General features: G+C 67.9%; 50 protein-coding genes and 2 riboswitches (1 of these 52 running past the window's edge). Of the genes, 17 read left to right on the top strand and 33 right to left on the bottom strand.

Features of this window, described 5'->3' with window-relative positions; genetic code table 11:
• Positions 1-1,168 carry the 5' portion of an acetyl-CoA acetyltransferase gene (locus EJK91_RS10590; protein WP_024443750.1) on the bottom strand. The gene continues 311 nt to the left of window position 1, outside the view, so the window shows 1,168 of its 1,479 coding nt (coding positions 1-1,168); the start codon lies at positions 1,166-1,168; the stop codon falls past the left edge of the window.
• A gap of 10 nt (positions 1,169-1,178) precedes the next feature.
• Complete coding sequence (locus EJK91_RS10585; RefSeq protein ID WP_125078908.1) at positions 1,179-3,560, bottom strand: CoA transferase; 2,382 nt, start codon at positions 3,558-3,560, stop codon at positions 1,179-1,181.
• A gap of 39 nt (positions 3,561-3,599) precedes the next feature.
• On the opposite strand from EJK91_RS10585, the gene EJK91_RS10580 reads away from it, so the two are divergent.
• The 3 genes from EJK91_RS10580 to EJK91_RS10570 all read left to right on the top strand — a co-directional run bounded on the left by EJK91_RS10580 (position 3,600) and on the right by EJK91_RS10570 (position 7,289).
• Positions 3,600-6,005, top strand: coding sequence for a phosphoketolase family protein (locus EJK91_RS10580; protein ID WP_239651226.1), 2,406 nt, complete (start codon positions 3,600-3,602; stop codon positions 6,003-6,005).
• Positions 6,006-6,010: 5 nt separating this feature from the next.
• Positions 6,011-6,421 carry an MmpS family transport accessory protein gene (locus EJK91_RS10575; RefSeq protein WP_081654632.1) on the top strand — a complete coding sequence of 137 codons (411 nt, stop codon included), beginning with the start codon at positions 6,011-6,013 and terminating at the stop codon, positions 6,419-6,421.
• Positions 6,422-6,521: 100 nt separating this feature from the next.
• On the top strand, positions 6,522-7,289 hold the full coding sequence (locus tag EJK91_RS10570) for a CPBP family intramembrane glutamic endopeptidase (RefSeq protein WP_024443756.1): 768 nt from the start codon (positions 6,522-6,524) through the stop codon (positions 7,287-7,289).
• 71 nt (positions 7,290-7,360) lie between these two features.
• On the opposite strand, the gene EJK91_RS10565 is transcribed toward EJK91_RS10570, so the two are convergent.
• Genes EJK91_RS10565 through modA form a run of 6 tightly spaced genes read right to left on the bottom strand, consistent with a single transcriptional unit; the run spans position 7,361 to position 12,307 of the window.
• Positions 7,361-8,389 (bottom strand): zinc-binding alcohol dehydrogenase family protein, encoded by a 1,029-nt coding sequence (locus EJK91_RS10565; protein WP_024443757.1) that lies wholly within the window; start codon positions 8,387-8,389, stop codon positions 7,361-7,363.
• 33 nt (positions 8,390-8,422) lie between these two features.
• Positions 8,423-8,725: a GlsB/YeaQ/YmgE family stress response membrane protein gene (locus EJK91_RS10560; RefSeq protein WP_036458643.1), complete on the bottom strand. Its 303-nt coding sequence runs from the start codon at positions 8,723-8,725 to the stop codon at positions 8,423-8,425.
• Between the two features lie 6 nt (positions 8,726-8,731).
• Positions 8,732-9,604: an alanine and proline-rich secreted protein Apa gene (locus EJK91_RS10555; RefSeq protein WP_125078907.1), complete on the bottom strand. Its 873-nt coding sequence runs from the start codon at positions 9,602-9,604 to the stop codon at positions 8,732-8,734.
• A gap of 37 nt (positions 9,605-9,641) precedes the next feature.
• Complete coding sequence (locus EJK91_RS10550) at positions 9,642-10,757, bottom strand: sulfate/molybdate ABC transporter ATP-binding protein (protein WP_125078906.1); 1,116 nt, start codon at positions 10,755-10,757, stop codon at positions 9,642-9,644.
• A complete protein-coding gene (locus EJK91_RS10545; protein WP_444850810.1) occupies positions 10,754-11,545 on the bottom strand; it encodes an ABC transporter permease in 792 nt (263 codons plus the stop codon). Before EJK91_RS10545 ends, EJK91_RS10550 begins: the two co-directional genes overlap by 4 nt.
• Before the next feature lie 6 nt (positions 11,546-11,551).
• Positions 11,552-12,307, bottom strand: a complete 756-nt coding sequence (gene modA / locus EJK91_RS10540) for a molybdate ABC transporter substrate-binding protein (protein ID WP_024443760.1) — start codon at positions 12,305-12,307, stop codon at positions 11,552-11,554.
• A gap of 278 nt (positions 12,308-12,585) precedes the next feature.
• Between modA and EJK91_RS10535 the strand changes: the two genes are divergently transcribed.
• Both EJK91_RS10535 and EJK91_RS10530 read left to right on the top strand, forming a co-directional pair.
• On the top strand, positions 12,586-13,257 hold the full coding sequence (locus EJK91_RS10535) for an SDR family oxidoreductase (protein ID WP_024442786.1): 672 nt from the start codon (positions 12,586-12,588) through the stop codon (positions 13,255-13,257).
• 108 nt (positions 13,258-13,365) lie between these two features.
• Entirely contained in the window at positions 13,366-14,751 is a 1,386-nt protein-coding gene (locus EJK91_RS10530; protein ID WP_024442785.1) for an NAD(P)/FAD-dependent oxidoreductase, read from the top strand.
• A gap of 48 nt (positions 14,752-14,799) precedes the next feature.
• On the opposite strand, the gene EJK91_RS10525 is transcribed toward EJK91_RS10530, so the two are convergent.
• Complete coding sequence (locus tag EJK91_RS10525) at positions 14,800-15,213, bottom strand: PaaI family thioesterase (RefSeq protein WP_125078905.1); 414 nt, start codon at positions 15,211-15,213, stop codon at positions 14,800-14,802.
• A 139-nt stretch (positions 15,214-15,352) separates the two neighbouring features.
• Here EJK91_RS10525 and EJK91_RS10520 point away from each other — a divergent pair, with 139 nt between their 5' ends.
• Genes EJK91_RS10520 through gndA form a run of 3 tightly spaced genes read left to right on the top strand, consistent with a single transcriptional unit; the run spans position 15,353 to position 18,226 of the window.
• A complete protein-coding gene (locus EJK91_RS10520) occupies positions 15,353-15,769 on the top strand; it encodes a BlaI/MecI/CopY family transcriptional regulator (RefSeq protein ID WP_024442783.1) in 417 nt (138 codons plus the stop codon).
• Positions 15,770-15,783: 14 nt separating this feature from the next.
• Positions 15,784-16,722: a M56 family metallopeptidase gene (locus tag EJK91_RS10515; RefSeq protein ID WP_024442782.1), complete on the top strand. Its 939-nt coding sequence runs from the start codon at positions 15,784-15,786 to the stop codon at positions 16,720-16,722.
• A 55-nt stretch (positions 16,723-16,777) separates the two neighbouring features.
• Complete coding sequence (gene gndA, locus EJK91_RS10510; protein WP_125078904.1) at positions 16,778-18,226, top strand: NADP-dependent phosphogluconate dehydrogenase; 1,449 nt, start codon at positions 16,778-16,780, stop codon at positions 18,224-18,226.
• A gap of 4 nt (positions 18,227-18,230) precedes the next feature.
• On the opposite strand, the gene EJK91_RS10505 is transcribed toward gndA, so the two are convergent.
• The 3 genes from EJK91_RS10505 to EJK91_RS10495 are packed head-to-tail and all read right to left on the bottom strand — an operon-like array spanning position 18,231 to position 21,390.
• Positions 18,231-19,115, bottom strand: coding sequence for an alpha/beta fold hydrolase (locus EJK91_RS10505; RefSeq protein WP_444850809.1), 885 nt, complete (start codon positions 19,113-19,115; stop codon positions 18,231-18,233).
• A 13-nt stretch (positions 19,116-19,128) separates the two neighbouring features.
• Complete coding sequence (locus EJK91_RS10500; RefSeq protein ID WP_125078903.1) at positions 19,129-20,235, bottom strand: histidine phosphatase family protein; 1,107 nt, start codon at positions 20,233-20,235, stop codon at positions 19,129-19,131.
• A 12-nt stretch (positions 20,236-20,247) separates the two neighbouring features.
• Positions 20,248-21,390, bottom strand: a complete 1,143-nt coding sequence (locus tag EJK91_RS10495; protein ID WP_231384273.1) for a histidine phosphatase family protein — start codon at positions 21,388-21,390, stop codon at positions 20,248-20,250.
• Positions 21,391-22,128: 738 nt separating this feature from the next.
• Between EJK91_RS10495 and EJK91_RS10490 the strand changes: the two genes are divergently transcribed.
• The 6 genes from EJK91_RS10490 to EJK91_RS10465 all read left to right on the top strand — a co-directional run bounded on the left by EJK91_RS10490 (position 22,129) and on the right by EJK91_RS10465 (position 31,342).
• The gene (locus EJK91_RS10490; protein WP_024442777.1) at positions 22,129-23,565 is read left to right on the top strand and encodes a GuaB1 family IMP dehydrogenase-related protein; all 1,437 of its coding nucleotides are present in this window, start codon (positions 22,129-22,131) and stop codon (positions 23,563-23,565) included.
• A 55-nt stretch (positions 23,566-23,620) separates the two neighbouring features.
• Entirely contained in the window at positions 23,621-24,967 is a 1,347-nt protein-coding gene (locus EJK91_RS10485) for a hemolysin family protein (RefSeq protein ID WP_024442776.1), read from the top strand.
• Positions 24,960-26,021, top strand: coding sequence for a hemolysin family protein (locus EJK91_RS10480; protein WP_125078902.1), 1,062 nt, complete (start codon positions 24,960-24,962; stop codon positions 26,019-26,021). Before EJK91_RS10485 ends, EJK91_RS10480 begins: the two co-directional genes overlap by 8 nt.
• Positions 26,014-26,895 (top strand): 3-methyladenine DNA glycosylase, encoded by an 882-nt coding sequence (locus EJK91_RS10475; protein WP_125078901.1) that lies wholly within the window; start codon positions 26,014-26,016, stop codon positions 26,893-26,895. The genes EJK91_RS10480 and EJK91_RS10475 overlap by 8 nt, the downstream gene beginning before the upstream one ends.
• 49 nt (positions 26,896-26,944) lie before the next feature.
• A complete protein-coding gene (locus EJK91_RS10470; protein WP_024442773.1) occupies positions 26,945-29,131 on the top strand; it encodes a malate synthase G in 2,187 nt (728 codons plus the stop codon).
• Between the two features lie 66 nt (positions 29,132-29,197).
• Positions 29,198-31,342 (top strand): substrate-binding domain-containing protein, encoded by a 2,145-nt coding sequence (locus tag EJK91_RS10465; protein ID WP_125078900.1) that lies wholly within the window; start codon positions 29,198-29,200, stop codon positions 31,340-31,342.
• Between the two features lie 25 nt (positions 31,343-31,367).
• On the opposite strand, the gene EJK91_RS10460 is transcribed toward EJK91_RS10465, so the two are convergent.
• The 3 genes from EJK91_RS10460 to gcvP form a co-directional block, all read right to left on the bottom strand.
• Positions 31,368-32,972: a hypothetical protein gene (locus EJK91_RS10460; protein WP_125078899.1), complete on the bottom strand. Its 1,605-nt coding sequence runs from the start codon at positions 32,970-32,972 to the stop codon at positions 31,368-31,370.
• Between the two features lie 180 nt (positions 32,973-33,152).
• Entirely contained in the window at positions 33,153-34,790 is a 1,638-nt protein-coding gene (locus tag EJK91_RS10455; RefSeq protein ID WP_125078898.1) for a hypothetical protein, read from the bottom strand.
• Positions 34,791-34,897: 107 nt separating this feature from the next.
• A complete protein-coding gene (gene gcvP / locus EJK91_RS10450; protein ID WP_046301318.1) occupies positions 34,898-37,729 on the bottom strand; it encodes an aminomethyl-transferring glycine dehydrogenase in 2,832 nt (943 codons plus the stop codon).
• A 163-nt stretch (positions 37,730-37,892) separates the two neighbouring features.
• Positions 37,893-37,990: riboswitch (glycine riboswitch) on the bottom strand.
• 116 nt (positions 37,991-38,106) lie between these two features.
• Here gcvP and EJK91_RS10445 point away from each other — a divergent pair.
• On the top strand, positions 38,107-39,015 hold the full coding sequence (locus tag EJK91_RS10445) for an oxygenase MpaB family protein (protein ID WP_125078916.1): 909 nt from the start codon (positions 38,107-38,109) through the stop codon (positions 39,013-39,015).
• Positions 39,012-39,635: a TetR/AcrR family transcriptional regulator gene (locus tag EJK91_RS10440; RefSeq protein WP_024442768.1), complete on the top strand. Its 624-nt coding sequence runs from the start codon at positions 39,012-39,014 to the stop codon at positions 39,633-39,635. The genes EJK91_RS10445 and EJK91_RS10440 overlap by 4 nt, the downstream gene beginning before the upstream one ends.
• Before the next feature lie 69 nt (positions 39,636-39,704).
• Here EJK91_RS10440 and EJK91_RS10435 read toward each other — a convergent pair whose 3' ends face one another.
• From EJK91_RS10435 to secA2, 10 genes are all read right to left on the bottom strand, one after another.
• A complete protein-coding gene (locus EJK91_RS10435) occupies positions 39,705-40,340 on the bottom strand; it encodes a MerR family transcriptional regulator (protein WP_024442767.1) in 636 nt (211 codons plus the stop codon).
• A 233-nt stretch (positions 40,341-40,573) separates the two neighbouring features.
• Positions 40,574-41,068: a bifunctional nuclease family protein gene (locus tag EJK91_RS10430; protein ID WP_024442766.1), complete on the bottom strand. Its 495-nt coding sequence runs from the start codon at positions 41,066-41,068 to the stop codon at positions 40,574-40,576.
• A gap of 124 nt (positions 41,069-41,192) precedes the next feature.
• Entirely contained in the window at positions 41,193-41,930 is a 738-nt protein-coding gene (ftsR, locus tag EJK91_RS10425) for a transcriptional regulator FtsR (protein ID WP_024442765.1), read from the bottom strand.
• Positions 41,930-42,415: a glycogen accumulation regulator GarA gene (gene garA, locus EJK91_RS10420; protein ID WP_024442764.1), complete on the bottom strand. Its 486-nt coding sequence runs from the start codon at positions 42,413-42,415 to the stop codon at positions 41,930-41,932. The genes ftsR and garA overlap by 1 nt, the downstream gene beginning before the upstream one ends.
• Before the next feature lie 175 nt (positions 42,416-42,590).
• Positions 42,591-43,004, bottom strand: coding sequence for a glycine cleavage system protein GcvH (gcvH, locus tag EJK91_RS10415; RefSeq protein WP_046301319.1), 414 nt, complete (start codon positions 43,002-43,004; stop codon positions 42,591-42,593).
• A 28-nt stretch (positions 43,005-43,032) separates the two neighbouring features.
• Positions 43,033-43,806 carry a DUF881 domain-containing protein gene (locus tag EJK91_RS10410; protein WP_125078897.1) on the bottom strand — a complete coding sequence of 258 codons (774 nt, stop codon included), beginning with the start codon at positions 43,804-43,806 and terminating at the stop codon, positions 43,033-43,035.
• Between the two features lie 5 nt (positions 43,807-43,811).
• Positions 43,812-44,144: a small basic family protein gene (locus tag EJK91_RS10405; protein ID WP_024442761.1), complete on the bottom strand. Its 333-nt coding sequence runs from the start codon at positions 44,142-44,144 to the stop codon at positions 43,812-43,814.
• An 88-nt stretch (positions 44,145-44,232) separates the two neighbouring features.
• Positions 44,233-45,162: a DUF881 domain-containing protein gene (locus EJK91_RS10400; RefSeq protein ID WP_024442760.1), complete on the bottom strand. Its 930-nt coding sequence runs from the start codon at positions 45,160-45,162 to the stop codon at positions 44,233-44,235.
• Positions 45,155-45,757, bottom strand: coding sequence for a CDP-alcohol phosphatidyltransferase family protein (locus EJK91_RS10395; protein WP_024442759.1), 603 nt, complete (start codon positions 45,755-45,757; stop codon positions 45,155-45,157). The genes EJK91_RS10400 and EJK91_RS10395 overlap by 8 nt, the downstream gene beginning before the upstream one ends.
• 9 nt (positions 45,758-45,766) lie before the next feature.
• Positions 45,767-48,127 carry an accessory Sec system translocase SecA2 gene (gene secA2, locus EJK91_RS10390; protein ID WP_125078896.1) on the bottom strand — a complete coding sequence of 787 codons (2,361 nt, stop codon included), beginning with the start codon at positions 48,125-48,127 and terminating at the stop codon, positions 45,767-45,769.
• A gap of 183 nt (positions 48,128-48,310) precedes the next feature.
• On the opposite strand from secA2, the gene EJK91_RS10385 reads away from it, so the two are divergent.
• Positions 48,311-50,245: an ABC transporter ATP-binding protein/permease gene (locus EJK91_RS10385; RefSeq protein ID WP_125078895.1), complete on the top strand. Its 1,935-nt coding sequence runs from the start codon at positions 48,311-48,313 to the stop codon at positions 50,243-50,245.
• Here EJK91_RS10385 and EJK91_RS10380 read toward each other — a convergent pair.
• The 8 genes from EJK91_RS10380 to EJK91_RS10345 all read right to left on the bottom strand — a co-directional run.
• Positions 50,242-51,693 carry an FAD-binding protein gene (locus EJK91_RS10380; protein ID WP_125078894.1) on the bottom strand — a complete coding sequence of 484 codons (1,452 nt, stop codon included), beginning with the start codon at positions 51,691-51,693 and terminating at the stop codon, positions 50,242-50,244. The two genes, EJK91_RS10385 and EJK91_RS10380, sit on opposite strands and share 4 nt — an antisense overlap.
• A gap of 52 nt (positions 51,694-51,745) precedes the next feature.
• Entirely contained in the window at positions 51,746-52,246 is a 501-nt protein-coding gene (locus EJK91_RS10375; RefSeq protein WP_024442755.1) for a VOC family protein, read from the bottom strand.
• A complete protein-coding gene (locus EJK91_RS10370) occupies positions 52,243-52,917 on the bottom strand; it encodes an Rv1815 family serine proteinase (RefSeq protein ID WP_125078893.1) in 675 nt (224 codons plus the stop codon). Before EJK91_RS10370 ends, EJK91_RS10375 begins: the two co-directional genes overlap by 4 nt.
• A gap of 116 nt (positions 52,918-53,033) precedes the next feature.
• Entirely contained in the window at positions 53,034-53,585 is a 552-nt protein-coding gene (locus EJK91_RS10365; protein WP_024442753.1) for a LysM peptidoglycan-binding domain-containing protein, read from the bottom strand.
• A gap of 120 nt (positions 53,586-53,705) precedes the next feature.
• Entirely contained in the window at positions 53,706-54,629 is a 924-nt protein-coding gene (locus tag EJK91_RS10360; RefSeq protein WP_024442752.1) for a sterol desaturase family protein, read from the bottom strand.
• Between the two features lie 40 nt (positions 54,630-54,669).
• The gene (locus tag EJK91_RS10355) at positions 54,670-55,380 is read right to left on the bottom strand and encodes an MgtC/SapB family protein (RefSeq protein WP_024442751.1); all 711 of its coding nucleotides are present in this window, start codon (positions 55,378-55,380) and stop codon (positions 54,670-54,672) included.
• 21 nt (positions 55,381-55,401) lie between these two features.
• On the bottom strand, positions 55,402-56,586 hold the full coding sequence (locus EJK91_RS10350) for a PPE family protein (protein ID WP_125078892.1): 1,185 nt from the start codon (positions 56,584-56,586) through the stop codon (positions 55,402-55,404).
• Between the two features lie 435 nt (positions 56,587-57,021).
• Positions 57,022-57,207: riboswitch (M-box (ykoK) riboswitch) on the bottom strand.
• Positions 57,208-57,400: 193 nt separating this feature from the next.
• Positions 57,401-57,671 (bottom strand): WXG100 family type VII secretion target (locus EJK91_RS10345; RefSeq protein WP_164517931.1); only part of this gene is annotated, 271 nt, incomplete at its 5' end.

Here is a 57,671-nt window from a genome sequence, read left to right as displayed (position 1 = left end):
TGTGCTTGGTCAGGTAGCCGCCGTTGGCGGTGATCAGGCCACGCCGCCCGGGATTGGCCACCAACAGTTCGGCCAGGGTGGCGATCGAATGCATGACGTAGTTGTTCCACGGGCCGCCGGCGAAGGTGAGCCCACCGGTGACGGTCAGTGGCCGATCGGGGTCATCGGTCCGAAGCCCGAGTTCGGCCGCCGCGACCTGCACCGCAGACGGGAAGCACGAGTACAGGTCGACGTAATCGATCTCGCCGATGTTGGCGGCGCCGGCCAGCTCCAGCGCGCGGGCCCCGGCGATCCGGATTGCCGGTGATCGGTGCAGTTCGGCCCGGTTGGCAATGGCGTAGGTGTCGTGGGCGTCGGTACCGGCCTGCGGGAAAACCCAGGTGTCGGTGGGAATCCGCAACTCGGTGGCGGTCTGAACCGAGGTCAGCACCAGCGCGGCCGCCTGATCCACCATGTTGTTGGAGTTCATCAACTTGGTGTAGGGCCAGCTGATCATCCGGTTCTTCGGGCCGGGCTGCCAGATCTCTTCTGCGGCCACGGCGTTCCGGATCCACGCGTGCGGGTTGTCGGCGGCGACCGCACTGAACCGCGACCACAGTTCACCGATGCGCCGGCGATGATCGTCGACCTTCTCCCCCGCGGCGATCCGCAACGCCTGTTCGAACAGTGGGTAGACGTAGGCGGGCCGGTCCAATCCGATGCGCTCTTCGGCCGGGCCGACCATCGGCACGTCTTCGCCCTCGCACACGGCCATCGGGATCGAGTCGTCCTGCTGTGTCCACGCCAGTTTCCCGCCGGCACGCCGCAGCCTGGTCCGGGTGCGCCACGTCTCACCGCCGGCCACCAGCACGATGCCGGCGCGGCCGTCGCGGATGTCCAGGCAGGCTTGATTCACCAGGGACTGGGGCACGTTGCCGCCCACCGGGCTGTACCGGGTGGCGGGGCGCTGCGCCCCGATCCGCTGACCGAGCAGCGCACCGGCATCGCGGTAGCGCGCGGAGAGCAGGTTCACCACCCGGATCGAGTCGACCGCGCGCAGTACCCGGTCGTGCGCGGCGTGGCGGGCGGCGGCCACCATGAGGTCGACGGGTTCTATCGCGTCGGTGTCGTCGCGGTGGTTGACCTGGCCATAGCCGATCAGTACCGGTGTCCGGGGGTCGACAGGCATGGACGTCAGATTAATCCGCGGCGAACAGCACGCCGTCGGCGATCAACCGGTCGGTCTCGCCGTCGTCGAGTTCGAGCAGTGACCGGCAGATCTTCCGAGTGTCCTGACCGGGTAGCGGTGCGGGCCGCTGCGGCGCCACCGGGATGTTGCGGAAGGGGGCAGGGCCGGTTTCCGCCGGCAGCGGGTGCTCGATCAGGGGGTGGATCATGGGCGCGTACACCGCGCGGTGGGCCAGCTGGGGGTCGTCGGCGACATCGGGCGGCCGGTTCATCGGCGCGGCGGGCACGCCGTGGCCCTGCAGCAGTTCGGCCACCCCGGCGGCGGTGCGGGCCATGGTGTGATGGCCCAACGCTGCGGCCAGCTCCGCACGGTGGGTGATGCGTCCGGATCCAGTGCGCCAGCGCGGCTCATCGGCCAATCCGTCGTCGAAAGCCGCAGCGACAGCACGCATATCGGCATCGGACCGGATCGAGATCACACACCATTCGTCATCGCCGGCGCACGGGCAGACCAGATCCACCGCGGTGTCCGGCTGGACCGATGCGCCCGCGGCGCGGGCCACGTAGCTGGTGTCCAGCTGGTTGACCGCGGTCTCGGCCTGCGACACGTGAACGTGACTGCCGGCGGCGGTACGCCGGCTCCCGATCAACGCCGCGAGCGCCCCGATCGCGGCGACCCGCGCTACCACGTGGTCGGGAAAGACCGTGGTGGCATCGTAGAACGGGTGGCGCTCCGAGTCGCCGGAGTCATCCGGAGACGTCCACAGCGCGGTAACCCCGGCGGTGGCACGCACCAGCGGGCCGTACCCCATTCGGCCGCTCCACGGCCCGGACTCCCCGAACGCGCTGCTCTCAGCCAACACCACCCGCGGGTTGATCTCACGCAGCACCTCGTAGGAGAAGCCCAGGGCGGCAAGCGTTCCCGGTTTGAAGTTGGCCAGTACCGCGTCGGCTTCGCCGACCAGTCGCGCGAAGATCTCCTTGCCGGCCGGACTCCGCAGATCCAGGCCGAATCCCGATTTGTTGCGGTGCGTCCAGGCGAATGACTCGCTCATCGCCTCACCGGGGCGGGCCTGCCGCAGCCCGTCCGGGTAGGCCGCGCTCTCCACCTTGATGATCTCGGCACCCAGGTCTCCGAAGAGACGGCTGGCCTCGCCGCCCGCCACAATGATCCCGAGGTCGATGATGCGTAGTCCCTGGAACGGCCGGGCGCCCGCCTCGCCGACCGGTGCCCGCTCGGCCAACGGTTCGGCCAGCCAGCCGGCGCTCGCGTCGCCGACCGCCGGTGCCGGGGTTCGGAATCCGGATCGGCCGCCGTCGACCACGTAGTAGCCGGTCGGTATCGCCGCGGTCAGGCCCGGAACCAGCTCGGCCTGTGTGACCGCCCCCGCGGCCACGAAGTGCTCTTCGGTCAGCACCTTCGCCGGATCCCCCACCGCCGCGATCGGCACTCCCCTGGACTGTCCGGCGCTGACCAGATCCGCCATGTCCTGGTCGGCAAACAGTTCCCGCAGCAGCGCGCTGATCTGCGGCCAGACCGCGAACCGCTCGCCGATCACGCCGTATTTGGGGTCGGCGAATTCGGCCGGTTCGCCCAGCCAGGTCCACAGTGCACGCCACTGGCGCGGTGACATGACACAGAGCCGGACGTAACCATCGCGGCACGCGTAGATCGGGTAGGCGTCCTGGTTGCGGGGCCGTCCACGCCACCGGGTCGACCTGCGTTGGGCCGCGGCGGCCTGGCCGTGCGCTCCGAATACGGGATCCAGCACGGCCACCACCGCATCGAATCGGGAGAAGTCCAGGTAATCCCCGCTACCACAGCGCAGCCGGTTGTAGTAGGCGACCAGCACCGCCCAGGCAGCCTGTACCGCTGCGGTTGCCGAGGCGATCCCGTCCGGCGGCAGTACCGGGGTTCCGGTGGTGGGGCCCGACCGGGACAGGGCACCGGAGAGTGCGTAGAGCACCGCGTCGGTGGCCTGCCACTGTGCGCGCGGCCCGCTCGTCCCGAAATCGGTGACCGACATCGTCACCAGGTGAGCGAATCGATCGGCCAGTGCAGCGCAGGAGGTCCCGAACTCCGTCGCGCGGCCCGGCAGGCCGCTGTCCACCACGATGTCGGCGGTATCAGCCAGCTCGTCGAAGCGCCGGCGGTCCCGCTCATCGGCGGGGTCCAAGGTGATGCTGCGCTTGTTCGCGTTGTGCAGCGCGAACGCAACACTCACACCGCCCAGCAGCGGAGCCGCGGCCCGCGCCGGACTGCCGCCGGGGGGCTCCACCTTGAGCACGTCGGCTCCCAGGTCGGCGAGTAACCGGGTCACCGCGTCGGCGTCGCCGCCGGCCAGATCGAGCACACGAACCGATTTCAGCAGCACGCAGTCAGGGTAATGAATCGGTTGCCGCGGTCACGCTTGGGCGCGACAATGGAAAAGGTGAGTGCAGCCGACGCGACTCCGTCACCGCCCACCCTCTCCAACGATGAACTGGCTCGCCTCGATGCCTACTGGCGCGCCGCCAACTATCTCTCGGTAGGTCAGATCTATCTGCTGGACAATCCCCTGCTGACCGAACCGCTGCGGGCCGAGCACATCAAGCCCCGACTGCTTGGGCATTGGGGCACCACGCCAGGGCTCAACCTGCTCTACCTCCACCTCAACCGGATCATCCGCGAGCGCGACGCGGACGTCATCTTCATCACCGGGCCCGGCCACGGCGGTCCGGCACTGGTCGCCAACGCCTACCTCGAGGGAACCTACAGTGAGGTGTACACGGGCATCGGCGAGAACGTCGACGGGCTGCGGAAGTTGTTCCGGCAGTTCTCTTTTCCCGGCGGTATACCCAGCCACGTGGCGGCCGAGACACCGGGCTCCATCCATGAAGGCGGCGAGCTCGGCTACGCGCTGGTGCATGCCTTCGGTGCGGCCTTCGACAACCCCGAACTGGTAGTGGCCTGCGTGGTCGGCGACGGCGAGGCCGAGACCGGACCGCTGGCGGCCAGCTGGCACTCGAACAAGTTTCTCAACCCCGCCGTGGACGGCGCGGTGTTGCCGATCCTGCATCTCAACGGCTACAAGATCGCCAATCCCACTGTGCTGGATCGTATTCCGCAGTCGGAGTTGGAATCTTTGCTACGCGGTTACGGGTACCGGCCGATCACCGTCGCCGGGGACGACCCCGCCGTCGTACACCAACTGCTCGCCGCCGCCCTCGATGACGCGTTCGACGACATCGCGGCGATCCAGCGAGCCGCGCGCACCGAGGGCTCGTCGATGCGGCCGGTGTGGCCGATGATCGTGTTGCGTACCCCGAAGGGCTGGACCGGGCCGAAGGTGGTCGACGGACGACAGGTGGAGGGGACCTGGCGGGCGCACCAAGTGCCGCTCGCGCAAACCCGCACCGACCCCGAGCACCGCCGGCAACTGGAGGAGTGGCTCCGCAGTTACCGCCCGGGTGAACTGTTCGATGCCTCCGGTCGCCTGCTGCCGGAGTTGTCGGCGCTGGCGCCGCGCGGGGACCGCCGGATGAGCGCCAACCCGCATGCCAACGGAGGGCTGCTGCTCCACGATCTGGACCTGCCTGATTTCCGCGACTACGCGGTGCCGGTGACCCGGCCGGCCACCGAGATGCACGAGGCCACGCGGGTGCTCGGCACGTTCCTGAGCGACGTCATCGACCGCAACCGCGACCGGTTCCGGTTGATGGGTCCCGATGAGACCGCCTCCAACCGGCTCGCGGCGGTCTTCGACACGACCGACCGGGTCTGGCTGTCGAAGACCGTCCCCGGCGACGATCACCTGGCCCCGGACGGGCGAGTCCTGGAAGTGCTCTCGGAGCACCTGTGCCAGGGCTGGCTGGAGGGCTATCTGCTGACCGGCCGGCACGGGCTGTTCAACTGCTATGAGGCATTCGTGCACATCGTCGACTCGATGTTCAACCAGCACGCCAAATGGCTGGCCGTCAGCCGCGAACTCGCGTGGCGGCAACCGATCGCCTCGCTGAACTATCTGCTGACCTCCCACGTCTGGCGTCAGGACCACAACGGCGCGTCACACCAAGATCCCGGGTTCATCGATCTGGTGGCCAACAAGCGACCCGAAGTGGTGCGGGTCTACCTGCCGCCGGACGCCAACACGCTGCTGTCGGTTGCCGATCACTGCCTGCGCAGCCGCAATTACGTCAACGTGATCGTGGCCGGCAAGCAGCCGGCGCTGGCCTACCTCGACATGCCGGCGGCGGTGGCGCACTGCACCCGTGGTCTGGGTATCTGGGAGTGGGCCGGCACCACCACCGGTGAGCCGGACGTCGTGCTCGCCTGCGCCGGGGACATTCCTACGCTGGAAACCCTGGCCGCCGCCGACATCCTGCGTGACGAGCTGCCCGACCTGGCGGTACGGGTGGTGAATGTCGTGGACATCATGCGCTTGCAACCGACGACCGAACATCCACACGGGTTGCCGGACACCGAATTCGATGCACTGTTCACCCGCGACAAGCCGGTGATCTTCGCCTACCACGGCTACCCCTGGTTGATCCACCGACTGACCTACTCGCGGGCGAACCACGACCAGATGCACGTGCGCGGCTTCCGCGAACGCGGCACCACAACCACACCGTTCGACATGGTGATGCTCAACGACCTGGACCGTTTCCACCTGGTGATGGACGTGATCGACCGGGTACCGGGATTGGGTGGTCGCCACGCGGTACTGCGCCAGCAGATGGTCGATGCGCGGATGGCCGCGCGGCTCTACACCCGCGAGCACGGGGAGGATGATCCCCGGATCACCAACTGGACCTGGCGATCGGGCGCAGAGCCGAACGGCGGCGAGATAAGGTGACGGCCATGACTGCTCACCCCGCACCGGTCCGGAGGCGCCGCAAGGCGATGTCGTTGCTGCTCGGCGCCCTTGTCGCGTCGGCCACCATCGCCGGTGCCGGGGCGGCCGGCGCGACGCCGGACCTCACCAGGGTGCCGGTCCGCTACGACCTCACCGGTACCGGGGTCGCCAGCTACATCACCTACCAAGTCCAGAACGGTCAGGCGCACGCCACCAACGCCACGCTGCCGTGGTCCCTTCAGTTGACCGGCGCGATGACGAACGCAGCCAGTCCGTCCTCGTACTCGCTGAGCGCGCAGAGCGCCGGTCCCGGCGCCCTGACCTGTACGGTCACCGTGAACGGCAAGGTGGTCAGCGAGAACACCGCCACCGGCAACCCGGCGCGCGTCCTGTGCGAGACCCACGGCCCCAAGTAACCGGCAGTTGGCGCGGCTCGAGGCAGGAGAGCCGAAGCTGGGAGGGCGTCCCCCGACGACGCACAGCCCCGACGCGGTGTCGCGCGTAGAATTCGGTCCAATGTCTGGCCACGAGTTCGCGGTGCCGTGGGGGCGGCACCCGTTGGTGTCGCAACTCTCGGCACTGAATCATTTCCGCGCCTTCGTCGACGTCGCCGTCGTCGTGGTGGTGCTGGCGCTCGCCAATCTGATCGCGCATTTCACCACCCCGTGGGCCGCGGTCGCCACCGTCCCGGCCACCGCCATCGGCTTGATCGCGCTGGTCCGCTATAGCGGCCTGAGCTGGAGCGAGCTCGGCCTGGGCCGGGCGCACTGGAAATCCGGGTTCGGCTATGCGCTGGCCGCGGTGCTGGTGGTGGTGTCGGTGATCGCGATCGGCGTGCTGTTGCCCGCGACCCGGCCGATGTTCCTGAACAACCACTACGCCACGGTCTCCGGTGCGCTGGTCGCATCGATGGTTGTCATCCCGCTGCAGACCGTGATCCCCGAAGAGTTGGCGTTTCGCGGCGCGCTGCACGGTGCGTTGCACCGGGCGTGGGGGTTTCGTGGCGTCGCGGCGGCAGGTTCCCTGCTGTTCGGTCTGTGGCATGTCGCAACATCACTCGGCCTGACCAGCAGCAACGTCGGTTTCACCCGGATTCTCGGAGGCGGGTTCTTCGGCATGCTGGCCGGCGTGACACTCGCGGTGCTGGCCACCGGAGCCGCGGGCTTCGTGTTCAGCTGGTTGCGGCGGCGCAGCGGCAGCCTGATCGCGCCCATCGCGCTGCACTGGTCCCTCAACGGGGTCGGCGCGCTGGCCGCCGCGCTGGTGTGGCAGGTCTCTGGCTGAGTCGGCCCGGCGGTTCAGCGAGGCTCGACGCAGGAGAGCCGAAGCTGGGAGCGCCGCATCGGCCCCGCGCATCAGACCAGCAGCACCGCCGCACCTGCGATCCGGCCCGCACCTAGATCGGCCAAAGCCCGGTCGGCCTCACCTAGCGAATACTCCGGCGTGGTCACTTCGATGTGGTGCGCTGCGGCGAAGTCGAGAAAAGCGCGGGCATCCGCACGAGTGTTGGCCGTGACCGACCGGATCTGACGCTCGCGGAACAGGTGGCGCTGGTAGTTCAGCGGTGGGATGTCGCTGAGGTGGATTCCGGCGATGGCCAGTGTGCCGCCGGCGTCCAGTGCCTGACAGGCGGGCAGCACCAGCTCGCCGACCGGGGCGAACAGGATCGCGGAGTCCAGCGGCACCGGTGGCGGATCGGCGGCGCCCTGGGCCGAGGCCACACCCAGTTCCAAAGCCAACTCCCGCGCTCGTTCCCCGCGGGTCATAACGTGTACCTCGGCGCCACTGGCGAGGGCGACCTGCGCGGTGATGTGCGCACTGCCGCCGAACCCGTAGATGCCCAGCCGCCCACCCGGAGGCAGGTCCGCCCGCTGCAAGGATCGGTAGCCGATAATGCCCGCGCACAGCAACGGCGCCAACTCGGTGTCGCGGTAGCCGCCGGGCAGTCGGAGGGCAAAAGCTGCTGGCACCGTGGCGAATTCGGCATAGCCGCCGTCGTCATCCCAGCCGGTGTAGCGCGAATGCGGGCAGAGATTCTCGTCGCCGCGCCGGCAGTAGCGACACGTGCCGCAGGTGTGCCGTAACCAGGCGATTCCGACCCGGTCCCCCACTGCGAACTCGTCACCGGCGTCGGCACCGACTTCGACGACTTCGCCGACCACCTCGTGGCCGGGGATCACACCGGGGCGGTGCACCGGAAGGTCACCCTCGGCGACGTGCAGGTCGGTACGGCACACGCCGCAGGCCTGCACGGCCACCAGCAGTTCCGAGGGTTCCGGTCGCGGCACCGAGGTACTGACCCGCTCAAGTGGCCGGTTGGCTATCGGACCGGGACGTCGGACGCGCCATCCCGTCATCGACACACCCGCCACCTGCGACGCCATAGACCTATGGTGCGCTTTCCACGGCCGGGCCGGCTACCTGCGGCGAGCCAATCCGACGACCCACAGCAGGATGATGGCCCCGCCCAGGGAGACGAAGAAGGTGAACCACCTGCGGCCGTGCTCCACGTCGACACCGAGCCAGCCGAGCAGCATGCCGCCGAGGAAACCGCCGATCACGCCGATCACGACGTTGAGCAGGATCCCTGAGCCACCGCGCTTCATGATGCGGTTCGCCAGCCAGCCGGCGATGCCGCCGATCAGGACGTAGGCCAGCCAGCTGACCGACGTCGGAGTGGACAGCGCTGCAGCGAGATAGCTTCCGGCCATGGGCGTCATCGGGGCTTAGGCAGCGGGAGCGGGTCCCTGCGCGGGAGCGGGTCCCTGTGCAGGAGCGGGTCCCTGCGCGGGAGCGGGTCCCTGTGCCGGAGCCGGGATTCCCGGAATGCCCGGCGCCGGACCCGGCGCTGCTTCCGCGGGGGGTGCGCCCAGCGGCCGGATGGACTCGGCCAGCGCGATGGCCGCGTTGGTGTCCACCGGGTTGTTGGCGGTGCCCAGCCACACCACGAACCAACGCTCGGCCTGCGGGCCGGTGCCCTCGGCCGGCGGCACGCCGATCACGCCGCTCCAGATCTGGCCGACCGGCTTGGCCGGGTCGGTGAACTTGACCTCGTAGTACGACGCGCTACCGGTCAGACCACCGCCGTTGAGCGGCGCGTTCACCTGGTTGGCGCGGGTGCCCGGGTAGGGCATGAAGAACTCGCCCATGTCCGATCCGAGGCGGGTGGCTGCCTTGGCGTTGTCGGCTTCAGCGCTGGCGTAGAGCCGCTGGTCGAGCTTGCCGAGCACGATCCGGGTGTCGTTGGCCACCGGCGCCGGCTGCCCCGGCAGCATCGGCTCACCGGTCTTCTTGCTCAGCAGCGACGAACCGTACTCAAGGTGGCTGGTGTCGGACTGCACCCAGCCGCCGGGCAGCACGAAGCTGAAACCGCCCGCGACGTCGTCGACACGACCCACCTCGGGTGCGGCGGGCTCAGCGGCCGGAGCCGGGGCGTCCGGGTCGGCCGGCGGGGCATCCGCGGTGGCCGGCGGTGCGGGAGGAGACGGCGGCACCGGATCCGCATACACCGGCGCCGCAGCGGCGAATGCCAACGCACCCGCGACCGCAGTCGCGGCCATCGCCCGAATTCCCCTGGAGGTCAGGTCCACCTGCTTCATGGCAGAAAAACCTACCGCGTTGCCATCCGTACGCAAGTTACGCCATGCCGGGGTGTGTCGCGCGCAAGGTCACTTCCTGGGCTTTGACCCCGAACCAGACCGTCTCACCGGGCGCCAGACGGAGCTCCGCCGCTGCGTCCGCGGTGATGTCCGCTGCCAGCCCCGGCGCACCGTCGGGCTGGTCCACACCGCGCACCTGGACCGTGCTGCCGCGTACGTCGAGCTCGGCCACGACCACCTCAAGCAGATTGCGCGGACTGCCGTGGCGCGGCGGCTCCCGGTAGACCGCCACCGCCCGCGGTGTGCTGACCGCGACCGCCGTCCGGCCCGGCTCCGCACCGTCGTCGGTGGTGCCGTGCCACTGGTCTCCCCACCCGGTCCGCAATACGCCGGCGGCGTCAAGCACCCCCGCGACCAGATTGACGCCGGCGATCTGGGCCCCGAAGCGACTCCGCGGTGCAGCCAATACCTCTGCGGCACGGCCTATCTCGGCGATCCGACCGGATTCGAGGACCAGGACCCGATCAGCCAGCGCAAACACGTCGAGCAGATCGTGCGTGACCAGCACGGTGGTGCGTCCGGCCGCACCGAGCACGTCGCGCAGCACCGTGCGCACCGCTGAAGCCGCACCCACGTCGAGCCCGGCCAACGGCTCGTCGAGCAACAGCACCTCCGGTTCAGCGGCCAGGGCGCGGGCGATCGCGACCCGCTGCTCCTGCCCCCCGGAGAGGCGGCGCGGCCGGCGCTCGGCCAGCCCTTCGGCGCCGACCGCGCGCAGCCACGGCGCCGCGAGGGCTCGGGTGCGCGCCCGGCGCAGGTCGAAGCGACGCCGGGGATGCGACCCGAATGCGACGTTGGCCGCCACGCTCAAATGCGGGAACAGCAGCGGATCCTGCAGCAGCAGGCCCACCCGGCGATCCCAGGTCGCCACCTGAACTCCGGCCCGGGTGTCGGTCAGCACCCGATCGCCTGCGCGGACCACGCCCTCGTCGGGCCGCAGCAGTCCCGCAATCACGTGCAGCAACGTCGACTTCCCGGCGCCGTTGGGTCCCAAGACCGCCAGCACCTCGCCCGGGCCGACGTCCAGCCGCACGTCCAGGCCGCGCTCGGCGACCACGGCCTGCACGCTGAGCCCCCCGGTCGCGGCGGTCACCCGATGTCGCCCAGTCGTCGGGCGCCCAGGACGAGCACTACCACGGCGGCAACGGCCACCAGCAACAGCGACATCGCCGCCGCGGCGTCGGCATCCGACACGCGTTGCAGATAGATGGCCAGCGGCAACGTCCGGGTGACACCTTCAAGCGAGCCGGCAAAGGTCAGTGTCGCGCCGAATTCCCCGAGTGACCGCGCGAATGCCAGAACCGCTCCGGAGATCAGACCCGGCGTCAACAGCGGCAGGGTGACCCGCCACCACACCGCGCTGGGCCGTGCGCCCAGCGTGGCCGCCACCGTCTCGTAAGCGGCACCGGCGGTGCGTGCCGCGCCTTCCAGCGCGATCACCAGAAACGGCAACGACACGAACGTCTGCGCCAGCACCACCGCGCTGGTGGTGAACGGGATATGGATTCCGGCGGCCTCCAGATAGCGTCCCAACAATCCGAGCCGGCCGAACGCATACAGCAGCGCGATTCCACCCACCACCGGTGGCAACACCAGCGGCAACAGCACCAGTGGTCGCAGGAGGCGCACCACGCGTGACCGACTGCGCGCCAGCACCAGCGCCATCGGCACACCGAACAGCACACACAGCACCGTGCTGGCCGCGGCGGTGCGCAGGCTCAGTTGCAGTGCGGTGATGGCGGAGGGACTGCTGATCAACGCCCAGAAATGTGGCCAGTCGACTTTGGTCGCGATCCCCACCAGCGGCAACACCACGAATGCCGCGCCGATCGCGGCGGGCACATAGACCCAGCCCGGCAGGTGATCAGGCCGGCTGACCACGGCCGGTCAGGGCTTACCGAAACCGGCCGCGTGCAGCACCTTCTGCCCCGCCTCGCCGGTGACCAGATCGACGAACGCGCGGGCCGGCCCGGGCGAAGCCGCCTCCCGTAGCAGCGCGATCGGGTAGGTGTTGACCGCGTCGGCAGCCTCGGGGAACTCGATGGTGGCCACCTTGCCCCCGGCGTGCTGGGCGTCGGTGCGGTAGACCACACCGGCATCGGCCTGGCCGGTGGTGACCTTGTTGAGGACGTCGGTGACGTCGGGTTCCTCGCTGACCGGGGTGACCGTGACACCGGTGGCGTCTTCGACCTTGTGCGTCGCCGCGCCGCACGGGACCGGTGATTGACACACCACTACCGCGAGCCCTGGTGCGGCCAGATCAGCGAAGGACCGCACCCCGTGCGGATTGCCGGGTGCTGTCACGATCACCAGCGTGTTGGTGGCAAACGCCACCGCCGCGGCGTCCAGCAGGCCGGCCTGCGCGACCTTGTCCATCTGGGTGGTGTTGGCCGAGGCGAAAACGTCGGCGCGCGCCCCCTGGGTCAGTTGGGTGGCCAGATCCGAGGACCCGGCGAAATTAAAGGCCACCGCGACCCCGGGATTGTCGGTTTTGAACTGCTCGGCGATCTCGGTGAACGCCGGCTGCAACGACGCCGCCGCGAACACGGTGATCGTCGGGGACACCGGCTCCGTGCTACAGCCGGCCATTCCCACCGCCAGCACGCCCGCCATCGCTCCGCAGACCACGCGGGTACGCCCCATGGCTGGCAGCCTAGCGGCGATCGCAAGCGGCGCGAAGCGGCGCGCGGCGGGTCGCCGCCGTCAACACAGCGGCGATCGCAAGCGGCGCGAAGCGACGCGCGGCGGGTCGCCGCCGTCAACACAGCGGCGATCGCAAGCGGCGCGAAGCGACGCGCGGCGGGTCGAATCCCGGTGCACCCCGGACTGTGGCCGGATCGTGTCTGTGCCGAGTTCCGCCCCATCCCCGCAAACCGGCTACCGTCCAGTAACATAGCTCGGAACACAAGGAGGACCTACCGATGGATGTGCTGGTCACCGGTGGTGACACCGAATTGGGTCGCACCGTTGCCGAGGGTTTCAGCGAGGCTGGCCACAAGGTGACGCTCGCCGGTTTGCGCGGCCCCGAGCTCGAGGTCGCCGCCAAAGAACTCGACGCCAATGCGGTCGTCTGCGACAACACCGACCCGGCAAGCATGCTGGCTGCCCGCGGGTTGTTTCCGCACCACCTCGACACCATCGTCAACGTCCCGGCACCACGCTGGCAGGGCGGCGACCCGCGCGGCTATTCGCTGGCCGACCAGGCCAGCGCCTGGCGCAGCGCGCTCGACGCCACGGTGCTCTCGGCGGTGCTGACCGTCGGCACCATCGGCGACCACCTGCGCTCGGGCGGCTCGATCATCTCGGTGCTGCCGGAAAACCCCCGCGACGGCGGTGCCGACGCCGCGGTCAAGGCCGCACTGTCGAACTGGACCGCCGGCCAGGCCACTGCGTTCGGCACCCGCGGAATCACCGTCAACGTGGTGGCCGCCGGCGAAGGCGCCCGGCCGGGCTACGACGGACTGACCCGTGTGCCGCCCACCGGGGCCGCTGAAATCGCCCGTCTCGCGGTATTTTTGACCTCGCCGGCTGCCCGGCACATCACCGGCCAGACGCTGCACGTCGGCCACGGGGCGCTGGCCTGCTTTGCCTGACTGTGACGGGAGTGGCTAATCCCACAACCACTGGATGCGGTGACCGCCTTTTAGGTCGACTAGCGTATTGGGTGAACGCAGTCACCGTCGAGGAGCAACCGGATTCCCATGAGCGCCCAGCCTGAAGTCACTGCGCAGCAGAGCCGACGCCACCAGGTCGTCATCATCGGCTCGGGATTCGGTGGTTTGACCGCGGCGAAGAAGCTCAAGCGCGCCGACGTCGACGTCAAGTTGATCGCCCGCACCACTCACCACCTGTTCCAGCCCCTGCTGTACCAGGTTGCGACGGGCATCCTGTCCGAGGGTGAGATCGCGCCGTCCACCCGCGTTGTCCTGCGCAAGCAGCGCAATGCGCAGGTGCTGCTCGGCGATGTCACCCGCATCGACCTGGCCGGCAAGTTCGTCACCTCCGAGGTGCTCGGCCACACCTACGACACCCCGTTCGACAGCCTGATCATCGCGGCCGGCGCGGGGCAGTCCTACTTCGGCAACGACCAGTTCGCCGAGTTCGCGCCGGGCATGAAGACCATCGACGACGCGCTGGAGTTGCGGGGCCGCATCCTGAGCGCCTTCGAACAGGCCGAGCGGTCCCGAGACGAAGCCCGACGGGAGAAGTTGCTGACCTTCACGGTGGTCGGCGCGGGCCCCACCGGCGTCGAAATGGCCGGGCAGATCGCCGAATTGGCCAACTACACACTCAAGGGCGCGTTCCGCAACATCGACTCGACCAAGGCGCGGGTGATCCTGCTCGACGCCGCTCCGGCCGTGCTGCCGCCGATGGGCGAGAAGCTGGGCCGCCGGGCCGCCGAGCGGCTGCAGAAGATGGGTGTGGAGATCCAGCTCGGCGCCATGGTCACCGACGTAGACCGCAACGGACTGACCGTCAAGGATGCCGACGGCAAGCTCCGGCGGATCGAATCCCAGTGCAAGGTGTGGTCCGCCGGTGTGTCGGCCAGCCCGCTGGGCCGCGATCTCGCCGAGCAGTCTGACGTCGAGCTCGACCGCGCCGGGCGGGTCAAGGTGTTGCCGGACCTGTCCGTGCCGGGGCACCCGAACGTCTTCGTCGTCGGCGACATGGCGGCCGTCGACGGTGTCCCAGGGATGGCGCAGGGCGCCATTCAGGGCGCCAAGCACGCCGCCAGCACCATCAAGGCTGAGCTCGGCGGCGCCGACCCGGCCGACCGGGAGCCCTTCCAGTACCTGGACAAGGGCTCGATGGCCACCGTGTCCCGGTTCTCCGCGGTCACCAAGATCGGGCCGCTGGAGTTCAGCGGTTTCCTGGCCTGGCTGGCCTGGCTGGGGCTGCACCTGATCTACCTGGTCGGGTTCAAGAACAAGATCAGCACGCTGCTGTCGTGGAACGTGACCTTCCTGAGCACCCGGCGCGGCCAGCTCACCATCACCGAGCAGCAGGCTTTCGCCAGAACACGCCTGGAGCAGCTCGAAGTGCTGGCGGCCGAGGCGCAACGCGGGGCCGAGCGCGCGGTCAGCTAGCGTCGCCGGGCGCCGTTGACCCAGCGGCGCCTGCCCCGTATTGACCGTCTACTCCGACAGGTTCTGCAACCGCACCTGGCCGCGGGCGAGCACCCGCTCGTCGGCATCGGTGATCGTCACCAACCACAACTGCTGGCGCCGGCCGCGATGAATCGGGGTGGACGCGGCATAGACGGTTCCCGACGAGACCGCCCGCAGGAAGTCGGTGTTGTTGTTGACCCCGACGACCGTGCCGACCGCGTCGCCGCCGTCGCGGTTGAGCCAGGTGTGCGCCGACACGCTGGCCACGCTTTCGATGATCGAGCAGTACACGCCGCCGTGCACGATTCCCGCCGGCTGGCAGAGTTTGGGCTGAAGCTCCAGCGTGGCGTGCGCTCCGTCCGGGCCGACGTCGGTATAGACCAGGCCGATCTCGGAATCGAAGGGCGCGGAGAAGTCGGACAGAGATCCGGTGGCAGCCATGTGATGGTTCTACACGATGCCTGGAAGGGCGATCCGTTCCCATCACACCTGGGTCGCAGCAGACGCTCAGCTTCTGATACGACGCCCGGTAGTAATTAAGGGTAGGCTTGCTCCGTTGCCCGGGGAGTTGATAACAAACATGGCGAAGCAGACCCATTTAGGGGACTTGGAACGCGCGGTGATGGACCACCTGTGGTCATCGCCAGAATCTCAGACGGTGCGCGAGGTCCACGAGGCGCTGTCAGCGCAGCGCGACCTGGCATACACGACCGTGATGACGGTCCTGCAGCGACTGGCCAAGAAAAACCTGGTGTCGCAGATTCGCGATGACCGTGCACACCGCTACACACCGGTCCGGGGCCGCGACGAATTGGTCGCCGGGCTGATGGTGGAGGCACTCGACCAGGCCGCCGACTCGGGCGACCGCCGCGCTGCGCTGGTGCACTTCGTCGAACGCGTCGGAGTCGACGAGGCCGACGCGCTGCGGCGTGCACTGGACGAACTGGAGGCCAAACACCGCATTCGCCTCCCAGGTAGCGGCCGACCTGCGTCCTGAGGGAGACTTACAGCGTGTCCGCGCTGGCCTTTTCCATCGTCGCGCTGCTGCTCGTAGGGCCGGTACCCGCCCTGCTCGCGCGCGCTGACTGGCCGCTTCGCGCTCCGCGGGCCGCGCTGGTGCTCTGGCAGGCCATCGCCATTGCCGCGGTGCTGTCCGCGTTCAGCGCCGGGCTCGCCACCGCGAGCCGCCTGCTGATGCCCGGCCCGGACGGGCGGCCCACCTCGACGATCGTCGGCTCGCTGGACCGCTTGGGTTGGCCGCTGTGGACCTTCTACGTCGCGGTCTTCGTGTTGACCCTCATGGTCGGGATGCGCCTCACGTGGACGGTATTGCGGGTCGCGATCCGCACCCGGCAGCGCCGGGCCCACCACCGCATGCTCGTCGACCTGGTCAGTGTCACCGACCGCCCGCCCGCCGTGCGCACCAGTGGGCTGCGCATTCTTCAGGTGATGCAGCCGCTGGCCTACTGCTTGCCGGGGGTGCGGAGCCGGGTGGTGGTCAGTTCCGGCACGCTGGACGCGCTCGGTGACACCGAGTTGGCCGCGCTGCTGTGTCATGAGCGGGCCCATCTGCGTGCGCGGCACGACCTGGTACTCGAAGCGTTCTCGGCCGTGCACACCGCGTTCCCCTGGTTCGTGCGGAGCGCCAGCGCCCTGGACGCCGTGCGGCTGTTGATCGAACTGCTCGCCGACGACGCGGCCGTGCGAGTGGCCGGTGCTCCACCCCTGGCCCGCGCCCTGGTCACCTGTGCCTCAACCAAAGTGCCCGCCGGTGCGCTGGCAGCCGGCGGCACCAACACGGTGCTGCGCGTGCAACGGTTGTCGGGACAGGGCAACAGCCCGGCGCTGGCCGCTGCCGCCTATTCGGCCGCAGCAGGGGTGCTGACGGTGCCCACGGTGGCGCTGGCGGTACCGTGGCTCACCGAGTTGCACCGACTGATCGCGGGGTAACCTGCGCCGTCCGGCGTGCCGGGCATCGAATCACCTACCACCGAGAGGCGAATACATGAGCGCGTCGGACGTTGTTGGCACCGCCCAGATCGGCGTGACCGGACTGGCAGTCATGGGATCCAACATCGCGCGCAACTTCGCCAGCCATGGCTACACCGTGGCGCTGCACAACCGGTCGGTCGCCAAAACCGACGCACTGCTCGACGCCTACGGCTCCGAAGGCAGCTTCGTGCGCAGCGAGACGATTCCGGAATTCCTTGCCGCCCTTGAGAAGCCGCGCCGAGTGCTGATCATGGTCAAGGCCGGTGACCCGACCGACGCCGTCATCAACGAACTCGCCGACGCGATGGAGCCCGGTGACATCATCATCGACGGCGGCAACGCGCTCTACACCGACACCATCCGCCGGGAGAAGGCGATGGCCGCCCGTGGCCTGCACTTCGTCGGGGCCGGGATCTCCGGCGGCGAGGAAGGCGCACTCAACGGGCCCTCGATCATGCCGGGCGGCCCCAAGAAGTCCTACGAGTCGCTGGGGCCACTACTCGAGGAGATCTCCGCCCACGTCGACGGGGTGCCGTGCTGCACCCACATCGGTCCGGACGGCGCGGGGCACTTCGTGAAGATGGTGCACAACGGCATCGAGTACTCCGACATGCAGCTGATCGGTGAGGCCTACCAGCTGCTGCGCGACGGGCTGGGCCTGACCGCACCGCAGATCGCCGAAGTGTTCACCGAGTGGAACGCCGGCGAGCTGGACAGCTACCTGGTCGAGATCACCGCTGAGGTGCTGCGACAGGTCGATGCCAAGACCGGCCAGCCGCTGGTCGACGTCATCGTCGACGAAGCCGAGCAGAAGGGCACCGGCCGCTGGACCGTCAAGTCCGCTCTGGACCTGGGGGTTCCGGTTACCGGCATCGCCGAGGCGGTCTTCGCCCGGGCGCTGTCGGGCTCGGTCCCGCAGCGTCGCGCCGCGGTAGGCCTGGCCGCCGGAAACCTCGGCGAACGCCCCGCGGACACGGCACAGTTCACCGAGGACGTTCGCCAGGCGCTGTATGCCTCCAAGATCGTCGCGTATGCGCAGGGCTTCAACCAGATTCAGGCCGGCAGCGCCGAGTACGGCTGGAATGTCACCCCGGGTGACCTGGCGACGATCTGGCGGGGCGGCTGCATCATTCGCGCGAAGTTCCTCAACCGCATCAAGGAGGCCTTCGACGCCGACGCCGACCTGGTGAGCCTGCTGGCCGCACCGTATTTCCGCAGCGCGGTCGAGGCTGCCATCGACTCCTGGCGCCGGGTGGTGACCACGGCCGTGAGCCTGGGTATCCCGGCCCCTGGTTTCTCCTCGGCCCTGGCCTACTACGACGGCCTGCGGACCGAGCGGCTGCCGGCTGCGCTGACCCAGGCCCAGCGCGACTATTTCGGCGCGCACAGCTACGGGCGGACGGACTCGGACGGCAAGTTCCACACGCTGTGGAGCGCCGACCGCAGCGAAGTTCCGGTCTAGCGGCCTAAACCAGCAGGCCCAGCACGCCGTCGGTGAACGCCTGCGGGTCCTCGATCTGCGGATAGTGGCCCAGCCCGGGCAGTTCCACGACGTCGGCGGCCGGGCGCAACTGCCGCAGGCCCTCGAGCACATTGGTGGTGGCGACCGGATCACCCAGGCCCCACACGAAGCCCAGCGGCTTGGGCCAGTCGCGCACTGCACCGTGCCAACGGTGCGCATACCGCACCCGTTCGTCGAGATAGGCCGAGAGCAGGTGCGCGATCCGGTTTCCGCCGTTGTGGGTCAGCAGGGCCCACTGCGCGGCGGCCTCATCGGAGGTCAGCGGGTGCTGGGGGCTGAACAGTCGACCGAAGCCGCGAACGAAGCTGCGCCGATTCGTCAGCCGCGCGGCGACAGCGCCGAACGGGCCACGCAGCACCTTCTGGATCGGCCGCAGACTGGCCCGCTCCAAGATCACGCTGCCATTGGTCAGCACCGCACGTTGCAGGTCGAAGGTCAGAGCGCCTTCGAGATCGCGGGCCAACAGTTCAGTGGCCACCGAGGTGCCCATGTCGTGGGCGGCCAACACCACCGGACCCGATGCGCTCGATGCCACCACCTGCTCCACCAGGTCGGACTGTTCGAACAGGCTGTAGCGATGTGAGCGCGGCTTGTCCGACAATCCGAACCCGAGGAAGTCCATCGTCAGCCAGGAGCGGCCGGCCAAGCGGTCCACGACCGATCGGAAATCGTAGGAGCAGGACGGAAAGCCGTGCAGCAGTAAGACAGTCGGCCCGTCCCCCGCACTTGATCGCACAAACAGCCGGCCCGCGTCGGTAGACACCCACCGGCCACCGTCTTGCCAGTCGCTCATACTGCTTCGCCACGCCGCATTCGTCATCGCGGTCATTGTGCGCTGCACCTCAGATCAGCGCCAGCAGATCGGCAAACGCCGAGCCGGCCGCGTCGGCCGACCCGAGATTCGACAATGCGTCGGAGATGTCGTTGAGCACCGCCTCGGGGAATCCGAGGAACGTCGTGCTGATGTCGTGCAGTCCGGTCTGCAGCACGTCACCGATGGTGGTCGCGTCGCCGCCCAGCAGCGCCTGATACAAGTTCCACGCAGCAACCTGTGGTGTGGTGATCAGGTCACGCACGTCCATGATCAGCTTCGTCAGCAGTCCCGGGTCTTCAGGGACTGCAATCCCGTTCCAGCTGACCAGCGTCCAGCCGTCGGTGGGGTTGCCCTCGATCTGCACAATGCCGGTGTTGGGCAACAGCGGCGATCCATCGTCGTTGGCGAACATCGTCTGCAACGTCAGCGGCAACAACAGCGAGATATCGGGGTTCTTGACGTTGAGCGCCACCCAGGCGGCGATGTCGGCTTCGTTGTTGAAGGCCACCGCGGTGATATCGCCGTTGTCGCTGACGACCGGGTTGGCCATCGCAGCGCTGTACATCGCGTTGACGGCGCCCGTGAAGTTCTGATTCATGACCACCCCGTTGGGGTCCTCGACCGATCCCGGGATGGGCGCCAGCACCAGTCCGAACAACGTCCACAGCATGGGCGTGAACTGGTACAGGAACCCGGCCAGGCTGGCGATCGGCTGACCGGCGTAGATGCCGCTGTCGATCTCGTTGAGCCCCGGCAGAATCTGTGTCGTCATGTGTTCGAGGGCGGCGAACGGCGCTGCGGTGTCCATGTCTCTGATGGCCTGTCCGGAGAAGATCCCCGCGACCTGGTCGCCGAGCTGGTCGTAGAGCTTGTCGGCCACGTCCTGCGCCTGCTGCACGCCGAGATCGCTGAGCGGCGGACCCGGGTGGTCCGGCGAAGGAGTGATGACATCGTTGAACGGCGGCATCCGTTGTCCGTGCCGAACGATGTCGATCACGATGTCTTGAGTCTCGCCGGCGGCCAGCGCAATGCCGGAAACCGCGCCGCCGGGTTGCGCCGGCGGGACGACGGCGATGACACCGGCTCCGAGGAGGGCGACGCCGGCGGCAACCGGACAGATCGAAGATATCTGCATGGCGGCCACCTCCTAACCGAGATTTCCGATGGCATCGATGATGTCGGTGAATACCGAACCCGGGAACTGGACCAGTGCCGAGCCGACGTCGTCGAAGCCGGTCTGCACCGCGGTCATGATCGTGGCCGGATCACCGCCGAGGACGGCTTCCCAGATGTGCCAGAGCGCCGCTTGCGCCGGCAGCATCACGTCGCGCACGTCGACGAACAGCGCGCTCAGCAGATCCGGATTCTCCGCGATGGCGTGCCCGTCCCAGCTGACCAGCGTCCAGCCGTCGGTGGGGTTGCCCTCGACTTCGACGATGGCGGTGTTGGGCAGGAAAATGGTCGTCTGGCCGTTCGGGACACTGTTTGCCTCTTTGATGAGGTCCAGGAAGAACGGCAGGTCGGGGTTGTCGACGTTCTGCATCACCCACGTGAAGATCGACGCTGTGCTGGTGAACGCGACATCAGTGACCTGACCGTTGTCGCTGATGACGTCGCTGTTGGCCAGGGCGTGGTCATACATTGTTTGAACACCGTCGTCGAATCTTTCACCCATGACGATCCCGTTCGCGTCGTGCGAGCCCGGGCCTGGCAGTAGTGCCAACCCCAGCGGCGCTCCCAACGTCCAGCCGGCCACGGTCAGAAAGGCCAGGCGGCCGCCGAGGCTTTCAATGGGATCGAGCGCGTAGGTTCCGCTGTCAACCTCGTCGAGTTGGGGCAATAACTGCGGGGTCATGCCCACCAGATCAGCGAACGGCGCGGCGGTTTCCGTCACCCGGAGACCCTGCCCGGCGAAGAGGCCGGCGACCTGGCCAAGCTCGTTGAAGAGCTGGTGCCCGACGTCGGACGCCTGTTGCTGTCCGAGTTCGCTGAGCGGCGCCCCGGGATGATCCGGGGAGGGGGTGAGCATGTTTTCGTACGGCGAGATCATTTCTGCGTGCCGCACGAAGTCGATGACGATGTCTTGGGCGTCACCGCTTGTGAGCTGGATGGCGAATGCGGCCGCGGTCGACGGGGCCGGCGGCGCGGGAACCGGAGCGACGGCGATGCCGCCGAGCAGGGCGGCGCCGGCGGTGAGGGACACAACGTGGCTTGCCTGCATTATGGGCACCTCTTTTAGGCGATATTGGCGGTTGGCATTTACGATTCCTAGGCTGGATTTCAGGAACATGACCGCTATTTAGCGGTACGCGAGCTACTGCTAAATAGGACTCCGATGATCACGCGATCCGCACCGCTGGATTGCGTTAGCTCAGCCGACCACGACCACGTTCAGAGCTGCGCGAGATCGTGCATCTCGCTCACCGTTCCCGCCGTGGGATGGGGACGCTGTGGCACCGGAATCGGCAAGGCGCACCGGAGCGCCGATGCTGGCCGGATCTGCTCGTCAGCAGAAGCCAGGTTTGCCCGATATTCCTTGTGCTGTAACCCAAATAAGACGCAGGGGCGTGAATCCCTGTAGACGATCTCGAGCCCGAACAGACGGCTATGATCCCCGGTTGCGCCACTGCCGGTGCAGCTTGCGTTGCAGATAGCCCTCGACGCGACATTCCCGTCTTTCCGCGGCGGCATCGAACGCCTGCGGAGGACAAACTCGGGGGACGATCGAGAGGACACAAGAAGCTGCACCGGGGGCCGTTATTGCCGGCTCCCACCGAGAGCAGCTAACTATCATCAAGGCCCCCTGAACGTTGTCATGATGTTAACCGACGATCCTGCTGTGAGGAAGATCAATTTTTCGTTCGGTAACTCAACGACCCCGGCAAGTGGTATCCCCCGTCGCGCGGGCGGTACCGTGGCTGACCGGGCCGAAATGGCGTTGTCCGGCGGATGCCGGAGTCCGGCTCACGACGTGTGGAGGCGAATAGATGGGCTCTTCGGAACCCGACAGACCGGTGGTGGCCGCCCGATGAGATTCGTCAGCGGATATGACCCCACCCACGACCTGACCTACAACGACGTCTTCATCGTCCCCAACCGCTCGGCCGTCGACTCACGGCTGGACGTCGACCTGTCCACCCGGGACGGGTCGGGCACCACCATCCCCGTGGTGGTTGCCAACATGACCGCGGTGGCCGGCCGACGGATGGCCGAGACGGTGGCGCGCCGCGGCGGGATCGTGGTGCTGCCCCAGGATCTGCCGATCGACGCCGCGAGCCACACCGTGGCCTTCGTGAAGAGTCGCGACCTGGTCGCCGACACCCCGGTCGTGCTCTCCCCCGACGACTCGGTCTCCGACGCGATGGCCTTGATCACCAAACGTGCGCACGGGGTCGCGGTGGTGGCGGTCGACGGCCGGCCCACCGGCTTGGTCACCAGGGCGTGCTGCGAGGGCGTGGATCGCTTCACCCGGGTCCGTGATGTCGCGCTTGCCGAGCTGATCAGCGCGCCGGTGGGCACCGATGCGCGCGGCGTGTTCGAACTTTTGGAGCACGCGCCCGTCGACGTCGCGGTGCTGACCAATCCCGACGGCACCCTGGCCGGCGTGTTGACCCGCACCGGCGCGATTCGGGCGGGGATCTACACCCCGGCGACCGACGGATCCGGGCGCTTACGAGTCGCAGCCGCCGTCGGCATCACCGGCGACGTCACGTCTCGGGCGGCAGCCCTGCTGTCGGCCGGCGTGGACCTGCTGGTCATCGACACCGCCCACGGGCATCAGGAGAAGGCCGTGCAGGCCATCCGCGCGGTCGCGGCACTGAAGCCGGGCGTGCCCCTGGTGGCCGGCAACGTGGTGTCGGCCGAGGGCACCCGGGACCTGATCGCCGCGGGCGCCGACATCGTCAAAGTCGGTGTCGGGCCCGGCGCCATGTGCACGACCCGGATGATGACCGGCGTGGGCCGCCCCCAGTTCTCCGCAGTCGTCGAATGTGCGGCCGCGGCCCGCGAGCTCGGCGCACACGTGTGGGCCGACGGCGGGGTGCGCCATCCCCGCGACGTCGCGCTGGCGGTGGCCGCCGGAGCGTCGAACGTGATGATCGGCTCCTGGTTCGCCGGGACGTATGAGTCTCCCGGGGATCTGATGTTCGACCGCGACGGCAGGCCGTACAAGGAAAGCTACGGAATGGCGTCCAAACGCGCGGTGGCCGCGCGCACCGCCGCTGACAGTGCGTTCGACCGCGCCCGCAAGGCATTGTTCGAGGAAGGCATCTCGACGTCGCGGATGGCGGTGGACCCCGAACGCGGCGGCGTCGAAGATCTGCTGGACCACATCACCTCGGGCCTGCGCAGCACCTGCACCTACGTCGGGGCGGCCGACCTGGCCGAGTTACATGACCGGGTGGTGCTGGGAGTGCAGTCAGCTGCGGGATTCGCCGAGGGTCATCCGCTACCGTTCGGCTGGTGACACCCATGGGCGCGAGCTGGCGTAACGGCTCCGGGACAACTCGCCGGATGTCGCCATGACCGTCGCGGTCACGGTGGCCAGTCTGCTGGCGTTCGCGATCCTGACCCTGGGCACCGCGGTGTTCGTGGCCGCCGAGTTCTCCCTGACCACCCTGGAACGCAGCGTCGTGGAGGCCAACGCCCATCGCGGCGGCCGTCGGGACGCCTACATCAAAGACGCCCACCGCACGCTGTCATTTCAGCTTTCCGGCGCCCAGCTGGGCATCTCGATAACCACCCTGGCCACCGGCTATCTGGCCGAACCGGTGCTGGCCCGCTGGCTACGGCTGCCGCTGGCGGCCGTGGGCCTGTCCGAGCGGGCGACCGGCGGGGTTGCGCTGGTCCTCGCGCTGGTGATCGCCACGTCGTTGTCCATGGTGTTCGGCGAGTTGGTGCCCAAGAACCTGGCGGTGGCGCGACCGCTGCCGACCGCCCGCGCCGTGGCGGGGCCGCAGCTGCTGTTCTCCCGGCTGTTCGCGATCGCGATCCGGCTGACCAACGGGACGGCGAACCGCATCCTGCGCCGAGTCGGGATCGAGCCGGCCGACCGGCCGGCCTCTGCCCGCTCAGCGCGCGAGCTGGCGTCGCTGGTGCGCAATTCGGCGCGCAGCGGTGCCCTCGACCCCACCACCGCTGCTTTGGTGGAGGCGTCACTGCGATTCGGCGCCCTGACCGCCGCCGAGCTGATGACGCCGCGATCCAAGATCGTGAGCCTGCAGGCCGGCGACACCGTCGCCGATCTGGCCGCGGTCGCCATCGACACCGGTTTCTCCAAGTTTCCCGTGGTCGACGGCGATCTGGACGCCACCGTCGGCATCGTGCACGTCAAGCAGGTTTTCGCGGTCGCCGTCGCCGATCGCGCAGCCACCCCGGTGACGGCCGTGGCCCAACCGGTCGCGGTGGTGCCCTCGACCCTCGACGGCGACGCCGTGATGGATCAGATCCGGGCAAACGGTCAGCAGGTGGCCATGGTCGTCGACGAATACGGCGGCACCGCCGGCATGGTCACCTTCGAGGACCTCATCGAGGAGATCGTCGGTGATGTCCGCGACGAACACGACGACGCCACCCCCGACGTGGTGGCCTCCGCCGGCGGTTGGCAGGTGTCGGGCCTGCTGCGCATCGACGAGGTGGCCGCCGCCACCGGCTACCGCGCACCGGAGGGCTCCTACGAGACCATCGGCGGCCTGGTATTGCAGGAACTCGGCCACATCCCGGAGGCCGGCGAGACGGTCGAGTTGACCGCGTTCGAGCCCGACGAGCTCTCTGCCCACCCGCCCCGCTGGCTGGCCCGGGTGGTGCGGATGGACGGTCGGCGTATCGACCTGCTGGAACTCACCCATCTGGGGGCAGGCGATGGCTGATCTGTTCAACATCGCGTTCACCGTGCTGCTGATCGCGGCGAACGCCTTCTTCGTCGCCGCCGAGTTCGCCCTGATATCGGCACGACGCGACCGGCTCGAGGCGCTGGCCGAACAGGGCAGGCAAAGCGCGGTCACGGTGATCCGGGCCGGTGAGCAACTGTCCCGGATGCTGGCCGGGGCGCAGTTGGGTGTCACGGTGTGCTCGATCCTGCTCGGCCGCATCGGTGAGCCGACCGTCGCCGACCTGCTCGAGCCCGCGTTTCGGCTGGCGGGAATACCCGACGCGCTGCTGCACACGGTGGCGTTCGTCGTTGCCTTGACGATCGTGGTGGCGCTGCATCTGCTGTTCGGCGAGATGGTGCCCAAGAACATCGCCCTGGCAGGCCCGGAGACCGCGGCGATGCTGCTGATCCCGCCCTACCTGGTCTACATGACCGCGGCCCGGCCGTTCATCGTCTTCTACAACTGGTGTGCCAACGTCACCCTGCGCGCCATGCGGGTAGAGCCCAAGGATGAGCTGGAGATCACGGTGTCCACCGTCGAGTTGAGCGAGATGATCGCCGAGTCGGTCTCGGCGGGTCTGCTCGACCTCGAGGAGTACACCCGATTGACCCGCGCCCTGCAGATCCGCACCCGGGTGGTCGCCGATGTCGCGCTGCCGATCGGTGACATGCGCGCTGTACCGGTGGCAGCCACCGGGCGCGGCCCGACGGTGTCGGCGATCGAAAAGGCCTTCGCCCAGACCGGCTACTCCCGGTTCCCGGTCGTCGACCAGGGCGAATTCGTCGGCTACCTGCACATCAAAGATGTGCTGTTGCTCGGCGAGACCTCGACCGGGTCGGGGGACGCGGTCGTCGACGTCGCCGTTGTGCGCCCGCTGCCGCGCATCCCCGCCTCGCTGCCGCTGGCCGATGCGTTGTCGCGGCTGCGTCGCCATAACAGCCATCTGGCGCTGGCGGTCGCCGACGACGGGACGGCGGTGGCGATGGTGACCCTCGAAGACATGGTCGAGGACGTCGTCGGCACCGTCCGCGACGGGACGCACCGTGTTTGACCTGGCGGAACGAGTTCTGCAAGCCCGGCAGTGGCAAGCCCGGGCCGAGGACTACCGGCAGCGCCTGGAGAACTTTCTGGCCCCGCTGCTGCGCCGGATCGCGGCAGGCGACCCGGTGCCGAAATTCCTGTTCAGCTACTACAGCCTGCGGCCGGCGCAGTTGCGCAACTGGAATCCCGGCTTCGGTGTGGCACTGGCCGGGCCGCAGGCGGTGCGCGACTACCGCGCACGGCGCGGCTACGCGGTGCGCGACGGCCGGGTCGGCGTGCACGCGGATTATCTGCGTGAGCGAGTCGACACCGTGGCGTTCATCGCACGACTGTTGCGCGCCACCGGCGAACGGCCGGCCCAGCTGAACTGCTTCGGCCTGCACGAGTGGGCAATGGTGTATCGCTGCGACACGGTGCGCCACGGTCATGTTCCCCTGCGGCTGAGTGCGGCCGAGACCGACGCGGTGGTTGAGTCAATTCCGCTGCGCTGCACGCACTTCGACGCGGTCCGCTTCTTCACCCCGGCAGCGGCGCCGCGCAACGCCGCGACGCCGAGCCGGGCCACCCAAATCGCTTGGGAGCAACCGGGTTGCCTGCACGCCAACATGGACATCTACAAGTGGTGCTACAAGCTGGGTCCGCTGATCGACTCCGAACTGCTGCTGTCCTGCCTGGAGCTGGCTGCGTCGGCGCGCGAGATCGACATGCGCGCCAGCCCCTATGACCTGAGCCACTACGGTTATGCGCCGATCACCATCGAAAACGCGGCCGGCCGTGCCGAATACGTGCGCTGCCAAAGCGAGATCGCACACCGCGCCGCACCGCTGCGGACCGCACTGTTGGATCGGTGCGACCTACTGACAGAAATCGCAGGATGCGAATAGCCTCGCGACCTGCCGGTAAGGTGGTAGGTCGGCTATGAGGGAGGAAATCATGACGGACCGGGTGTCGGTGGGCGACCTGCAGGTCGCACGCGTGCTGTATGACTTCATCACCGACGAGGCCCTGCCGGGCACCGGCGTCGACCCGGACAGCTTCTGGGCCGGCGTGGACAAAGTCGTCACCGATCTGACGCCTAAGAACCAGGAATTGCTGGCGCGTCGCGACGAGCTGCAGGCGCAGATCGACAAGTGGCACCGGCACCGGGTCATCGAGCCGCTGGACACCGAGGCGTACCGGGCCTTCCTCACCGAGATCGGCTACCTGCTTCCCGAACCCGAGGACTTCACCGTCACCACGGCCGGTGTCGACGACGAGATCGCGGTGCAGGCCGGCCCACAACTGGTGGTCCCGGTGCTCAACGCCCGGTTCGCGCTCAATGCCGCCAACGCCCGCTGGGGCTCCCTGTACGACGCTCTCTACGGCACCGACGTGATCAGCGAAGACGACGGCGCCGAGAAGGGAACGGGATACAACCCGGTGCGCGGCGACAAGGTGATCGCCTATGCCCGCCGGTTCCTCGACGACTCCGTGCCGCTGGCCAACGGCGCCTGGACCGAGGTCAAGAGTTTCGCGGTGAACGACGGCGCGCTGGTGGTCACCCTGGGCGACGGGCTGGAGACGGCGGTGGCCGCACCGGCGGAATTCGTCGGCTACACCGGTGAGGCCGCCTCGCCGTCGTCGGTGCTGCTGTGCCACCACGGGCTGCACATCGAAATTCTGATCGACCCGGCATCGCCGATCGGGTCCACCGACTCCGCCGGCATCAAAGACGTGGTGCTCGAATCGGCGGTCACCACGATCATGGACTTCGAGGACTCGGTGGCCGCGGTGGATGCCGAGGACAAGGTGCTCGGCTACCGCAACTGGCTGGGGCTGAACCGCGGCGACCTGTCTGAGCAGGTCAGCAAGGGCGACAAGAGCTTCACCCGCACCCTGGCCGCCGACCGGGAGTTCACCGCCCCGGACGGGGGCACCCTGACCCTGCCGGGCCGTAGCCTGATGTTCGTTCGCAACGTGGGTCACCTGATGACCAACGACGCCATCACCACCAGCGCGGGCGCGGAGGTGTTCGAGGGCATCCAGGACGCGCTGTTCACCGGGCTGATCGCATCGCACGGCCTGACGGCCTCTGACGACAACGGTCCGCTGGTCAACAGCCGCACCGGGTCGATCTACATCGTCAAGCCGAAGATGCACGGCCCGGACGAGGTCGCCTTCACCGCCGAGCTGTTCAGCCGGGTCGAAGACGTCCTGGGTCTGCCGCAGACCACCCTCAAGATCGGCATCATGGACGAGGAGCGGCGCACCACGGTCAACCTGCGGGCGTGCATCAAGGCCGCCGCCGACCGGGTGGTGTTCATCAACACCGGCTTCCTGGACCGCACCGGCGACGAGATCCACACCTCGATGGAGGCCGGGCCCATGGTCCGCAAGGCGAGCATGAAGTCGCAGCCGTGGATCCTGGCCTACGAAGACAACAACGTGGACGCCGGCTTGGCCACCGGCTTGACCGGCCACGCCCAGATCGGCAAGGGCATGTGGGCGATGACCGACCTGATGGCCGACATGGTCACCCAGAAGATCGGCCACCCGCGCTCGGGCGCGAGCACGGCGTGGGTGCCGTCCCCGACCGCCGCCACCCTGCACGCGATGCACTACCACCAGGTGGACGTGTTCGAGGTGCAGAAGGAACTGACCGGAAAGCGGCGCGCCACAATCGATCAGCTGCTGACCATCCCGCTGTCGGAGGGTCTGGCCTGGGCGCCCGACGAGATCCGCGAAGAGGTCGACAACAACTGCCAGTCGATCCTGGGCTACGTGGTGCGCTGGATCGACCAGGGCGTGGGTTGCTCGAAGGTCCCCGACATCCACGACGTGGCGCTGATGGAAGACCGTGCCACGCTTCGGATTTCGTCACAGCTGCTGGCGAACTGGTTGCGGCACGGGGTGATCACCGCCGACGACGTGCAGTCCAGCCTGGAGCGGATGGCCCCGGCGGTGGACCGTCAGAACGCCGGCGACGCGAGCTACCGGCCGATGGCGCCCGATTTCGAGTCCAGCATCGCGTTCGCGGCCGCACGCGAGCTGATCCTGTCGGGGACCACCCAGCCCAACGGCTACACGGAGCCGATCCTGCACCGGCGTCGCCGGGAGTTCAAAGCCCAGGCCGGTATCTGAGCCAGCGCAGACCCGAGGACATCACCGTGGCCGGACGACTGACCAGGCGGAGAGGACGCACCCACCGTGGGTAGGCACAGTTTCCCCGGCCCGGACGATTCCGACGACGAGCCGGTGGGCGGCAACGAGCCCGACGACAGCCCCTTCTCCGACGGCCCCGATCTGTTCGGCTTCGGCGACCCCGACGACGACGACTACGTCGACGACTACCACGACGCGTTCTATGACGAGTCGTTCTCCGACGGTGGCGACCCCGGATACCGCGAGCCGAACTATGGCGCGGGCTACGACCGCGCCCGATCCGAGGCCGGATTCGACGATGCCGACCCGGCGCAGTACATGCGTCGCGGCGGTGAGCCTGATGAAGAATCGCGGTACCGCACGGGTCCTTTCGGCGCCATCGGCGGCGTGATCGACGAGTCGCACCCGGGCGGGGCACCCGAGCCAGAAGATCCGCGCGGCGGTCACCGCAATCTCGAGCGGTGGCGCCGCCATCGCAACGACTCGGGGCCGCGCGGCGTCAGCGTCGGCGTGATCGCCGCGCTGGTGTCGGTGATCGTCATCGTGGGGGTGGTGATCGGGTGGCGCTTCTTCGGCAACTCGCTGTCGCATCGTTCCGCCGTCGCCGCCGGCAACTGCCCGGCAGGTGATCTGACGGTGGCCGTCGTCGCGGACCCGTCGATCGCCGACTACGTACAGAGCTTCGCCGACAGGTTCAACAAGACCGCCAAGCCGATCGGCGACCGCTGCGTGTCGGTACGGGTCAAGCCGGCCGATTCCGATGCCGTGGTCAGTGGTTTCATCGGTGACTGGCCCGCGCAACTGGGGCAGCGCCCGGCGCTGTGGATTCCGGGCAGTTCGGTGTCCACCGCCCGGCTGCAGGCCTCCGCGGGGGCCGAGACGGTCAGTGACAGTCGTTCGCTGGTCACCTCGCCGGTGTTGTTGGCGATCCGCCCCGAACTCAAAAGCGCGCTCCAGAAGCAGAGCTGGGCGAGTCTGCCCGACCTGCAGTCCGACCCCGACGGACTGGGTCCGCTCGGGCTGCCCGGCTGGGGGCCGCTGCGGCTGGCGCTGCCGATCGGCGGCAACGGCGACGCCGCCTTCCTGGCCGGCGAGGCAGTGGCTGCCGGCGTCGCTCCCAAGGGCGCACCCATCATCGATGGGGTCGGTGGAGTGCACCGGCTCGCGGGCGCACAACCCAAGCTCGTCGACGCTTCGCTCGCTGAGGCGATGAACGTGCTTCTGCGCCAGGGAGATCTGGCTGCTGCTCCGGTGCATGCGGTGGTGACCACCGAGCAGCAATTGTTCACCCGCGGCCAGTCGCTGTCGGATCCGGCGACCGAGCTGGCATCCTGGCGGCCGCCGGGCCCGGTGCCGGTCGCCGACTACCCCACCGTGTTGCTCGCCGGCTCCTGGCTGTCGCAGGAACAGGTCAGTGCCGCCAGCGAATTCGCGCGCTTCGCGCGCAAGCCCGACCAGCTTGCCGAGCTGGCCAAAGCCGGGTTCCGCGTCGAGGGTGTCGAACCGCCCAGCAGTGAGGTCACCGGCTTCCCGGCGGTGTCGGACACCCTGTCGGCCGGCGACGACGCGACGCGCGCCGCCCTCGCCAACGCCCTGACCACCTTGCCGGGCAGCGCGGCCGTCACGGTGATGCTCGACCAGTCGATGACCACCGACGAAGGCGGCAAGAGCCGGCTGGCCCATGTGATCGCTGCGCTCGTTCAACGGATCAAAGTCCTGTCCCCGAATTCGTCTGTGGGCCTATGGACCTTCGATGGCACCGAGGGGCGCGATGTGGTGACCGGCGGGCCGTTGGACGAAGCACTCAACGGCGGGACTCGCGCGGACGCCTTGGTCAGGGAGCTCGACGAACTGAGCTCGACGCCAGGGGGCGCGGTGTCTTTCACCACGCTGCGCCTGGTATACAACCAGGCCTTGGCCAACTACCGCCCCGGGCAAGCCAATTCGGTGCTCGTCATCACCGCGGGGCCGCACACCGACCGGACTTTGGATGGCCCCGGGCTCCAAGACTTCATCCGGACCACCAGTGACCCGCAGCGACCGGTAGCCGTCAACGTCATCGACTTCGGCGCGGATGCCGACCAGGCGACCTGGCAGTCGGTGGCCCGACTGTCCGGCGGTACCTACCAGAATCTGCGCGGCGCCAACTCCCCCGAGCTGGCCGGCGCGCTCAACGCCTTGCTGAGCTGACTCAGCCTCGGCTAGCCCCGCTGCGCTACCCGCTCAGCGCGTCCAGGATCTGCTGCGGCACGGTGACCAACATTTCGGTGATCATCCCGCCGAACGAGCCGACGCTGATGCTGGCCAGGTCCAGGTTGCCCAGGCCGAGGTCGTCGAGGAGCTCACCGAGGTTCAGGTTCGACAGGTCACCGACCAGGTCGCCAAGGTTCAGCGGGAGGTTGTCGAGGCCCAGACCGCTGATCAAGCCGCCCAGGTCCAAACCGTTCAACAGCCCGGTGACGTCGAGCCCGAGCAGTCCACCACCCAGTCCGCTCAACAAGCCGCCCAGCGTCAGCTCACCGGTGGAATCGGCGAAGCCGAGACCTTCCAGGATTCCGCCGATGGTGAGGTCGCCGGTAGGCAATGTCACCCCGAGAGCGGCAAGCAGCGAGCTGACGGTCTCGTCGATGCTCTGACCGCCCAACAGGTCACCGAAGGTGGCCGTGTTCAGCGCGTCGATCAGGTTCTGCGGGGTCAGGACGACGGAACCGAGCACTTCGTCCAGAACGGTCCCCACGAGCGGCAGGCCGTTGATGATGCTCGCCAGCACAGAATTCAGGAAGTTGGTGATATCGGTGAGCGCACCTGTGGGCAGCCCGGCGAGCAGCGACCCCAGCGAGGAATCGACCAGGCCTCCGAAGCCCAGATCCGTCAGCAATTGGGCCAGGCCGAGGTTGATCTCGGTGTTGATTCCGAACGCGTTCAGCACGTCATCGAGGCTCAAGCTGTTCAGGTCGACGTCGGTGTCCAGGCCCAGCCCGCTGAGGATGCCGGTCAAGCTGAAGCTGCCCAACCCGAGGTCGCCCAGGCCCAGAAAGCTCAGCAGTCCGCCCAGGTCGGTGATGTTGCTGCCCAGCTTCAGGAGGTCACCCAAGCCGTCACCGCTGATCCCCAGCTCGGTGAGCAGTCCCCCCAGGGTCAGGTCGCCCAGGCCGAGTTGGTCGATCAAGGCTGCGAGGTTGACATTGGTCAGGTCGAGGTTGCCCAGCCCCAGGGCGTCCACCAGTTTGGTCAGGTTGAGGTCGGCCGCCATGTTCTGCTCGGGCGCCAGGATGCCGTTGAACACCGGGATGGTGATGATGCCGCCGAGCAGGCTCAGGTTGTCCTGGCCGTTGAGGTAGGCGTTGAGCACGGTGGCAGGCGCGTTGAGCAGCGCGGTGAAGCCGGTTGCCGGGTCGCCCAGGTCGGCGATCACGCTGTTGAGCGCGTTCAGGGTCGCCGCCTGCGACCCGAGATTGGCGATCAGCAACTCCATCGCCGGCGCCAGCTGCACCGAAACCGTCGCGGGCAGTGCTGTGATGTCGGTGTCCACGGTCGGGGTGAGATCGGTGAAGGCGCCGATCACCCCGAGCGGGTTGGTGAACATCGCGGTGAAGACCTGGAAGATCCCCGACCAATCGGCGTGTGCACCGATGTTCTGCACGTTGTCCCAGGTGTTGGTGAACAACTCCGTGTAGGTGGTGGTCAGCGCGACAGCGGGTGTTTCCGCTGATGAGAGCGCCGGCGCGGTGACGGGCTCGACCGGCACGACCGCGAGCAGTCCAGCACCCACGACGGCGATACCGGCGGTGAGGTGCGGACGAAGAATGAGGTGTTGCATGATCTTCCCCCAGACGATGTTAATCGTTATTCGGATGAGGTCAGCGTAAACCTCTTTCAGGTCCAACTTGAGATTTCACTGAACTTTCTGCGGGTGCACCCAGCGTTCTGCCCCGCCACCCGGGGCGCTGCGGCAGCCGAATTCGACCGATCTGATGCGGCTACGAAACCGCGCTGGTGGCTACTCGCCCAGCATGGCGAGGAGCTGCTGCGGCATGCTGACGAACAGTTCGGTGAACGTCCCGCCGAAGGCGCCGACACTGGCGCCGGCCAAGTTCACCTGCCCTTGGACGAAGCCCTCGAGTAGGTCGGCGAGATAGGGGTTCACCCAGTCCCCGACGAGGTCGCCGACGTTGAGTGACAGATCATCGAGTCCCAGAAAGCCGACCAGGTCGCCCACGTCAAAGCCGTTCAACAGCCAGGTCAGGTCCAACCCGAGTGGGCCATCGGTCAGTACGCCGCCGAGTGCACCCCCCAGCCCATTGAGCACGTCGCGCAGCGTCAGGTCGCCGATGGAATCGGTGAAGCCGAGATCTTGCAGGATGCCGCCGATGGTCAGGTTGCCTGCGGACAGCAATGCGCTGCCCACACTCCCCAACACCGAAGCGACGGGGCCGTCGATGCGCAGGTCTCCCAGCAGGTCGCCGAGCGTGAAGGTGTTCAGCAGCGACTCCAGGCTGTCGACTCCCAACAGGCCGCTGAAAAAGTCGGTCAGCAGCGGCCCTACCAGCGGAATGGGGTCGAAGAGGTCAGCCGCAGTCGCGTTGAGCCAGCTCAGGAGTTCGGTGAGAAGGCCGACGTCGGACAGTAGGCTGCCGAGGTGTTCGCCGGCCAGGTCGCCGTCGCCAAGCCCGACCAGTACCTGGCCCAGGCCCAGGGGAATCCAGGCGTCGATCCCGAATGCGCTTAGCACGTCGACCAGCCTGAAGTTGCCGAGCGCGAGATCCAGGTCGAGATCGCGGAAGAAGTCACTGCCGGGGCCCAGCTCGCCCAACAGGGCGGTGAGGCTGTAGCGGCTCAGCCCCAAGTCGCCCAGGCCCACGAAGTCGAGCAGATCGCCCAGGGTGCTGACGTCGGTGGCCAGCTTCAGCAGATCCCCCAGGCCTTCATCGCTGAACCCCAGACCGCTGAGCAGCCCACCCAAGGTCAGGGTGCCGAGACGGATCTGGTCGATCACGCCGTCAAGGTTCAGCTCGCTCAGATCCGGAGTGCCCAGGCCCAGCATCTGCAGCAACTGGGACAGGTTGAGGCCGATCTCCAAGTTCTGTTCGGGCGCCAGCACCCCGCTGAACAGCGGAATGCTGACGATGCCGTCCAGCAACGAAAGGTTGTGCTGGCCGTTGAGGTAGGCGTCGAGCAGCGTGGCCGGGGCGTTGAACAGCGCGGTGAATGCGGTGCTGGGGTCACCCAGCTCGTCGACCACGCCGAAGAGCGCGTCCAGCGTCGCCACGTGCGATGTCAGTCCGGCGATCAGCAATTCCAGTCCCGGCGACAGCTGCACCGAGAGCGTCGCCGGCAGCGATGCGGTGTCGGTGTCCACCGCCAGCGTGAAGTTGCTGGCCGCTTCGATCACCCCGACCGGATTGGCGAACATCGCGGTGACCAGCTGCGAGATCGCCGACCAGTCCGCGTGCGTACTGATCCGATCGATGTTGGCCGTGGTGTTGGAGAACAGGTCACCGTAGGAGGTGGTCAGCGCGACTCCGGCTGAAACCGCGGCGGCCGGCGGCGGTACCGCAACCGGAGCGAGCGTGACGATCCCTGCGCTGACGAGCGCGACGCCGGTGCTGACGCAGGAGCGAGAAAGTGGCTCCCGCACGAGTCCTCCTAGATCGGAACCTCAACCATGAGTTGGATAAGGGCGATCCTAGACTCTTTTTTGCTCTCGCTGAGACTTTGCTGGCTATTTCCCGAAGGCCGGGCGCCTCAGCTGTAGGCCTCCACCGGCGGACACGAGCAGACCAGGTTACGGTCGCCGAAGGCCCCGTCGATCCGGCGCACCGGGGGCCACACCTTCGGCCGGAACCCGCGGCCCAGCGGGTAGGCGGCCTGTTCCCGGGTGTAGGGGTGCTCCCACTTATCGACCATCAGGCACTCCGCGGTGTGCGGCGCCCCGCGCAGCGGGTTGTCCTCCACCGTCCATTCGCCGGTTCCGACCCGGTCGATCTCGCCGCGAATGGCGATCATCGCCTCGCAGAACGCGTCGACCTCGGCGAGGCTCTCACTCTCGGTGGGCTCCACCATCAGGGTCCCGGCCACCGGGAAGCTCATGGTCGGAGCGTGGAAACCGTAGTCGGCCAAACGCTTTGCGACGTCGTCGACCGTCACGCCGGTGCTCTTGGTGATCGCTCGCAGGTCCAGGATGCACTCGTGGGCGACCATGCCGTTCTCGCCGGTGTAAAGCACCGGGTAGTGCTCGTCCAACCGTCGGGCGATGTAGTTGGCCGAAGCGATCGCCGTCAACGACGCCGCACGCAGGCCCTCGGCACCCATCATCCGGATGTAGGCCCAGGTGATCGGCAGGATCGACGCGGACCCGTACGGCGCCGCCGACACCGGATGCCCGGCGGGCAACTCGGCGGCCAGCGGGTGGCCGGGCAGGAACTCGGCCAGGTGCGCGCGCACCGCCACCGGCCCGACGCCCGGGCCGCCGCCGCCGTGCGGGATGCAGAAGGTCTTGTGCAGGTTCAGGTGGCTGACGTCGCCCCCGAACCGCCCGGGCCGAGCCAGCCCGACCAACGCATTGAGGTTGGCGCCGTCCACGTAGACCTGGCCACCGGCGTCGTGCACGGCGGCGCAGATCTCGGCGATGTCGTGCTCGTAGACGCCGTGCGTGGAGGGATAGGTGATCATCAGCGTCGACAGCGCCGCAGCGTGCTGATCGACCTTGGCGCGAAGATCGTCGAGGTCGACGTCGCCGTTGTCGCGGCAGGCGACCACCACCACACGCATTCCGGCCAGCGCCGCCGACGCGGCGTTGGTGCCGTGGGCGCTGGAGGGGATCAGGCAGATGTCGCGATGCGATTCGCCGCGGCTGGCGTGATAGGCGTGGATCGCCAGCAGACCCGCGTACTCCCCCTGCGAGCCGGCATTGGGTTGCAGTGACACCGCGTCATATCCGGTGATGCCCGCCAGCCAGGTCTCCAGCTGCGCGATCAGCGTCCGCAGACCGACGGCGTCGCCGGCCGGAGCGAACGGATGCTGACGCGCGAATTCCGGCCAGGTGATCGACTCCATCTCGGCGGCCGCGTTGAGCTTCATCGTGCACGAGCCGAGCGGAATCATGCTGCGGTCCAAGGCGATGTCCTTGTCCGACAGCGAGCGCAGGTAACGCATCATCGCGGTTTCGGTCCGATAGCGAGTGAACGCCGGATGGGTCAGGAACTCCGACGTGCGGGTGGCGATGGGCGCGCCGGCCGGCTCGACCGCGGCCAGTCCGAAGGCATCCAGTACCGCGGCCACCTGTGCGTCGGTGGTCGTTTCGTCGCAGGCCACCGAGACGTGATCGGCGTCGACGCGCCACAGGTTGATCCCGCCGGCCTTGGCCGCTGCGATCACCTCGTCGGCGCGGCCGGGCACCCGGGCCAGCACTGTGTCGAAATAGCGGTCGTGCACCAGCGCCTCACCGAGTGCGGCACCGATCTTCTCGGCCTGGGCGTGCACTCGCCGGGCGATCGCGGTCAGACCGTCGGCGCCGTGGTAGCTGGCATACATCGCGGCCATCACCGCCAGCAGCACCTGCGCGGTACAGATGTTCGACGTGGCCTTGTCCCGGCGGATGTGCTGTTCGCGCGTTTGCAGCGCCAGCCGGAACGCCGCCGAGCCATCGGCGTCCAGGGACACCCCGACCAGCCGGCCGGGCAGCTGGCGGGCGTGACCGGAATGCACGGCGAGGTAGCCGGCGTGCGGGCCGCCGAAGCCCATCGGCACCCCGAACCGCTGGGCGGTGCCGAATGCCACGTCCGCGCCGATCTCGCCGGGCGGGGTCAGCAGCGTGCAGGCCAGCAGGTCCGCTCCCACCGCCACCAGCGCACCGCGCTCGTGGGCGGCCGCGATCAGCCCCGACCAATCGGTGATCCGGCCCGAGGCACCCGGCAACTGCACGATCACCCCGAAGAAGTCACCGTCGGGCAGTCCCGCACGCAGGTCGGCGGTGACGATCTCGATGCGCAGCGGCTCGGCCCGAGTCGCCAGCACGGCCGCGGTCTGGGTGAACACGTCGGAGTCGACCAGCAGCCGATGCGAGGTGCCTCGGGTGGCGCGGTGCATCAACGTCATCGCCTCGGCGGCCGCGGTGCCCTCGTCGAGCATCGAGGCGTTGGCGATCTCGCACCCGGTCAGCTCGGCGACCATGGTCTGGAAGTTCAGCAGGGCCTCCAGCCGGCCCTGGCTGATCTCCGGCTGGTACGGCGTGTAGGCGGTGTACCACGCCGGATTCTGCATGATGTTGCGCAGCAGCACCTGGGGGGTGAGCGTGTCGTAGTAGCCCTGGCCGATCATCGACACGGCGACCGTGCTGGCATCGGCCAGTTCGCGCAGTTCGGCCAGGGCCTGGGCCTCGGTGGCCGGGGCCGGCAGGACGTCCAGCCCGGGCGCGATGCCGTCGGCGCTCAGCGCGTCGAGGATGCCGGCGGGGACCGCCTTGGCGGCGAGCTCCTCCAGCGACGCGACACCGATGACGGCGAGCATCGCGTCGATCGCGGCGCTGTCGGGGCCGATGTGCCGGTCAACAAAGCGGGATTCGGTGTACTCGGACACGGGAACTCCTGGGCGCTAGACGACTGCGAGACGAATTCGTGTCCTCCCCCTCTGTCGTCTGCCCGGCCCGGGCGCCTGAGAGATTCGGCGCCGAGATTCCTGCGGCGCCTTTCCCCATGGGCGGGTGTAACCCGAACGGGCGTCACCGCTTTCCAGAGGCATCAATGCCGGCGCGGTCCGGGTGCCTGAGAGGTTGACGGAGAGGTATTGCTCCTTCGGCGTCCGCGGCTGGCTGCCACGGAACTCTCCCGCGCGGGGCTGATGCGGTGCCAATACTACCCGCCGGGCCCGGCCCGGCAGGATCCGCTGGGCACCGGGCCGCCGTCGTGGTATACCTAAGACTAGATTTGTAACATTCATATCAGTGGGTGGTGGAGATGGACGGGCTACGCCAGCGCATCGTCAACGAATTCGAGAACATCACCGGCCGGCATGACGACCCTGGCGTCTACGGTGGCCCGCCGGGCGACGTGGGCTTGATCGGTCCGAGCAGTGTGTCCTGGGAGGTGAACGCGGACGTTGCCGCGGTCGCGCAGGCCGGATTGCCGGCGATCGTGCTGGAGATCCTTCATCCGTCGGTGATCGCCGGCGTGCAGGATCTTTCGACCTACCGCCAGGATCCCTTCCGGCGCGCCCGCACCACCCTCGGTTACGTGTTGACCACGACCTTCGGCAACACCGAGGCCGCGACGCAGCTGATCGACCGAGTGAAGTCCATCCATTCCCACGTGACCGGCAACCGGCCCGACGGCGTGGCGTACCGCGCCCTGGACCCCGAACTGCTCGCGTGGGTGCACACCTGCATCCCGTGGATGATCATGCGCACCTTCGAACGCACGAATCGGCCGTTGACCCCGCACGAACGCGACCGATACCTGACCGAGCAGGCCACCATCGGCCGGATGGCGGGGGCCGAATGGGTGCCGTCGAACATGGCTGAGCTCGACGACTACGTGCGCCGGATGCGCCCGCACCTGGGGGTCAACGCGCAGACCCGCGAGTTCATCGACTTCCTGCTCACCGCACCCTTCTACCCCGACCTGCCCGACCCCCTCGACCGCGCGCTACACCGGTTCGCGGTGTACGCCGGCATGAGTTACGCACCGAGCTGGGCCCGAGAACTCACCGGATTCGACCGCCCGCCCATGCTGGTCAGGCGACTGATCGGCCCGGCGCTGCAGTTCGACGCCCGACGGCTCCGGTGGGCCTACGGCCTTCCCGCCTACGCCAAGCTGGCGCGAAAACGCGCCAACGGCGCCAGTGTGACCACCGCAGGAGCACCATGATCGACCGGCAGTTCATCACCGTCATCGGCGAAACGGTCGCCGGATCACCCGCCGACCATGCCACCGATCCGACCGCGCAACGCATTCTTGACGCCGCCGTTCACGAAGCGGCGACGGTGGGCCTGCGGCGCGTCACCATCGAAGAGGTGGTGCGGCGTGCGGGCGTGTCGCGGATGACCGCCTACCGCCGCTTTCCCCGTCGCGAAGATCTGATCCAGGCCCTGATCCGCCGCGAGACCCAGCGTTTCCTGGCGACGGTGGCCGACGCCATCGACAACACGCCCGACCCCCACCACGGCGTGGCCGAGGCCTTCGTCGCCGCCATCACCTTCGCCCGCGAACATCCGATGCTGAGCCGCGCCGCGCAGTTCGAGCCGCTACCGGCCGCCGATTCCCGGGACCTGCTGGCGATGGGATCAGCGTTTATCGCCAACTACCTGCACGGCGACGCGCCCGGCAGTCCGGGCCAGCCGGTGCGCTGGGTCGCCGACGTGTTCGCCCGGCTGTTCTTGACCTATATCTCGCTGCCATCCGCCGATCCGGACTTCCGCGATGATGCGGCGCTGCGACACTTCGCTCAAGAGGTCCTGACGCCGATGGCCGAACGCGCTGTCGAATAAAAGCTGTCGAATAAAAGCAATGCACCGCAACGGGTTTCGACCGCAATGCCGACGTCGCGGCGGTGATTTCTAGCCGGTTTTGCGGTCGCGGAACTTGCGGCGGCTGGCCAGCTCGTCTTCCGGCGCGGCGATCGACTCGCCGCCGTCGGCGCGCTCCCCGGGGAAGTCGGAGATCACGCCGGTCAGCTCGCGCATCGCGCCCGACACCGCGATGCCGAACACGCCCTGACCGCCCTGCAGCAGGTCGACGACCTCCTCAGCCGAGGTGCATTCGTACACAGTGGTGCCGTCGGAGAACAGCGTGATGTTGGCCAGATCCTGGACACCGCGCTCGCGAAGGTGGTCGACGGCGATCCGGATGTTGTGCAGCGAGATGCCGGTGTCCAGGAGCCGCTTGACGATCTTGAGCACCAGAATGTCTTTGAACGAGTACAGCCGCTGGCTACCGGAGCCGGCCGCGCCCCGGATGGAGGGCACCACCAGCGAGGTACGGGCCCAGTAGTCGAGCTGGCGGTAGGTGATGCCGGCGATCTGACAGGCGCTGGGGCCGCGGTAACCGACGAGTTCGTCGGGAACCGAGTCGTCCGGGAACAAGCCGCCCTGTACGGGTTGGCCGGCGCTGGAAGGGGCCGCCGGGACCTGACGGTCGCCCTGGTCGGACTGACCCGTGAAGTCCAGCTGTTCCTGCCCCGGTTGGTCGCCCACGCTGCTTCCTCTCGCCGATCGCGCTCGTTGCCACTGACTGGCCAGTGGCCGCGTTTGCTCTTGCCCGAGTTGGTCGTGAGCATACGCCGTCCGACGAGCTGCCGTGCAGTTGTTCCCGCCGTGGTTCAAGTATGGGGGCCGCGTTTTGCGCGTGTTGCTTTCGTTCGGGCGTGTCGCGTCGACGGCAGAGAGATGAAACGGATCTGTGACGAGGCTGAGTCCGCCGCGCCGGGTCAGGTTGCTTTGAAATCGTCGGGCGACACGCTATCGAGGAATTCCTTGAACTTCTCCACCTCGTCTTCGCGGACCGCGCCGCTGGTCTCGTCGTCGCCCTCATCGGGGATCAGCAGGCCCGCCTCGGCCAGCACCGCCTCTTCGACGAAAATCGGAACACCCACCCGCAACGCGATGGCCACCGAGTCCGACGGGCGCGCCGACACCGTGATGTCGCGGTCGAAGATCAGGTCGGCGTAGAACGTGCCCTCCTGCAGGTCGACGATCCGGACCTCCTTGAGCGAATGCCCGAGCGCGCCGATCAGGTCACGGATCAAGTCGTGCGTCAGGGGCCGGGCGGGCTCCACGCCCTGTTGCTCCAGGGCGATGGCGGCGGCTTCGGCCTGTCCGATCCAGATCGGGAGATATCGATCACCATCGGCTTCGCGCAGCAGCAGCACCGGCTGGTTCTGCGGCTGCTCGACGCGGATGCCGACCACGCGTACTTCACCCATCTCCAGTCAGCCCTCCGCGTTCGCGTCTGTCCCAAGTCCTTGTCGTCCCAGTCTGACTCGTCGCGAAACCCCCGGTCGGACAACCGGATGGCGCGCAACGAGCCAACGAGGCGAAGTCTAGTCCTCAGCCGTGCAGTACGTCGTGTACCGAGGACTTGAGCAGCGCGGTGTGTAGCGCGATCGCCAGCGCCGCGACCTCGCGCGCCAGGTCGTCGGCCCGGTCGCGTGCCCCCGCCTTGCCCCCCTTGACCAGCGGGCCCGCAATCTGGGCGATCAGGTCGGACTGCCGGTCGGCCGCAGAGCGGAAAGCACGCAGGTGCCGCGGCTCCACGCCGTAGTCGGCCAGCCCCCGCGCGCACTGGACGATCACCACGGCGTGCTCGTCGAACAGCCCACCCGGCCCGGCGCTGATCACGCCCGCTCTGACCAATGCCGTCAGCAGCGCGTCGTCGCCGCCGGAACGCTGCAGCAGATCCTCCCGACTCAGCCGCACCTGCCGCGGCGGCGCGGGCAGCGCCGTCGCGCCGTGGGCGGTCTCGCCGCCGGCCGACACCAGTCGTGGGGTGGGGTACGGCGACTCCGGGGACGGCAGCGCGCCATCGGGTTCGGCGTCCAGCCGCGCCTTGATCACCTTCAACGGCAGGTACTGGTCGCGTTGTGCGGTCAGCACGTAGCGCAGCCGTGCGCAGTCGTACGCACTGAATCGGCGATAGCCCGACGCCGCCCGCTGCGGCATGACCAGCCCCTCGGTTTCCAGGAAACGAATCTTGGAGACCGTGACGTCGGGAAAATCCGGCCGAAGCAGGTCCAGCACCGCTCCGATTGACATCCCGGCCAGGTCAGGGCTGTCAGGCGCGGTCATCAGCTGCCCGGCCCGGCCTCGGTCTCACCCGTCTTCGGGCCGGTCAGGAACACCAGCCGGAACTTGCCGACCTGCACCTCGTCGCCGTTGACCAGGACCGCCGAATCAACCGGCTCCCGGTTGACATAGGTCCCGTTGAGGCTGCCGACGTCGACAACCTGAAACTCGTTGCCCTCCAGCCGGAACTCGGCGTGACGACGACTCACCGTGACGTCGTCGAGAAAGATGTCGCTGTCGGGGTGCCGACCGGCCGCGGTGACCGGTTGGTCGAGCAGGAACCGCGATCCGGCATTGGGACCGCGCTTGACCACCAGCAGCGCCGAACCCACGGGGAGTCCTTCAACACCCGAGGTCAGGCTCTCGCCGCCCGCCTGCGCGGGAGCGTCGAGTTCGTTCAGGAAATCGGCGCGGAAAACCGATGTGGTTTCCACCGTGACCTCATCGCCTGCCTGGTCTTGCCCCGTTGCCGGGTCCTTCTCCGTCACCCGCTACTCCTCACTGGCCGCTGTTCTGCTACCTGGTCGCGCCCGCCGGACATGTCTTGCGCCCAACCCTGAATCGTTGAGTCGACCGTACCGCGCAGCGGTCCGTCATGTCCCCCGCACCGCGGGATCGTGTCGCCGGATGCCCAGCGTGTCCCGGCAGGCAGGCTAACAATCGTCATTCCGACAACGTCGCCCGGTAGGCGTCGGCGGTCAGCAGCCCCGCCAGACTTTGGTCCAGCGCCGCCGAATCCGCGTTCGCCACCTGAAGTTCCAGCAGCCAGCCGGCGCCGTAGGGGTCGGAGTTCACCAACTGCGGGTTGGCGTCCAGTTCGGCGTTGACCGCGCTCACCGATGCGGTGATCGGTGCGTAGAGGTCCGAGACCGACTTGGTCGACTCCACCTCGCCAAAGGCCTCTCCGGCGGTGACCTCGGTGCCCGCTGCGGGCAGCTGCACGAAGACCACGTCACCGAGGGCGGCCTGCGCGAAGTCGGTGATGCCCACGCGGACGGTGTCCGGGCCGGTGCGGTGAACCCACTCGTGCTCAGCGGTGTAGTACAGGTCGGCTGGAACTAAACTTTCCGAGCTCACGGTGATGGTGCTCCTTGCGCTGTCGGGCTCACTTGACTGGCTGAGCGTATTGGCGGGGTTTCGGTTGTCGCAACACGGTCACCTGAACACGGTCGGCCTGCTGCACCGCCATGGCGCCGCCAAGCCGCTTGACGCTGTCGACGGCCCCGCCGGGAATGTTCATTGCGGCCGCCAGGGTGGGGGGATCCCCAATCGCCAGAACCGAATACGGGGGCGCCAGAGCCGTGCCGTCGAACTCCAGCGCACCGGGCGTGCCCGCAACCCACGAATCCACCCCGATGCGCACTGCCTTGGTGCCGTCGCGGACCTCCATCGCCTCGGCACCGGCTGCCCGCAGTTCGTTGATCACGTCGAGCATGGTCTCGGGCGCCACCCCGCGGGTCGGATCGTCCACGGTGATCACCACGCCGGGACCGGCCGCGCCCACGGTGCCGATCATGATCGCCAGCGCGGCCAACCGCGCCTGGGCGTTTTCGATGGCGGCCTGGTCGCTGCTGCCGGACTCCTGCAGGGCGTTGAGCGTCTGCTGAAGTTCGGCGACTTCGGTGTTGAGGGTGGCCTCGCGTTGGCGCAGCGAATCCAGCAGCACCAGTAGGTCAGCGGGGCGGGCCGTCTCCAGCGCGTCCTCGGAGTCGTTCTGGCGGACCTGAGTGACGATCGCCACGCCCAGCAGCAGACACAACAGCATCCCCAGCACGCTGAACACCGGTCCGGAACGGCCGCGGGGCGGCGGCACACCGCTCCGAGCAGGTGGCTGCGGCAGCTCGTGACGGCCGTGCGATGCCGGATCGGCGCTACTCATGTGTGTCAGGCCCCGAACAGCCGTCGCCGCAGCGCCGCCGCGTTGCCGAAGATGCGAATGCCCAGCACCACGATGATCGCGGTGGACAGCTGGGTGCCGACCCCCAACTGGTCACCGAGGTAGACCAGCAGAGCGGCCACCAGAACGTTGAAGACGAACGACACGACGAACACCTTCGCATCGAAGATCCGCTCCAGGTAGGCACGCAGGCCGCCGAACACGGCGTCCAGCGCGGCCACCACGGCGATCGGCAGATAGGGCTGAACCACCTCCGGCACGCTGGGGTGAAAGAGCAGTCCCAAGACGATGCCGGCGATGAGCGCGGCGATACCGATCATTGCGACATCACTCCAGCCTCCCGAACCGGATCCGTGCGGGCCACGACGGCCAAGCCGGCCAAGTCACGACCCGCAGCGCTAGCTTGCGTCACGACGCCCCTATCTGTTTGGCAAACCGGACATCTCGCACCGAGCCGGCCGGCAGCGTGAGGTCGGCCGAGCTGCGCCCGTCGACCCGAACCCCCACCCCGTAGGACGCCTCCAACAGCCTTAGCCGGTACAGCCCGGGGCTGCGGTCGAAGGTGTCGCGCAGTTCGCGGGGCGGCCCGATGGCTTGCAGCGAATAGGGACTGCTGATCGGTTTGTTGTCGACCAGGATGGCTCCGCCGGCCTGCCGGATCGTGACGTTGGGCCCGATGCGGACGTCTCCGACGGCGATCGCCTCGGCCCCGCTGGCCCACAGCGAGTTGACGACCAGCTGGAGGTCGCGGTCCAAGATGATCTGCTGACTGCCCGACACCCTCTGTTTGGAGGCATCGGAGAGATTCCGCCCGGCTCCGGGGTCGGTGACGGTGACGGTGAGCCCGGGGCCGCTCACCCGCGTGCCGGCGGCCTCCAGGCTGAGCGCGTCCAGGCCGGCCAACACCCGCTGGCCCTGGGCGTCGTCGGCCAGCCGGTGCCGGCGCAACTCGTCGACCCGGTTGGCGTAGGTCTCCCGTTTGTCGGCCAGCCTCCCGGTGACGGCTTCGGCCGCGCGGACATTCGTCGCCAGCACCTGTTGGGCGTCGTGCACCCCGGGAGCCACCGACCGGGCCTGCGCCACCGCGACGGCGAACACCGCCGCCACCAGCAACGCCGCCGCCGCCTCCCATGCCCACCCCGCGACCCGGGCGGTGGCAGCGGGGGGTGCGGTGCGGCGTGCACGCCGGGCTGCCGCCGCGGCGTAGCCGGGGTCGAGATGTTCGGACAACAGGGAGCGCAGCAAAGACGGCACCGCGAATTTCCGCGGCCTGCCGGCCTCGTGGGCGCCCGCCCCCTGAGAGTCGTAGCCACTCAGCGCGAAAAACGGCTCAGCCACCGGCAACCTTCGGCATGGTGCGGACCACCAGTCTCACCTGGACCAGATACAGCACGAACGCCCACAGGTACATGCCCAGGCCCCAGATCAGGAAGGCCCAGCCGGCCGAGAGCACCACGCGGCTCCACAGCTGATCCCACTGCCCCAGCAGGATCAGCGGAAACGCCGACATCAGCGCGAAGGTGCCCGCCTTGCCCACGTAGGTCACCGGCAGCGCGGTCAGTCCCCGGCTACGCAGCGCCGGCAGGGTGGCGGCAAGCAGCAGATCCCGGGCCAGCAGCACGCCGATGATCCACCAGGGCACCAAGCCCCGCACGCCGAATGCGACCGGAATCGCCAGCATGTAAAGCCGGTCGATCGCCGGGTCGAGCAGCGCCCCCAGCGTCGAGTACTGGTTGAACAGGCGAGCCACTTTGCCGTCCGCCCAGTCGGAGGCACCGCTGAGCATCAGGGTCGCCACTGCCGGTCCGTCGGCCCGCGCGATCAGCAGCAGATAAAGAAAAACGCCGATCAGGCCGAGGCGGGCCAGGCTGATCACGTTGGGCACGGTGAGCACCCGGTCCTCAACGCGATCGGAGCCGGAGCCGACAGTCATACCGACCCCCTAGCGGAAGATCCCGGGCAGGCTCAGCGCATCCATGCTGTCGTCGCTCAGCGGGTTGTCGCGAACCATGTAGGTCCACGTCGAGGTGGGCCGGGCCAGCTTCGACAGGTCGATCCCCGGCTCGGATTCGATCGAGTCCGAGGTCTCCAGCGTCTGCTGGGCCGCCTCGATGGCGTCGGCGGCCAGTGAGGCGAACGCATCCAGCGCCAACCGGTGGAACTCGTCGAGCGGGTTCTGCCGGCCCAGGGCACGCAGGTGGATGCTCTCGCGGATGTCGGCCAGGTAGGCGAGGTGGTCGGCCCAGCCGCGGTCCAGGTGGTAGAGCATGATCAGCCGGCAGATCTTCTCCAGCTTGGCTTCGCCGTCCTGCCCGTCTTGCCCCAGCTGGTCCTTCAACTCCGCGTAGCGCTTCGGGGTGAGCTCGGCCAGCTCCTCGCGAGCCGCCGGGGTGGACAGCAGCGTGTTGCGCCGCTCCACGATTATCGCGCGCTGCTGGGCGATCAGCTGGTTGTACCGCCAGGTGTTGGCGTGGATGTCGAGCAGCTTGCCCTCGGCGATGCGCTGCGCGTGGTCGAGCAGGCCGGAGGCCTTCGGGCTCAGGATCCGACCGTCGTCGTCGGTCTCGGTCGGCAGCTTGTTGGCTTCCAGGTTGGTCGCGGCGACGTCGTCTTCCCAGCTGGAGAAGAACACCGACGATCCCGGGTCGCCTTGACGACCGGCCCGGCCCCGCAACTGGTTGTCGAGGCGTTGCGTGTGCTGGCGCCCGGTGCCGATGACGTGCAGGCCGCCCAGCTCGACGATCGCGTCGTGATCAGCCTCTTCGGAGCCGCCCAGGCGGATGTCGGTGCCGCGGCCGGCCATCTGGGTGGACACCGTGACCACCCCGAGCTTGCCGGCCTCGGCGATCACCGTGGCTTCTTCGGCGTCGTTCTTGGCGTTGAGGACCACCGCCGGGACACCGCGCTTGCGCAGCCGCTCGTACAGTTCCTCGGACTCGGCGACATCGTGGGTGCCGACCAGCACCGGCTGCCCGGTGGCGTGCACCTCGACGATGTGGGCCACGATGGCGTCGTTCTTGGCCGCGGCGGTGATGTAGACCCGGTCCGCCTCGTCTTCGCGAATGTTGGGCATATTCGGCGGGATCGGCGAGACCCCCAACTGATAGAACTGCCGCAACTGCTCGCCGGCCGCCAACGCCGTACCGGTCATACCGCACACGGTCGGATACCGATTGACCAGCGCCTGCACCGTGATGGTGTCGAGCACCTCGCCGGTCTCGGTGGTCTCGATGCCTTCTTTGGCCTCCACCGCGGCCTGCAGGCCGTCCGGCCAGCGCTGCAAGGCCGCGATCCGGCCGCGTGAGGCGTTGATCAACTGCACCTTGCCGTCGCGGACGATGTAGTGCACGTCGCGCTGCAACAGCACATGCGCGTGCAGGGCGACATTGACCTCGGTCAGCGTGGAGACCACGTGCTCCTCGGAGTACAGGTCGATGCCACCGAGCGCCTTCTCGACTTTGTTCGCGCCCACCTCGGTGAGGTGGATGTTGCGCCGGTCCTCGTCGGAGTCGTAGTCCACGCCGGGTTTGAGCCGCCCGACCAGCTCGACGATCTCCATCCGGGGCGTCTCCCGGTGGGTGGTGCCGGCCAGCACCAGCGGCACCAGCGCCTCGTCGACCAGCACCGAGTCGGCTTCGTCGATCAGCGCCACATCCGGGTTGGGCGAGACCAGATCGTCGACGTCGGTGACCAACTGGTCACGCAGCACGTCGAAGCCGATCTCATTGATCGATGCGTAGGTGACATCGCACTGGTAGGCGGCGCGGCGCTCGGCCGCCGTGGACTCTTCGGTGATCCACCCGACGGTGACCCCCAGAGCCTCCAGCAGCGGACCCATCCATTCGGCGTCGCGACGCGCGAGGTAGTCGTTGATGGTGACCACGTGTACGTGCCGGCCACCGATGGCGTATCCGGCGGCAGCGATCGCACCGGAGAGCGTCTTGCCTTCGCCGGTGGCCATCTCGACGACATCCCCGGCCAGCATCCGCAGTGCGCCCTGCAGCTGAACGTCGAACGGACGCTGCCCGATACTGCGCTCGGCGGCTTCCCGGGCGATCGCCAAGAACTGCGGGATGTCGGAGGCGTCGGCCAGCTCCTTGAGTTTGAGCAGTTGCGCGGCTTTGCGCAGCTGCTCGTCATCGAGTCCAGCGGCCTTCTTGGCGTACTCGCCGGCCGCGGTGACCTCGGCCATCGAACGACTCTGGTTCTTCTCGGTGCTGGCGCCCAGCAGTTTCCAGAATTTCCCGCTGAGCCGACCCGACTTGGTTCGCGTTCCGGAGACAGTCTTGGAGGTGTTAGCCACAGCACAACGGTACGCGGTGGCCGGCGCTTGCAAGCCGGGGGCACCGTCGCGTCGGCGGGCTGCCGGGCCATGCTTATCCGGCACGACGCCGCACTGCTGCGGTAGGTTTCGCACGGGATTTCCCGATTCGGATACCGGCCGCGACGCGATTGCGGCGATACGGACGGCAAGGAGACATCGGCAGTGGACTCGAAGCTGTTCAATCCGTCCATCGACTGGGGGCATGCGCTGCCCGATTCGCTGGTGTGGATCGCACTGGCCTGGACCATCAGCGCCGTGAGCGTGCTGGCAGTGGCGGCCCTGCTGCGGGTCAGCACCCGATGGGGACGCCAGTTCTGGGAGATCAGCGGCGCTTACTTCACCGGGCGGGACAGCCTGCGTGTCTGGCTGATGCTGGGCGTGCTGCTGCTGTCGGTGATCACCGCGGTCCGGCTCAACGTGTTGTTCAGCTTCCAGGGCAACGACATGTACTCGTCGCTGCAGACCGCCTTCCAGGGCGCCGCCGGCGGGGACGAGGCCATCAAACAGTCCGGCGTACACGGATTCTGGATGTCGATCGGCATCTTCAGCCTGATGGCCGTGCTGCACGTGGCGCGGGTGATGCTCGACATCTATCTGACCCAGCACTTCATGGTGAACTGGCGCATCTGGCTCACCGATCGCCTGACCGGGGACTGGTTGGACGGGCGGGCCTACTACCGGGCCCACTTCGTCAAGACACCGCTTGACCCGGCCGTCGGCGAAGCCATCGAAGGCGCCATCGACAACCCGGATCAGCGTATTCAGCAGGACATCGACATCTTCACCGCGGGCAACGGCGCCAACGTCAACGCACCGTCCAACGGCACCGGCAGCACGCTGTTGTTCGGTGCCGTCCAGTCCATGGTCACGGTGGTGTCGTTCACCGCCATCCTGTGGAACCTGTCGGGCACGCTGACCGTGTTCGGGTTCGACATCCCGCGGGCGATGTTTTTGATCGTCTTGGTTTATGTGGCCATCGCGACCATTGTCGCGTTCTGGATCGGCCGTCCGCTGATCCGGTTGAGCTTCCGCAATGAGCTCACCAACGCCGCCTTCCGGTACGCGCTGGTGCGGGTGCGCGACGCCGCCGAGTCGGTGGCGTTCTACCGGGGCGAGCTGGCTGAGCGGGTCCAGCTGCGGACGCGGTTCCGGGCGATCATCGCCAACTATCTGAACTTCGTGAACCGGACCATCGGATTCGCCGGCTGGAACCTGTCGGTGAGCCAGGCGATCGTGCCGCTGCCCTGGGTGATCCAGGCGCCGCGACTGTTCTCCGGACAGATCATGTTCGGCGGGGTGGCGCAGACCGCGTCGGCGTTCGGCAATATCTCTGACTCCCTGTCGTTCTTCCGCAACGCCTACGACAACTTCGCCGGTTACCGGGCGTCGATCATTCGTCTGCACGGCCTGCTGGAGGCCAACCGCGAGGCCCGCGATCTTCCCGAGCTGCTGGTCAAGCCCAGCCCGGACGGCACGGTGGCGCTGGAGGGCGTCGAGGTGCGCAACCCCGAGGGTGTCCCGCTGATCGAGGCGCTCGATGTGCAGCTGGGCGTCGGTGATGCGCTGATGATCGCCGGACCATCGGGCAGTGGCAAGACGACGCTGCTGCGCAGCCTGGCCCAGTTGTGGCCGTACGCGTCGGGAACCCTGCGGCGCCCCGATGCGGTCAACGCCACGATGTTCATCTCGCAGCTGCCCTACATCCCGCTGGGTGATCTGCGGGCGGTGGTGTCCTACCCGCTGTCGGCCGGCGAGGTCACCGATGCCGAGATCACCGAGGCGTTGGTCAAGGTGTCGCTGCCGAATCTCGTCGACCGGCTCGACGACGTCGAGGATTGGGCCAAGGTGCTCTCGCCCGGTGAGCAGCAGCGGGTGGCATTCGCCCGAATCCTGTTGACGCGGCCCAAGGCTGCCTTCCTCGACGAGTCGACATCGGCGCTCGACGAAGGCCTGGAACTGACGCTGTACCGGTTGCTGCGCTCCGAGCTGCCCGACACCATCCTGGTCAGCGTGAGCCACCGGCACACGGTGCGCCAGCACCACAAGCACGTGCTGGAGCTGCTCGGCCAGGGCCGCTGGGACCTGTCTGCGGTCTAACGAGTTGCCGCGTGCGCCCCGGCGCGCCGGCCGAAGAACGAGCCCTCACCCAACTGGGTCCCGCTGGCGTATCCCTTACCGTCCTGGGCGATGTTGGCCGCACAGGCTCCGGCGGCGTAGAGCCCCGGAATGGGCTGGCCGTCACTGCGCAGCACCTCGCCGTCCACCGACGTCGCCAACCCGCCGATGGTGAAGCCGGCGTAGATCGCCTTGCCCAGCGATAGGTCGAAAGCGCCCCACGGGCCATTGTCCTGTGGAGCCAGGAATGGCGGCTGCTTGTGGAAGTCCGGGTCCTGTCCCTGCGCCGCGTAGGTGTTGTAGCGGTCCAGTGTCGCGACCAGGTTTCCTTCCGGAATGCCCAGTGCGGCTTCCATTTCCGGAACGGTCTCCCATCCGTCGATCAGCGGGACCAAGGGCACCTGCGGCTTGCGCATGTGGGCCTCGTCGACGATCAGGAAGGCCGCGCTGTCGGGCTGGTCCATGACGAATCCCGAGGTGCGCGAGTGGTAGGAGTCCTCGGCGACGAAGCGCTTGCCCTCTTTGTTGACGATGATGCCGGTCAGCAGGATCGACGGCGGGTAGACCGGCGCGGTGATGAAGATCTGGTCCATGTGCTTGGTGGCGCCGCCCGCCGACATCCCCATCCGGATGCCCAGCCCGTCGTCGTAGGTGTTGCCCAGCACGAACGGCTTCTCGGCGAGCTTCGGCGTGTACTGGGCGACCATCTCCGGGTTCATCACGAAGCCACCGGCGGCAATCACCACCGACTTCGCTTTGACCACACCGCTTTCGGTGAAGTGCTTCCACGTGACACCCACGACGGCGCCGGAGGCGTCGGTGACCAGCCCGGTGGCACCGGTTTCGTAGCGGATCGTCACCCCGAGGTTGTCGGCCCGCTTCAGCAGCAGGTCGATTGCCATCTTGGCGCCCTGGGTGTCACCGGGCACCGGAACCTTGTGCCCGCGTGGCGCCGGAACGGCCTCGTTCAAAAACGGCCACACCTTCTCGTTGCCGGTGAACATCAGCCCCTCGGTGTTGGGCTGGATCACCGCCTTCTCCGGGTAGTAGCTGCGCTCGAACGCAATTCCGAGGTCTTCAAGCCAATTGAAGTGCTCGACGCTGCCGTCGCAGTAGGCCCGGATCTTGTCGTGCTCGGGTTCGCGCGACACCGCGACCAGGTACTTGTACATCTCGTCCGCGGTGTCGGCATGCCCGGTGGCTTCCTGGACCGCAGTGCCACCGCCGAGGTAGAAATGGCCGCCGGCCATGGCGGTGGTGCCACCGGCCTCGGCGGCCCGCTCCAGGACCAGGACCCGAGCCCCGGCCGCCGCCGCGGTGACGGCCGCGCAGCCGCCACCGATGCCGAAGCCGATCACCACGACGTCGAACTCGTCGGACCACTCCGAAACCGTTTCGGCACTGGTGGTGTCCGGGATCTGGGTGCTCATTGCCGCCACTCCTCTTCGTCGCCGGCGCTGGCCATCGGCGCCGATGCGGTGGTTACCGCTGCTCCTGTTTGATGTAGTCGAAGACCGCTCGGATCTCGGCTGGGATGTAGGCGATCTCCAGGTAAGGGATGCCGGCGTCCGGAGCTGAGATGTAGGCGAACTGCATACCGCCGGGCATCACGCCCCGGGCTACCACCTGGGCGCCCTGTTCGGCGGTGTCGCTCAGCATAACGTCGAAGGTTTCGGGATCCTCGGCCTCGATGCAGACATGGTGCAGGCCCGGCCCGTGGGCACGGAGGAAGTCGTCGTAGAGGCTGCGTCCGCGCACCGGCGCGATCAGCTCCAACTGCATGTCGCCGACGTAGCTCAGCGCGATGTCGGCGACGAAATCAGCCGGCTCGTCGAGGTAGCTGCAGGTGTCCGGGGCGAAGTGCACCCCGGGCATACGGATCCATTTGCGCACGCCGAGCAACGCGGTCAGCGTCGACTCGGTGGCGTCGAGATCGTTTGTGACCCATGCGATCTGGATGGGTGGTCGAGGCGGCGGGGTCACGACAGCGGGGTCGGCACGCCGACGTCTTCACGGACCTGTTGCGAGATCGCCGACCATGACACCGCGGCGGGGAATTCGCCCCAGACACTGTTGAACAGCCCGACGATCCGGGCCGGGCCGGAGCCGCCCGGCGCATACACCGGGCCGCCGGAGTCACCCTGCTGACTGCGAATGCTGCGCGTCATGGTGAACCATCCGTTGTTGACCCGTTCGATGTTGCCGCAGGTCTCGCCGGTCACGATGCCGAAGTGGCAGACCGGATCACCGGGTTTCAGCTCGGTGTCGGGGCCGGCCTGCAGCTGCAGCCCGCCCGGGAGGACATCGTTGACGTCGACATCGTCGGCCAGCACGATCGACTCGTAGTCGGCGATCACCTGGTCGGTGTTGACGGTCGAACCATTGGGAGTGTTGTCGCGAAAGGTCGCCAACCTGCCGATGACCGCCCCGCCGCGGTCGGTGACGGTTCCGCTTCCCCGGCAATGGCCGGCGGTGAAGGCGATCCGCATCACCGGGTCGACGTAGCCGAGAGTGCAGACGTGGGTGTCTTGGCGGATCTCCATCCCGGGGAACACCAGCACCCGATCGGCTCTAGCCGGAAAGACCGTCGGCCCAGCAACTGTCGCACCGATCCCCAGCAGCACCGCCAGCACCCGCGCAACGCGCCTGCGCAACCGTCGACTCCTATCGTTGAGGGCCGGTTTCGGTCCGGCCGGATCAAGCCACCATGTCGCAGCGCGGCGGCCCGGCCCCAAGGGATCCGGGCCGCCGCGGCGGCGTTGTGCGGCGATCAGGGGATCGTCAGCTCCTGGCCGGGGTGAATCAGGTCAGGGTTGGCGATGCCGCTGGCCTCCGCGATCTGCGGGTACTTGTTGCCGTCGCCGTAGAACCGCTCGGCGATGGCGAACAGGGTGTCACCGGCGACCACGGTGTAGGTGCGTGCCGCGGGTGCGGCCTCCTCCACGGGAGCCGGCGCCTCTTCAGCCTTGGGCTCCTCCGGCGGCGGGGCGTCGGTCTCGGTCTTGGTGGACCAGGCCGCGCCGTCGGCAGCGTAGAGCACCAGGTTGCGGTCGTCTTGCAGAACCAGCTTGACGTCCTTCTTGCCCTTGGTGTCGGTGTGCCAAATCGGCTTGTCGGCCGTGTAGAGCACGAAGTTTCCGTCCGCCTGCACCTCGGCACGGACCACGTCGTTGCCGTTGGTACCCGATGCCCAGATCGCTTTGCCCCTCGCCGCCAGCACCAGGTTGCCGTCCTCCTGCAGCGTCAGGGTGTAAGCCCCGTTGTTAGAGGTCAGCGACTCGCCCTTGACGAGCTTCTTACCTGCCGTGAGCGTGTCTCCCAAGCTCTGTGCCACGTTGTCCCCTTTTCATCGGCCCGCCGCGGCCTGACTCGCCGGGCGTTGTCGCTGCGATGCGACGTTAGTCAGCCTAGGCGAACACCCGCCGGTGTGCCCCGCATTACGTCACGGCAATCTCGGTTGCTGGGAGACGGCCGCTGCCGGGCCCACGGGCTGCCAGCCGGGCGGTCCGAAGATGTAGCCCAGCCGGTCGCGCCACCGCGTCGCACGGCGTACATCGGCGATGATCGAGGCGTACTCGTGGAATTGCAGGGTCACGATGTTGAAGGTGTCGACCGGCTTGGTCAGCCCGTAATGCGGGCGAAACCGCTCGGCGGCGAAGCTGCCGAACAGCCGGTCCCAGATGATGAGGATCCCGCCGTAGTTCTTGTCCAGGTACTCCGGGTCCATGCCGTGGTGCACCCGGTGATGCGATGGAGTGTTGAAGATGAACTCGACTGCCCGAGGCAGCTTGTCGATCCGCTCGGTGTGGACCCAGAACTGGTAGACCAGGCTCACCGAAAAGCTGGCGAACACCATCCACGGCGGAATGCCCAACAGCGGCAGGGGAATCCACATCAGGATCTCGCCGCTGTTGTTCCACTTCTGGCGTAGCGCCGTGGCGAAGTTGAAGTAGCGGCTGGAGTGGTGCGCCTGATGAGTCGCCCAGATCAGCCGGATCCGATGCGCGATGCGGTGGTAGGTGTAGTAGAGCAGATCCACCCCGACGAGTGCGATCACCCAGGTGTACCAGCGCTGCGGCGACAGATGCCACGGCGCGAGGTAGGTATAGATGGCTGCGTAACCCAGCAGCGCGACGAACTTCCAGCCGGCGGTGGTGGCCATGGACACCAGGCCCATCGAGATGCTCGCCCAGGCGTCCGGGGTGCGATAGGCCCCGACCGGCACCAGCTCTGCTTCGGACTGCTCCAGTTTGCGCGCGGCGAACCACTCGAGCGAGAGCAGCAGCAGGAAAAAAGGCACGGCAAAGATAACCGGGTCGCGCATCGGCCCGGGCAACGCCGACCACACCGCTGCGAACGCATCCACCGTCGCTACCTCCGGAACAACAGCCTAGACGTCGCCGGGCTCAGTCCGGTGACAGCGACGACTGATCTTCGGCATGCCACTGGACCGCGTAGACGCCCGGCTGCAGTGACAACTCGCTCACCAGGCGCTCAAGCCGGTCCGGCGCCCGACTGTCCGACAGCATCGACGCGGTGAGCGCGATGTTGTCCTCGCCGGCGCGAACGGTGTGAATCCCCCGCAGGATCAGGTCGTTGCTGGCGGTGTGCTGCACGATCTGGGCGCGCAGGTACTTCTCGGACTTCGGCCGGCAGATCACCTGCACTTCGTAAGGCGAATGCGGTTCGTCCTCCTCTACGTGCTGATCACGGTCGATGAACCGCCCCAGCGGCCGCAGCAGCAGATGGGTGCCGACGATCGCGCCGGTCCCGATCAGCGCGAACACCAGATCGCCGGCTGCCGCCAGCACGCCCACCGCGGCCGAACACCACAGGGTGGCCGCGGTGTTGAGACCGCGGACGTTGAACCCCTCGCGCAGGATCACCCCGCCGCCGAGGAAGCCCACCCCCGACACCACGTACGACGCGACGCGGGTCGAGTTGGGTTCCACGGCGACCGCATACAGCACGAACAGCGTCGCGCCGGCGGCCACGAGCGCATTGGTACGCAGTCCCGCCATTCGGGCACGCCACTGTCTTTCCAGCCCGATCAGTGCACCGCAGCCCAGCCCGACAGCCAGTCGCAACGTGAACTCGGCGACGCTCAGCGTCTGCATGACGTCAACGATGACACATGCCTAGCCGGCGACCACCGGCCGAGCCATCACGGTGGGCTTGAAGCCGTACCGCGGGGCGGCAAAACCGTAGTTGCGGCCCTGCCCGGCGCCCGCCAGCGGCACCCCGGGCATGCCGGCCGGGCCCGCCTGAGGCGCGGGTGCCGACACCGTCCACCCGGTTGCCGCGGCTCCCCCGACGGGACCGGTGGCCGGAACCGACGCGGCCCACGTCTTCGGGACCGACATGGCACCCACCGAGGGCGCGTTTCCCATGGAACCCGAGGCCATCCCGAGCGGGCTCAGCCCGTGCATTCCGTTGCCGAGTCCGGCGCCAAGCCCCCCGATGGTGGGCGTGAACGGGTCGATCGCGCCCAAGCCCAGGGGATCGCCGGCGGCGATGGCAGCGCCACGCACCACTGCCATGTCGGCGGCGAAGCTGGAGATCGCCGCCGCGCCCATCGGGCTGAACGAGCTGCTCATCAGGTTGGTCACGCCGTTCGTCAGGTCGCCGGTGCTGATCGCCTCACCGCCCGTCAGCGGCGGCTGCACCGGTGTCGCGAGAGCCTGCAGCGCCTGCGGCGTATTCGTAAGCGCCTGGGACGCTGCGGATTGCGCGTTCGACGTAGCGGCCGTGCCGGCGGCCTGGGAGACCGCGGCTTGCTGGGCACCCTGCGCCGACGGGTCGACGACCTCATGCGGCGCGGTGAACGGCGTGACCTTGGTGGCCACCGCTGATGACGCCGCGTAGCCATACATCGCGGCGGCGTCCTGGGCCCACATCTGGCCGTATTGCGCCTCGGTGGCGGCAATCGCGGCAGCGTTCTGGCCGAGGACGTTGGTCGCCACGAGCGCTGCGAGCGCAGACCGGTTGGCGACGATCAACGGGGGCGCGACCGTCATCGCATATGCGGCGTCGAACGCCGCGGCCGCCGCCTTGGCCTGCATGGCGGCCTGCTCTGCCCGGGCGGCGGTGGCGCCCATCCATACCGCGTAGGGGGTCGCCGCGGCAGCCATTGCATCCGAAGCCGGCCCCATCCAGCCTTCGCTGACAAGTCCGTTGATGACGGCCTGATAGGCGGCCTCGGCCGAGCTGAGCTCGGCGGCCATCTTGTCCCATGCCGCCGCGGCGGCCATCATCGGTCCCGAACCGGGGCCGGTGTAGATACGTGCTGAGTTGATTTCCGGCGGAAATGCTCCGAAGTCCATGGCGTTGCTCCTTTTTGGGTGGTTTTTCGGCCACGAATGGCTGGTCTTGGGGATGTGCAGGCGGAGTCGATGCCCGATATGTGTTGCAGCCGTAATCCGGACGGCAGGAGAATCGGGACAGCGGTCATGGCGACATGCCGGAGCAACTCATGCCAGACCGATCGTCCGCTCGACGAATAGGTCGAGTTACCAATCGATTTCAGGGCATGCCGAAGCCTGGCGCCTTCCGCTACGGGGAGGTACGCCAGTCGACGAGTTCAGCGCCGGTGCGAATCACATGGTGAAAGCAGTACCGAGATCGAAGGAGACGACCACCGATCCCGGATAGGAACTATCACTCGGACTCAATGTCGCTCTCACCTCCTCTCGGCCTGGGCACGCGCGGGTGCCTGCACGTATGCACGAAGAGGTGAAGTAGCCCGGCGACAACCGAGATCCGCACCCCTCTCGTCAGAGCTTCGGCACTGCACGGCGTGTCCTGGCCTGCACTAATGTGCAGACCCGGAAGCCACTTGGGCTCAACCCTTAATCCGGGAGGAGCTGTCCTGACCCGGGGCGTCTTTCGACGTTCGGGGTCAGTGGCCTGTATCCGTGCAGACGCCTCACCTAACGAGGTGCTTGCTTAACCATAGTGCACCAGTGGGGTGGCAGGGGTCAATCCGAACCGCCGGGACGCCGACGGCATCGTCCAGATCATTGCGCACCGGAGGCGAAAGCGCTTGCCTTCGGCCGAAATAGGCCTTCTCGAGAATGCAAAACGCGGCAGCACACCCATGGATCGGGTGTGCTGCCGCGCTGCGAAAGTGCGGGGCGATCAGGCCCAGCTGGAACCCACCGAGGCGTCGGTGTTGGCCATGTTGTTGCCGGCCGACTGCACCTTCTGACCGTGGCTGTTGGCCTGCTCGTAGATCACCGCGAAGTTGCGGCCCAACTGCGCCACAAACTCCTGGCACGCCACCGAACCCGCGCCACCCCAGAAATCACCGGCMGCCAGCACATCGTGCACGATCGCCTGGTGCTCAGCCTCCAACGACGCCGCCTGAGCACGAATCAACGCACCGTGGGCATCCACATCACCGAACTGG

The organism is Mycobacterium sp. P7213 (assembly GCF_900604305.1).
GTDB lineage: Bacteria > Actinomycetota > Actinomycetes > Mycobacteriales > Mycobacteriaceae > Mycobacterium.
The sequence above is the reverse complement of the archived record's forward strand: the minus strand, read 5'-3'. Positions and strand labels throughout refer to the sequence as shown.

What these genes read in the sequence shown, in the direction of transcription:
- EJK91_RS10535 (WP_024442786.1), top strand. Translation starts at nt 12,586, where the DNA reads ATGGATGTGCTGGTCACCGGTGGTGACACCGAATTGGGTCGCACCGTT.
- EJK91_RS10460 (WP_125078899.1), bottom strand. Translation starts at nt 32,972, where the DNA reads ATGCAACACCTCATTCTTCGTCCGCACCTCACCGCCGGTATCGCCGTC.
- EJK91_RS10440 (WP_024442768.1), top strand. Translation starts at nt 39,012, where the DNA reads ATGATCGACCGGCAGTTCATCACCGTCATCGGCGAAACGGTCGCCGGA.
- EJK91_RS10395 (WP_024442759.1), bottom strand. Translation starts at nt 45,757, where the DNA reads ATGACTGTCGGCTCCGGCTCCGATCGCGTTGAGGACCGGGTGCTCACC.
- EJK91_RS10530 (WP_024442785.1), top strand. Translation starts at nt 13,366, where the DNA reads ATGAGCGCCCAGCCTGAAGTCACTGCGCAGCAGAGCCGACGCCACCAG.
- EJK91_RS10445 (WP_125078916.1), top strand. Translation starts at nt 38,107, where the DNA reads ATGGACGGGCTACGCCAGCGCATCGTCAACGAATTCGAGAACATCACC.
- EJK91_RS10570 (WP_024443756.1), top strand. Translation starts at nt 6,522, where the DNA reads ATGTCTGGCCACGAGTTCGCGGTGCCGTGGGGGCGGCACCCGTTGGTG.
- EJK91_RS10410 (WP_125078897.1), bottom strand. Translation starts at nt 43,806, where the DNA reads ATGAGTAGCGCCGATCCGGCATCGCACGGCCGTCACGAGCTGCCGCAG.
- EJK91_RS10495 (WP_231384273.1), bottom strand. Translation starts at nt 21,390, where the DNA reads ATGTTCCTGAAATCCAGCCTAGGAATCGTAAATGCCAACCGCCAATAT.
- EJK91_RS10355 (WP_024442751.1), bottom strand. Translation starts at nt 55,380, where the DNA reads ATGCAGACGCTGAGCGTCGCCGAGTTCACGTTGCGACTGGCTGTCGGG.
- ftsR (WP_024442765.1), bottom strand. Translation starts at nt 41,930, where the DNA reads ATGACCGCGCCTGACAGCCCTGACCTGGCCGGGATGTCAATCGGAGCG.
- EJK91_RS10500 (WP_125078903.1), bottom strand. Translation starts at nt 20,235, where the DNA reads ATGCAGATATCTTCGATCTGTCCGGTTGCCGCCGGCGTCGCCCTCCTC.
- EJK91_RS10480 (WP_125078902.1), top strand. Translation starts at nt 24,960, where the DNA reads ATGGCTGATCTGTTCAACATCGCGTTCACCGTGCTGCTGATCGCGGCG.
- EJK91_RS10485 (WP_024442776.1), top strand. Translation starts at nt 23,621, where the DNA reads ATGACCGTCGCGGTCACGGTGGCCAGTCTGCTGGCGTTCGCGATCCTG.
- EJK91_RS10565 (WP_024443757.1), bottom strand. Translation starts at nt 8,389, where the DNA reads ATGGCGTCGCAGGTGGCGGGTGTGTCGATGACGGGATGGCGCGTCCGA.
- modA (WP_024443760.1), bottom strand. Translation starts at nt 12,307, where the DNA reads ATGGGGCGTACCCGCGTGGTCTGCGGAGCGATGGCGGGCGTGCTGGCG.
- EJK91_RS10380 (WP_125078894.1), bottom strand. Translation starts at nt 51,693, where the DNA reads ATGAGCACCCAGATCCCGGACACCACCAGTGCCGAAACGGTTTCGGAG.
- gndA (WP_125078904.1), top strand. Translation starts at nt 16,778, where the DNA reads ATGAGCGCGTCGGACGTTGTTGGCACCGCCCAGATCGGCGTGACCGGA.
- EJK91_RS10505 (WP_444850809.1), bottom strand. Translation starts at nt 19,115, where the DNA reads ATGACCGCGATGACGAATGCGGCGTGGCGAAGCAGTATGAGCGACTGG.
- EJK91_RS10560 (WP_036458643.1), bottom strand. Translation starts at nt 8,725, where the DNA reads ATGACGCCCATGGCCGGAAGCTATCTCGCTGCAGCGCTGTCCACTCCG.
- EJK91_RS10470 (WP_024442773.1), top strand. Translation starts at nt 26,945, where the DNA reads ATGACGGACCGGGTGTCGGTGGGCGACCTGCAGGTCGCACGCGTGCTG.
- EJK91_RS10350 (WP_125078892.1), bottom strand. Translation starts at nt 56,586, where the DNA reads ATGGACTTCGGAGCATTTCCGCCGGAAATCAACTCAGCACGTATCTAC.
- EJK91_RS10430 (WP_024442766.1), bottom strand. Translation starts at nt 41,068, where the DNA reads ATGGGTGAAGTACGCGTGGTCGGCATCCGCGTCGAGCAGCCGCAGAAC.
- EJK91_RS10525 (WP_125078905.1), bottom strand. Translation starts at nt 15,213, where the DNA reads ATGGCTGCCACCGGATCTCTGTCCGACTTCTCCGCGCCCTTCGATTCC.
- EJK91_RS10555 (WP_125078907.1), bottom strand. Translation starts at nt 9,604, where the DNA reads ATGAAGCAGGTGGACCTGACCTCCAGGGGAATTCGGGCGATGGCCGCG.
- EJK91_RS10405 (WP_024442761.1), bottom strand. Translation starts at nt 44,144, where the DNA reads ATGATCGGTATCGCCGCGCTCATCGCCGGCATCGTCTTGGGACTGCTC.
- EJK91_RS10490 (WP_024442777.1), top strand. Translation starts at nt 22,129, where the DNA reads ATGAGATTCGTCAGCGGATATGACCCCACCCACGACCTGACCTACAAC.
- EJK91_RS10520 (WP_024442783.1), top strand. Translation starts at nt 15,353, where the DNA reads ATGGCGAAGCAGACCCATTTAGGGGACTTGGAACGCGCGGTGATGGAC.
- EJK91_RS10575 (WP_081654632.1), top strand. Translation starts at nt 6,011, where the DNA reads ATGACTGCTCACCCCGCACCGGTCCGGAGGCGCCGCAAGGCGATGTCG.